The sequence below is a fragment of the Pedobacter sp. UYEF25 genome (assembly GCF_054061655.1).
The window spans coordinates 1-57,671 of record NZ_JBSSEL010000011.1 but is presented as its reverse complement, the minus strand read 5'-3'; the positions used below and the strand labels follow the sequence as shown (position 1 = coordinate 57,671).

Annotated in this window: 36 protein-coding genes (1 of these 36 running past the window's edge); 26 read left to right on the top strand and 10 right to left on the bottom strand. The window is 38.3% G+C overall.

Translation table 11 applies throughout. The annotated features are described in order from the left end of the window. The 4 genes from ACVWYG_RS11665 to ACVWYG_RS11650 all read right to left on the bottom strand — a co-directional run. On the bottom strand, positions 1-1,765 hold the 5' portion of the coding sequence (locus ACVWYG_RS11665) for a GH92 family glycosyl hydrolase (protein ID WP_457270399.1). The gene continues 494 nt to the left of window position 1, outside the view; 1,765 of the gene's 2,259 nt are visible here — the first part of the coding sequence; the start codon lies at positions 1,763-1,765; its stop codon lies off the left edge, out of view. A 38-nt stretch (positions 1,766-1,803) separates the two neighbouring features. Next, on the bottom strand, positions 1,804-3,129 hold the full coding sequence (locus ACVWYG_RS11660; protein WP_457270398.1) for an alpha-L-fucosidase: 1,326 nt from the start codon (positions 3,127-3,129) through the stop codon (positions 1,804-1,806). A gap of 21 nt (positions 3,130-3,150) precedes the next feature. Beyond that, on the bottom strand, positions 3,151-4,833 hold the full coding sequence (locus tag ACVWYG_RS11655; RefSeq protein ID WP_457270397.1) for a S41 family peptidase: 1,683 nt from the start codon (positions 4,831-4,833) through the stop codon (positions 3,151-3,153). 132 nt (positions 4,834-4,965) lie between these two features. Then, complete coding sequence (locus ACVWYG_RS11650; protein ID WP_457270396.1) at positions 4,966-5,181, bottom strand: hypothetical protein; 216 nt, start codon at positions 5,179-5,181, stop codon at positions 4,966-4,968. Between the two features lie 156 nt (positions 5,182-5,337). Between ACVWYG_RS11650 and ACVWYG_RS11645 the strand changes: the two genes are divergently transcribed. From ACVWYG_RS11645 to ACVWYG_RS11635, 3 genes are all read left to right on the top strand, one after another. Then, the gene (locus ACVWYG_RS11645) at positions 5,338-5,937 is read left to right on the top strand and encodes a porin family protein (RefSeq protein WP_457270395.1); all 600 of its coding nucleotides are present in this window, start codon (positions 5,338-5,340) and stop codon (positions 5,935-5,937) included. A 634-nt stretch (positions 5,938-6,571) separates the two neighbouring features. Next, complete coding sequence (locus tag ACVWYG_RS11640) at positions 6,572-7,216, top strand: response regulator (protein WP_457270394.1); 645 nt, start codon at positions 6,572-6,574, stop codon at positions 7,214-7,216. Positions 7,217-7,501: 285 nt separating this feature from the next. Next, the gene (locus ACVWYG_RS11635) at positions 7,502-8,011 is read left to right on the top strand and encodes an RNA polymerase sigma factor (protein WP_457270393.1); all 510 of its coding nucleotides are present in this window, start codon (positions 7,502-7,504) and stop codon (positions 8,009-8,011) included. 141 nt (positions 8,012-8,152) lie between these two features. Here ACVWYG_RS11635 and ACVWYG_RS11630 read toward each other — a convergent pair whose 3' ends face one another. Then, positions 8,153-8,683, bottom strand: a complete 531-nt coding sequence (locus tag ACVWYG_RS11630) for a superoxide dismutase family protein (protein WP_457270392.1) — start codon at positions 8,681-8,683, stop codon at positions 8,153-8,155. A 106-nt stretch (positions 8,684-8,789) separates the two neighbouring features. On the opposite strand from ACVWYG_RS11630, the gene ACVWYG_RS11625 reads away from it, so the two are divergent. After that, positions 8,790-9,137, top strand: coding sequence for a hypothetical protein (locus ACVWYG_RS11625; protein ID WP_457270391.1), 348 nt, complete (start codon positions 8,790-8,792; stop codon positions 9,135-9,137). 159 nt (positions 9,138-9,296) lie between these two features. Here ACVWYG_RS11625 and ACVWYG_RS11620 read toward each other — a convergent pair whose 3' ends face one another. Together ACVWYG_RS11620 and ACVWYG_RS11615 are read right to left on the bottom strand one after the other, a co-directional pair. Further along, positions 9,297-11,426 carry a glycoside hydrolase family 97 protein gene (locus ACVWYG_RS11620; RefSeq protein ID WP_457270390.1) on the bottom strand — a complete coding sequence of 710 codons (2,130 nt, stop codon included), beginning with the start codon at positions 11,424-11,426 and terminating at the stop codon, positions 9,297-9,299. Positions 11,427-11,494: 68 nt separating this feature from the next. Continuing rightward, positions 11,495-12,748, bottom strand: a complete 1,254-nt coding sequence (locus ACVWYG_RS11615) for a DUF2130 domain-containing protein (protein ID WP_457270389.1) — start codon at positions 12,746-12,748, stop codon at positions 11,495-11,497. 1,238 nt (positions 12,749-13,986) lie between these two features. Here ACVWYG_RS11615 and ACVWYG_RS11610 point away from each other — a divergent pair. The 12 genes from ACVWYG_RS11610 (at position 13,987) to ACVWYG_RS11555 (ending at position 35,749) form a co-directional block, all read left to right on the top strand. Further along, the gene (locus ACVWYG_RS11610; RefSeq protein WP_457270388.1) at positions 13,987-16,854 is read left to right on the top strand and encodes a SusC/RagA family TonB-linked outer membrane protein; all 2,868 of its coding nucleotides are present in this window, start codon (positions 13,987-13,989) and stop codon (positions 16,852-16,854) included. 49 nt (positions 16,855-16,903) lie between these two features. Continuing rightward, positions 16,904-18,454: a RagB/SusD family nutrient uptake outer membrane protein gene (locus ACVWYG_RS11605; RefSeq protein ID WP_457270387.1), complete on the top strand. Its 1,551-nt coding sequence runs from the start codon at positions 16,904-16,906 to the stop codon at positions 18,452-18,454. Positions 18,455-18,470: 16 nt separating this feature from the next. Then, positions 18,471-19,661 carry an ATP/GTP-binding protein gene (locus ACVWYG_RS11600; RefSeq protein ID WP_457270386.1) on the top strand — a complete coding sequence of 397 codons (1,191 nt, stop codon included), beginning with the start codon at positions 18,471-18,473 and terminating at the stop codon, positions 19,659-19,661. Between the two features lie 77 nt (positions 19,662-19,738). Further along, complete coding sequence (locus ACVWYG_RS11595; RefSeq protein ID WP_457270385.1) at positions 19,739-20,833, top strand: DUF5007 domain-containing protein; 1,095 nt, start codon at positions 19,739-19,741, stop codon at positions 20,831-20,833. A gap of 25 nt (positions 20,834-20,858) precedes the next feature. After that, complete coding sequence (locus ACVWYG_RS11590) at positions 20,859-24,038, top strand: SusC/RagA family TonB-linked outer membrane protein (RefSeq protein ID WP_457270384.1); 3,180 nt, start codon at positions 20,859-20,861, stop codon at positions 24,036-24,038. 24 nt (positions 24,039-24,062) lie between these two features. Beyond that, positions 24,063-25,670 carry a RagB/SusD family nutrient uptake outer membrane protein gene (locus tag ACVWYG_RS11585; RefSeq protein WP_457270383.1) on the top strand — a complete coding sequence of 536 codons (1,608 nt, stop codon included), beginning with the start codon at positions 24,063-24,065 and terminating at the stop codon, positions 25,668-25,670. A gap of 100 nt (positions 25,671-25,770) precedes the next feature. After that, positions 25,771-26,547: a fasciclin domain-containing protein gene (locus tag ACVWYG_RS11580; protein ID WP_457270382.1), complete on the top strand. Its 777-nt coding sequence runs from the start codon at positions 25,771-25,773 to the stop codon at positions 26,545-26,547. 89 nt (positions 26,548-26,636) lie between these two features. Next, positions 26,637-28,238, top strand: a complete 1,602-nt coding sequence (locus ACVWYG_RS11575; RefSeq protein ID WP_457270381.1) for a DUF5008 domain-containing protein — start codon at positions 26,637-26,639, stop codon at positions 28,236-28,238. Positions 28,239-28,296: 58 nt separating this feature from the next. Further along, a complete protein-coding gene (locus ACVWYG_RS11570; RefSeq protein ID WP_457270380.1) occupies positions 28,297-30,084 on the top strand; it encodes a DUF4983 domain-containing protein in 1,788 nt (595 codons plus the stop codon). Positions 30,085-30,151: 67 nt separating this feature from the next. Further along, positions 30,152-31,594 (top strand): hypothetical protein, encoded by a 1,443-nt coding sequence (locus ACVWYG_RS11565; protein ID WP_457270379.1) that lies wholly within the window; start codon positions 30,152-30,154, stop codon positions 31,592-31,594. A 57-nt stretch (positions 31,595-31,651) separates the two neighbouring features. Continuing rightward, positions 31,652-32,740 (top strand): DUF5013 domain-containing protein, encoded by a 1,089-nt coding sequence (locus tag ACVWYG_RS11560; RefSeq protein WP_457270378.1) that lies wholly within the window; start codon positions 31,652-31,654, stop codon positions 32,738-32,740. 543 nt (positions 32,741-33,283) lie between these two features. Then, complete coding sequence (locus tag ACVWYG_RS11555) at positions 33,284-35,749, top strand: glutaminase domain-containing protein (protein WP_457270377.1); 2,466 nt, start codon at positions 33,284-33,286, stop codon at positions 35,747-35,749. A 69-nt stretch (positions 35,750-35,818) separates the two neighbouring features. On the opposite strand, the gene dinB is transcribed toward ACVWYG_RS11555, so the two are convergent. The 3 genes from dinB to ACVWYG_RS11540 all read right to left on the bottom strand — a co-directional run bounded on the left by dinB (position 35,819) and on the right by ACVWYG_RS11540 (position 39,740). Beyond that, positions 35,819-36,916 carry a DNA polymerase IV gene (gene dinB / locus ACVWYG_RS11550; protein WP_457270376.1) on the bottom strand — a complete coding sequence of 366 codons (1,098 nt, stop codon included), beginning with the start codon at positions 36,914-36,916 and terminating at the stop codon, positions 35,819-35,821. Between the two features lie 401 nt (positions 36,917-37,317). Further along, the gene (locus tag ACVWYG_RS11545; RefSeq protein ID WP_457270375.1) at positions 37,318-38,709 is read right to left on the bottom strand and encodes a sensor histidine kinase; all 1,392 of its coding nucleotides are present in this window, start codon (positions 38,707-38,709) and stop codon (positions 37,318-37,320) included. 674 nt (positions 38,710-39,383) lie between these two features. Continuing rightward, entirely contained in the window at positions 39,384-39,740 is a 357-nt protein-coding gene (locus ACVWYG_RS11540) for a response regulator (protein WP_457270374.1), read from the bottom strand. A 215-nt stretch (positions 39,741-39,955) separates the two neighbouring features. On the opposite strand from ACVWYG_RS11540, the gene ACVWYG_RS11535 reads away from it, so the two are divergent. The 10 genes from ACVWYG_RS11535 (at position 39,956) to ACVWYG_RS11490 (ending at position 57,454) form a co-directional block, all read left to right on the top strand. Then, the gene (locus tag ACVWYG_RS11535) at positions 39,956-40,969 is read left to right on the top strand and encodes a LacI family DNA-binding transcriptional regulator (RefSeq protein ID WP_457270373.1); all 1,014 of its coding nucleotides are present in this window, start codon (positions 39,956-39,958) and stop codon (positions 40,967-40,969) included. A 422-nt stretch (positions 40,970-41,391) separates the two neighbouring features. Next, a complete protein-coding gene (locus ACVWYG_RS11530) occupies positions 41,392-44,343 on the top strand; it encodes a SusC/RagA family TonB-linked outer membrane protein (protein ID WP_457270372.1) in 2,952 nt (983 codons plus the stop codon). 13 nt (positions 44,344-44,356) lie between these two features. Continuing rightward, the gene (locus tag ACVWYG_RS11525; protein ID WP_457270371.1) at positions 44,357-45,940 is read left to right on the top strand and encodes a RagB/SusD family nutrient uptake outer membrane protein; all 1,584 of its coding nucleotides are present in this window, start codon (positions 44,357-44,359) and stop codon (positions 45,938-45,940) included. Positions 45,941-45,956: 16 nt separating this feature from the next. Beyond that, complete coding sequence (locus tag ACVWYG_RS11520; RefSeq protein WP_457270370.1) at positions 45,957-46,976, top strand: SusE domain-containing protein; 1,020 nt, start codon at positions 45,957-45,959, stop codon at positions 46,974-46,976. 196 nt (positions 46,977-47,172) lie between these two features. Then, positions 47,173-49,026: a glycoside hydrolase family 13 protein gene (locus ACVWYG_RS11515; RefSeq protein WP_457270369.1), complete on the top strand. Its 1,854-nt coding sequence runs from the start codon at positions 47,173-47,175 to the stop codon at positions 49,024-49,026. A 126-nt stretch (positions 49,027-49,152) separates the two neighbouring features. Next, positions 49,153-49,830, top strand: a complete 678-nt coding sequence (gene pgmB, locus ACVWYG_RS11510; RefSeq protein WP_457270368.1) for a beta-phosphoglucomutase — start codon at positions 49,153-49,155, stop codon at positions 49,828-49,830. Positions 49,831-49,898: 68 nt separating this feature from the next. Then, entirely contained in the window at positions 49,899-52,229 is a 2,331-nt protein-coding gene (locus ACVWYG_RS11505; RefSeq protein ID WP_457270367.1) for a glycoside hydrolase family 65 protein, read from the top strand. 1 nt (position 52,230) lies between these two features. Further along, the gene (locus tag ACVWYG_RS11500; RefSeq protein WP_457270366.1) at positions 52,231-54,075 is read left to right on the top strand and encodes an alpha-amylase family protein; all 1,845 of its coding nucleotides are present in this window, start codon (positions 52,231-52,233) and stop codon (positions 54,073-54,075) included. 77 nt (positions 54,076-54,152) lie between these two features. After that, complete coding sequence (locus tag ACVWYG_RS11495; RefSeq protein WP_457270365.1) at positions 54,153-55,526, top strand: MFS transporter; 1,374 nt, start codon at positions 54,153-54,155, stop codon at positions 55,524-55,526. A gap of 29 nt (positions 55,527-55,555) precedes the next feature. After that, complete coding sequence (locus tag ACVWYG_RS11490; protein WP_457270364.1) at positions 55,556-57,454, top strand: alpha-amylase family glycosyl hydrolase; 1,899 nt, start codon at positions 55,556-55,558, stop codon at positions 57,452-57,454. Positions 57,455-57,671 lie beyond the last annotated feature (217 nt).

The following is a 57,671-nucleotide window of genomic DNA, read 5'->3' as shown; positions in this document are numbered from 1 at the left end:
TGTCAGGCGAACTGTCGTTGCCCAGCTCCGGCGGAACCGTAAATAGAGAGTCTAATTTCGTTACAAATGGCTTATCGCCGCCAAAAAGCTTTATCAATCCTTCTACATCTTGCGGCACCAGCCAAGTATATTGCCATGCATTTCCTTCGGTATAATCGTCGTCTCGGTGTTTTGAAGCCAACGGGCTAAAAGGAGTGCGCCAACTGCCGTCGCTCATTTTACCTCTCATAAACTGGACATCCTTATCAAAATAATCTTTATACAGTTGTGCACGTTTGGTGAAATATCGGTAGTCTGCGGTTTTGTTTAATGATTTTGCCATCATGGCGATGCAATAGTCGTCGATGGCATATTCCAATGCTTTTGCGACAGATTCACCCACTTTGTTGCCAGGTATGTATTGCAATTTTTGAATGTATTCTATGCCATCTGTTTTTTGCATAGCCGACTGTTTAATTGCCTGGTAAGCAAGATTTACATCATATCCTCGGTATCCTTTTAGGTAAGCATCTACAATAACAGGGACAGCATGGTAGCCAACCATAGTGTTGGTTTCGTTGCCCATTAAGTGCCATACGGGCAATTTCCCCTGCTCTTTATATATGTGAAGCATGGTTTTAACTATGTCGTTTACCCTATCCTGGTGAATCAATGTGTACAGCGGGTTTGCTGCGCGATAAGTGTCCCAAAGCGAGAAAGTGGTGTAATTATTGAAATCTCCTTTTCGGTGGATTTTTTTATCACTCCCAAAATAATCTCCATTCACGTCGTTGAACGTAGACGGTGCAATCATGGTGTGGTAAAGTGCAGTGTAAAATACTTTTTTGGTTGTAGTTGAGGCATCAATGCGTACTTTCTCCAATTCTTTTTGCCAAGCGGCATTGGCTTTTTTAACGGTTGCTTCAAAATCCCATCCTGGCAATTCTGCTTTTAAGTTTAGTGAAGCATTAAAAACACTCACAGGGGAAAGGGCTACCTTTACCTTTAGCAAATCATTATTAATCGAATTAAAATTTACCACGCCAATAATTCGTTTCCCAATAGCAAAATTACCTGTCTTTGTCGCTGTGCTATCAAAAAAAAGAATCTCTTTAATTGGCTGAGAAAATTTTATTACAAAGAATAGCCGTTGGTCATTTGCCCAACCTGTAGAGTTTCTTACACCAACAATTGTATTGGCGTCTACTTGATTTAGGGAAGTATAGGTTGGAGCATCCCAACCGGTACCCTCTTGTAAATTTAAAATTACATGCGGACTTTCCGCGTTTTTAGGAAAATGGTACTTATGAAATCCAACACGGTTTGTTGCGGTCAATTCGGCTTTGATGTTGTATTTATCTAACAAAACGCTGTAGTAGCCGGCTCTTGCCACTTCATTTTCGTGAGAGAATTTGGAAATATAGCCGTCTTGATCGTTTGCGTTTTTGCCTTTTTTAAGCAGCATTTTTCCGGTTGCGGGCATCACTAAAATATCACCTAAGTCGCCAATCCCTGTCCCGCTTAAATGCGTGTGCGCAAAACCAATAATATTGTTGCTGCTATAATTGTATCCGCTACACCAATCCCAGCCGCTTTCTACATTTACTGGCCCTAACTGAACTGCCCCAAACGGCACATTTGCGCCTACAAACACATGGCCATGTTTTGCAGAGCCAATAATAGGGTCTACAAATTGGGTTAAATCTTTATTTTGTTGCGCTATAACTTTGAGGGAAGTGAACGAACTGCAAATCAATATTGCAGAAAAAAGGCTCGAAATTTTCATTTTTCTTTGTATGAAAAGTATTTTGATTTGCGAATTTTCTATTTTACTGTTTCAAGAACAATTACATTGTCTATTTCATCAGTATTAAACTTAGTGTCAATCTCGAGCTTTCCGCCCTTAAATGTATAGTTTACTGGCTTGCTTCCATTTAGTAAATAAGCCCGCTTTATTTTTTTAAATGGTACGGGAAGCAGCGTTATTGCCGATAATTTTTGATCCAATACATGGACATATATTTTATCACCTTTTTGAGTTAGGCTCCATTGGTCAGTTGGTTTAACAAACCCAGCCTCCGTTCCGTAAATACTTTCGCCGTAAATTTTAAGCCAATCGCCCATGGTGGCGAGTCTTTCTTTAAATTCAGGCTGTATTTTGCCGCTAGGCATTGGGCCGATGTTAAGCAATAAGTTCGAACCCAAACTTGCGGCCTTTACGAGGGTATTTATCAATTGTCTTTTAGACTTATAAGTTGTATCGCCGATGTTGTATCCCCAAGAGTTAGAAATGGTTTCGCAAGTTTCTAAAGGTAAATGCGCAGAAGCTTTCTGAAAATTTAAGCCAGATTTGTTTTCTCCGGGCAGGTCGCGTTCAAACATTTGAAAGTCTTCTCCAGAAAAAGGCGTCAAATGGTGGTTGTTGCCAATAAGGCATTGTGGCTGAAGTTTGTGGATTAATCCGTAAATCTCGTTGTATTTCCAATCAATTCTAGAAGTTCTGTCTGCGGCGCCTTCTGGTGCAGTTTGATCCCAATGTCCATCAAACCAAATGCCACCTACTTCGCCGTAATTGGTCAGTAACTCCGTAAGCTGGTTTTTCATAAACTGCAAATAATGTGGATAATCGCCGTGACCTTTGCGACCTGAATTTTGTCCAGTTTTGCCAGTCTCATGCGGGTAATCTTCTCGGCCCCAATCTAACAGAGAATAATAAAAAAAGATTTTGATTCCTTGCTTGTGGCATTCGTCGGCAACCATCTTCACGATGTCCTTTTTATAAGGCGTATTCATAATGTTGAACTCAGAATATTTGGTGTCCCACATGCTAAACCCATCGTGATGGCGAGTAATAAGTGTAATGTATTTCATGCCTGCGCTTTTCGCCATGGCAACCATTGCCGCCGCATCAAAATAGGTAGGATTGAAAGCGTCCTCAAGGTTTTTATAATTTTTAAAAGTAAGTTTTCGTTCTTGCAGCACCCACTCACCATCTCCGGGAATACTAAAAGGACCCCAATGAACAAACAGCCCAAAACGGGCGTCGGCAAACCATGTCCGCGCTTTTAAATTCGCGGCAGTTGGTACATACTCTTGCGCCTGAGCAGCAAAAGCAAATAAAATGATGCATAACGTAAATATTTTTTTCATAATTTATAATGTCTCGTGGTTTTAATTTAGGGCGTTGATTGGTTTTCCAATTACTTTATAATTTCCTTCACCACTTAAAATGGCAAGCATTTTCGGCTGACTGTCGAACACCTGTTTTGCGGCTGCCAACTCTTTATCATATTGAAAGCCCTGCACAGTTTTACCATCTTGGTAATAATATCGGCTCACGATTTGGCTCTCTAGATATCGTTTAATTTCCTCTTTATGCCGAACCAGATCCGTTTTTTTAGAAGAAGTAAGTTTATATTTCAAGTTTTCCAAATCAGCCTTTACTTCTTCAGATTTATTTTCCTTTTCAGCTTCCGAGCGCAGGTCAGACAATAAACGTTCTGTTTTGCTTACATAAGTTAATTGTTTATCGGGCAAAGCCGATGAAAATTTAAGATAATCCGCGTCATCTATTTTAAAATTGTTGGCTGATGAAATGGTCGGATGGTCTTTTTTAAATTGATTTGAAAATTCAAAAAATAAATTTTTGTTAATCATGGTGATGGTGATCGGACTAAGTTTCGGCGCTTCGGTAACTACATCTGGATAAATTCCGTTACCGCTGTAAACTTCTCTGCCTTTAGTTGTTCGATACATCACTGCCAAAGAGTCTGCAAATTTCTCAACCAAACCATCTTGGCTTCTATGACCGTAATCTAGTTTTTGAATGCACCTGCCGGAAGGAGTATAGTATTTTGCAACAGTAATTTTAACCAAGCTATTGTAGGGAAGATTAAAAGCTTGCTGGACCAATCCTTTGCCAAAGCTCCGTTGGCCGATGATAACTGCCCGGTCTAAATCTTGGAGTGATCCGGCTACGATTTCTGAAGCAGATGCGGCGTTTTCATTCACTAGCACAACCAGAGGCAATGTTGGCGCAATAGGTTCGGCAAGTGTTTTATATATAATGGTTTTTTGTGGGTTTTTTCCTTTCTGGGTAACGATCAGTTGATTTTTTGGGATAAACAGATTAACAATTTTCACGGCTTCTTGCAATATGCCGCCGCCGTTATTTCGCAAGTCCAATACGATGCCTTTTGGGCTATTTTTTTGAATCGCTATTAAAGCTGAAGTAACTTCTGATGCAGAGTTTTCTAAAAACTTATCGAGTTTGATGTAGCCAACTCCCTCGCCAACCATGCCGGAGTAGGAAACATTTGGTTGAAGTATTTCATCACGAACCAGTTTTTTAATCATTTCCTTTTGCGCTCTACCTATCGTTAACAGCACATTGCTCCCTTTTGGCCCACGCAGTAATTGACTAATTTCAGCGCGTGTTTTTCCTTTAACCTGTACCCCGTCTATGGCTACAAGTTCATCTCCAGGTATAATCTGTGCTTTATCTGCGGGGTAGTCTTTTATAAGTTCGCTTACAAAAAGCTTTCCATCTAAAAAAATTGTTCCCGCGCCAATGCCTCCGTATTGGGTGCTCACATATTTGAGGCGATAATCTTCAATTTCTGATTCCGGTACATATTGGGTGTATGGATCTAAGCTGTCTAACATCGCATCTATTCCAATGCGCATCAGTTTGGGTGCGCTAGTTTCATCAACATAGTTGATGTTTAAATCTTTATATACCGCGGAAAAAATGTCGAGGTTTTTAGATACTAAGAATAAATCTTCACGAAAGGAAAAAGTTAATACGCATACAGCTGTCGCAGCGAAGGCAAAAAGAAATTTTAACTTCTTCATTAGATAACATTAAGTGTCCAACCACATTAATTGATGCCAGATATACCTCTCGGCAAAAAATAAATATACAAAAAGCGGCCTGCAAAAAGGATTGTGCAAAGAAAAAAAGAAAGTGAGGTTTATCGGCAAAAATTAAAGCCGATTTCCCTTTGGGTCTGCGATCGCTTTCTGTAGCGTAAATTCTACATACGTTCTATTTCTCTTAACCAATCGCATAATGTCTTCCACCAGTTTATCCTCATTACCCGGCGAAAAATCCAATGGCTGGTCTACTAAATCACGGTATTTTCTTAGAAATTTCGTCTTCACCCTAAAAGCGTTTTCTTCTGTAAGTTGAAAGTTGGCCATAAACATATTTTAGGCAAAAGTAAATAATTATTTTGTTGGTATACTCGATTTATGATTTGTATTTAAAAACTCTTCTAAATATTCGCCATCTTTACACACGATTAAACCTCACAAATGCGTTAAATCAATTTTAAACGCAATAATAAACTAAACAACATGAAAAAAATACTCTTCTTAACGGCCATTGTCATTGCATTTGCGGTAAATACACAAGCACAGTCTTTTAATTTGGGAATTAAAGCAGGTGTAAATCTGGCTAAAATAAATGCCGATTATGCGAAAACAGAAAATCGGCTGGGGTATCAAATCGGTGCGTGGGCGCGTTTAGGTGTGGCAAGTTTTTATGTTCAGCCTGAGGCCTATATTGGCACGAAGGATAATAAATTTTTAAGTTTCCAAAATAATGGCAATCAGATTACCGCTGCTGGAACGGCTAAGTTTACTACATTAGACGTGCCGATTCTGTTCGGAACAAGTATAGGCGCAAAAAACCTTAATTTTCGTTTAATGGCTGGACCCGCAATTACGTTGCTTTTAGACGATAAATCTACCTTCAGTTCTGAATATGACCAGTTGAAAGATTTTAAAAGCTATAAAAAAGAATCTTTTTCAATACAAGCTGGAGCAGGTATAGATATCCTGAAATTTTCTGTGGATCTACGTTATGTTGCAGGCTTAACCAATTTGAGCAACAGCGAAACGTATAAGCAAAAGGCAAATGTTTTTCAGCTAAGCTTAGGCTATAAAATCTTGTAGTCAGCCTAACCTATCTCAATAATTTAAGTTAAGAAAGTACAGGGCGGTGTTGTTACTGTGTAAATGCTAATTCGAACAATTTTCAGGTCTTAATCAATTTTGCCTCGCGTGGGATTTAATCCTAGCCATTGGCGTTTTAAAGACCTATTTAGATTTTCATTCTTTAAGGGTTTGTGTGCTCATTTCTTGTTAGGAGATTCTCATCTCCTTTCAGGCTTGAAAGTGTTCGGGCGAGCTTTTTATGGATAATTTTCATATTATAAATAGACGCTTGATTTTACATTTTCTATCCAAAGATATCAAAGAAGAAATTCTGATTTTTTTAAGTTGATCAGCAAATTTTTTAGGATTAGAATGGTATGGTCCAATTTATTGCTGATTTACAATCATTTACTTAGTCTTTTCCGTTTAAAAGTCTAATGGCTAATGGCATGTTCAACAATTATACAACGCCATTTATAGAAATAATCTCTATCAGAAGGATACAAGTTTCAAAATTGAGCGATATCTTTTTTGCATTATTCTTATTGCAATTTAGAAAACCTGCCGCGGTATTAAGGTCTAAAACAAGTTAACTTTAAAGTTTTGGCACGTAAAATGGATATTCAGGTATCTACACCAAAGAAAAGTAACTGTGATAAGAGTAATATTAGCCGAAGACCATAACATTGTCCGAAATGGCATCAAGATGCTTCTTGAAAGCCAACCCAATATTTCCGTTGTTTCGGAAGCATCTAACGGACAGCAAGTTTTAGATTTAATAAATGGAGGCGTAGAAGCAGACATTGTACTTGCAGACATCAACATGCCACAGATGGATGGCATTCAATTAATAGAAAGTTTGAAGACTATAAGCCCATCAACTAAAGTGGTAGTTTTAACCATGCTAGACAACGATAAATATCTGGCTCAGGCTTTCGAGGCGGGTGCGCAGGGGTATCTATTAAAAAATTTAGGAGAAGATGAGCTTGTTTTTGGACTGAAAGCCGTTCAGGCTGGAACTAGATATGTCTGTGCAGAGTTATCGCTTAGAATGCTCGATGAACTTCTAAAAAATGCTTCACAATTGAAAGAAAAGCGTGAAATGGACTTTACAATCAGGGAGCTTGAAGTACTTCAGCTTATTGCCGAAGGATATACGAATCGAGAAATGGGCGAAAAGCTATTTTTAAGTAAAAGAACTGTGGAAGGACATAGACAGGCACTGCTAGATAAAACTAGTACCAAGAATACAGCAATGCTTATTCGTTTTGCATACTCGAACGGTTATATAGAATAATCGTAAACGAAAAGGGTTGACAAATGTCCTTTTTTCTCTACTATTTTATAAAAATTCGTCTTTTGGCAGGAATCGGCTTAAAAACAAGTACGTTAAAACTGGCGTAAAAATACTGAATTTTCAATTTGCTCTGTAAAAAGCATTTTACCAATCTTTAGCTACAGGCGCAAGAGCCACTATTTTGCATGTTTTGCTAAAATTCTATGGTTTAGAACATCACATGTACGGTATGTAATTTGTCTTTTTTGGCTAAATTTAGTAGTCGCACTTTAAAACTTAAATGAAATGTTGGAAAAAGAATTTAGTACCATGGTTGAAGGCCATATTTCGTCGCTGACCAAAAATGCATTAAAGTTTACTAAAAATTTAGAAGACGCAAATGATTTAGTGCAAGACACTTTGGTTAAAGCAATACGGTTTTATAAAAATTATGAACCAGGCACGAATCTAACAGGTTGGCTCTTCGTAATAATGAAAAACACCTTCATTAATAAATGCAGGAAGGAGGCTCGAAAAAGGGCCCTAATTACTCAAGACGATGAGATATCGTCTGTAAATCTATTGTATAGTGCAGATCACAACAAATCTACTGGCACTATGATCATGGATGATGTTAAAAAGGTGTTGGATACGATTCCTGATGTGTATAGGATACCATTTGTGCGCTATGTAGAAGGCTATAAATACCATGAAATTGCTGAGCAGCAAAATATTCCGCTAGGGACTGTAAAAACTAGGATTCATGAAGCGCGTTTACTGTTAAAGAAGCAATTAAAGGTTTATGCGATCGCTTAATGAGCTACCAGTTGATGTAATCGCTTAAAAAGGGTCAAGCAGTTTTTGTAAATTCACATTTAATCAGTTCCAGTAAGTTTGTTAACAGAAAAAGGACAATTATAGAAATAATTGTCCTTTTTCTGTTTGGAGGTTGGTGATTTAATTAACAGCATTTATCTCGCCACACCCTACACGCGGACCAGAGTTTCCTGCAGGTTGTGAGGCATAATCATCCATTCCACCGTGCACAATAATTCCCCGGCCAATAATGTCTTTTATGTCCCCGTCTTTTATGCTCCATCTATCTGTGGTGACGGATATGGTGCCATGGCCTTTTGCATCTAGCATGATGTTGCCGATATCGCCACTGTGAAACGCCGCAGAACCCCATTTTCCGTGCGCTTCGTTGGTCGGGTTCCAATGGCCCATAGCAGCTTTACCCATGTCGCCACATTCACCATGTTCATGAAAGTGAACGGCTACATTGCTGTCTGCCCGGACGGCGTAATTTATTTCCAAATCCATTTTTATTTTTCCGTCTGCCAACTGGTAAAATTTTGCTGTGCCAATTTCCTTGGTGCTATCGGCAGTTTCCATCAATTTAGAAACCGCAACTTCTTTTTCTTTGGTTGTGCAACCGGCTAAAAATGCAAATGCCGCTGTACATAAAATAAGCAGATTTTTTTTCATAATGTCTAGTTTTTTAAGTGATATTAGATTGTGGCGTTCTTTTATGATCAATAAAAAACCATTTAAACAACCAATTGTTAAACTTAAACATAAAAACTAAGAAACCATGAAACAGCCCTCAGTAATGAACACCTTAAGTCAGGTAATGGAAAAATTAAGGCTAAACGGTAAAGACAATGAACTGAAAATGTCTGATCATGGTAAAATGCAGAGTGCAACACTCTCAAAAATTTATAAGCCAGAGGATGTTACAATTGTGAAGACGTATAGGTTTGAAGGTGAATCTGATCCTGGCGATAATTCTGTGTTGTATATTTTGCAAGATGAGGAAGGTAACATGAGTTACATTATTGATGCCTATGGTACATACTCAGACCACGATGGACCTGGTTTTGACGATTTTTTGAAGAAAATTAAAGTAGCAGATAGAGATGAACAAGAATTATTTGATTGATGCTTTGTGCTAATTTTAGTTAGCTTTTACATCACGAGTTATTTGTAGAAACTTCGATTGTTTGGGATGTATCAGTTTTTTACCTATTAAAAAATTAATCAGGGTTTCTAGCGATGGAAACCCTGATTTTGTTCGGTTTAATAAATCAACTCATTCAAATCAATCTGCAATAATGCTAATTGCGTAGCCACCGCCGGGAGCGCAGTATTGAGATAGCCTCGATTTATTGGTGACTTTAATTTTTTTAATGTGGTAGGCTTTTGGGTTTGTTATATAATTTGCTTCTTTTGCGTCGGCGTAAATGGTTGCTGTATATTTTCTTCCTGGATCCAAAAAGCTAAAATCGATTTTAGAGAGCCTTCCATTCTCATCGCAAGTACTTCCTATAAACCAATTGTTTTTTCCTTTCGCCTTACGCGCATAAGTAATGTAATCGCCGGGCTCTGCTTCTAACACTTTAGTATCATCCCAATCTACAGCTACCTCTTTAATAAATTGGAAAGCATCCATATATTTATCATAGGTTTCTGGTAAATCTGCCGCCATCTGTAGCGGACTATACATCGTTACATAAAGTGCGAGTTGCCTAGCGAGTGTGCTATGTACAAAAGACGTATTTGCGGGATTGTATGTGCTAATTTTTGTTTCGAAAATACCTGGAGTATAATCCATCGGACCACCCATTAATCTGGTAAAAGGCAAAATGGTGGTGTGATCGGCACGGTTGCCTCCAAAGGCTTCATATTCTGTACCACGAGCAGATTCATTAGCAATTAAATTTGGGTAGGTTCTGGCAAGCCCTGTTGGGTGGACAGCCTCGTGCGCGTTTACCATAATTTTATAATCCGCCGCTTTTTGTATGGCATAGAGGTAATGGTTATTTAGCCATTGGCCATAATGGTGTTCTCCTCTCGGGATGATATTTCCTACATAGCCGCTTTTTACCGCATCATAACCATTTGCTTTCATAAATTTGTAAGCCGTATCAATGTGTCTTTCATAATTACGTACTGAGGAAGAGGTTTCATGATGCATAATCATTTTTATGCCTTTGCTTGCCGCGTAGCGATGTAGTTCCTGCACATCAAAGTCTGGGTAAGGCGTTACAAAATCAAACACATAATCTTTCGTTCTTCCGAACCAATCTTCCCATCCAACGTTCCAGCCCTCAACCAACACCGCATCTAAACCATTCTTTGCAGCAAAATCTATATAAGTTTTAACATGTGCGGTATTTGCAGCGTGTGTACCATTTGGAACCGCCTTGCTATAATCTGTTACGCCAAGTTGTACACTAGGCAAGTTGGTATAGGCCCAAGTGCTTTTTCCAGTAATCATTTCCCACCAAACACCCACATATTTTATCGGCTTAATCCAGCTTACGTCTTTTATTTTAGACGGTTCGTTTAAATTGTAAATTAACTTGGACGTTAAAATATCAGCCGCTTTATCACTTACTATAACGGTTCGCCATGGCGACACGCAAGGCGCTTGTAAATAGCCCTTGTCTCCTATGGCATCTGGCGTTAGCCACGATTCTAAAATCATATTTTTATCATCCAGATTTAAAGACATGGCAGAATAATTTATCAGCGCAGCTTCATGTATATTGATGTAAAGTCCGTCGGCGCTTTTCATCATTAAAGGGGTCTGAAGCCCAGTAGGTGAAAAGGTGGTCTGCGATGCATTTGGAGTAACTGCAGCTTTCATTTTTCCGCGGACTTCAGATAATTTGGAGGTTACGGTTTCGTATTCTTCGGTGTCATAATCTCCGGGCAACCAAAATGCTTTATGATCACCTGCTAAGGCAAATTGCGTCCTTTCTTCCTTAATCACAAAATAGTCTAATTTCTTTTGGAGTGGAAACTCATATCTAAAACCCAAACCATCATTAAAAAGTCTAAAGCGTATAATGATGTACCGATCGGTAGATTTTTGGGTAAGCGTTATAGCAAGCTCATTATAATGGTTTACAATTTCTTTAACCTCGCCCCAAACAGGTTTCCAGGTTTCGTTAAACGTTGTTTTTTTTGTATCGGTTACTTCAAAACCATCAAGCAGGGAAGTGTCAGCTTTAAGTGCTAAGCCTAACTTGCTCGGTTTTATTACCGTTTTGCCTTTATAATTTAAGGTATAAGTGGGGACCCCACCGTTTGCCAATACAAAATTCGCAGCGAGGTTACCGTCAGGCGATCGGAGCTCTTGTCCATAACCACTCAGTTTCATCAGGCAAAGACAAAAGACCATGAGCATGGAAAAAGACTTAATGTATTTATTTCTAGTTGTCATATTTGTATGTTGTTTTCTTAATATTATTTTCAATATCGATGGTATTAATTTTTTAAATGTTGTTTTCCCTAATCCAATAGAAGTGTTTCGTCGTCATCATCTGTCAAACTCAATTGTATGCTGTCGGTGCCAGAAATCCCTTCAATAGAACCCCGTATATGTGTGGCGTTTAACAATACTTTTTCCAGTTGTTTTTCTCTAGACTTCCATAAGCGTTCCATGGCGTCGCGTTCTTTTTGTATAGACATTTTCATAGATAGAAATCCTTCTCTAATGGCTTTCCATTGCTCAGAAAATTCAGATCCAGTCAGGTAATCGTATAACATGTGCATTTTATCTCCTCGATTTTCTTGAGATTTCATCGCAGCAGACATACGTAAAATACCCTCTCTTAGTACATAGGCAACTGCATTAACTTCATCAAAGGAACAAACCCAAACACCATCTTTTTGGCCAAAGCATTCCATTCCCTTTGGGTAACATTGACTTACAATTACAGCTACATCTACCCCCTGACTACGCATGTCTTTTTTAAGCTTCTCTACCCAATCGCCACCAAATTCTTTCGTTCGCTTGCTTTCGTAGATAATTTTACCGCTTTCTTGACCAAACTGGTTGCGCACAATTTGCACACAATCTGCACCTCTAACGCCTTTCCCAACTTCTTCTATAATATCGAAGGGAAAATTTGTTCTTAAAAGCTCTTCTAAAGCGAGTTCTTGTACTTCGCCTTGCAACTGCATACTTCCTTGCCGCGCTTTTCTAACTGCTTCTTCTGCAAGTTTTTTCTGATCTGCCAATTGTTTTTCAAGCTCCCTTAACCTCATTTGGTGCTCTGTGTCTTTTAGGCTATTCTTTTCTGCCTCTTGTTTTCGCACCCTATCCACCAATTCCGTTTGCTGCTCTTGCATTTTGCGCGTGAAAGCAAGCTCCATTTCTTCTGACTGAATTTTTAAAGCCTGCTCCTTTCTTAAATAATCAAGTTCTTTTGCTCGGGCAGATTTTAGCTTCTCTTCGTTTTCTTTTGCATTTCCTTGCAACATTAGCATTTGATTTTCAAAATCTTCACCAATGGTTTTGCGTAAATTTTCCTCTATACTTCTCTTAAGTTTCGCTTGTTGATCTAAAAGGCGTGCATCGAAGTCTTTTTGCTGGTGCTGTTTTTCAATTTCAATTTCGGCCATTCTTTTTTGTAGCTTTACATCATTCTCTTTGGTAAAGGCAATCATCTTTTCTCGAAGCTCTTTTTTGTAATCTTCTGCCATGGCATCTTCCATTGGGAAAACATGTGCGCAACTCGGGCATTTTATTTCTGTAGGCATGTATTAATTGTATTGATAGCGTACTGCAAATATATTAAAAGCTTTTCTGTTAATGATGAGATAGCTGTTCTTGATGGAACTTCCAGATAAGATTTCATGAGTTTTTCTCGAATAAGATATTTACAAAATTTGTTTTTAATAGAAGTATTTTAGGAAGAGGTAATTTGAACTCGGTAGGTCATTCAGACAAAATGCGAACTGTGCTCCGAATTATTTTTGCAAAATTTCCGAAATAAAAAAGTTGATGCAATAACATTGTTACTGAATTTTAACATTTTTTAACCATTTGTTCCTGAATTGTTACGCACTTAAATTATTAGATCATTTGAATGTCACGCTGAAATAGTGTGATTTTAGGACATATATTCCATAAAACTATACGTTTTATTTAAAAAATATGGTTGGAAAAAGTACCAAATACTTAATCATTTTTGACTTTAAGTAAAAAGATAATATATAATTACCATTTAAATTTTGAAATTGATAATTTTTAACCGCAATAAAAATAAAAAAGATAATTGTAACAAAACTGTTTGTTAAAACGATTTACGTTTCTATATTTGAATCAGCGAGTATAACAAACTATCTAACCAAAAAACCAAATATGAAAAACTCTACTATTCCATTTCCCCTGCGTAAATATTTTTTAATACCTGTTATTATAGGTAGCTAAAATACAGTAGGAAATCAAAAACCATTTTACAATTCAAAATAATAATTTCTAGGTAAAACGGACAAATACCTGTTTTACTAAAAATTAGAAAGATATTATTTATCGCTTCAGACTGATTCTAAGGATTCAGTAAGGAGATATAATGTCCAAAAAAAAGCGGTAAGAATTTAAGTGATCATTTAATAGAAGTTGGGATTTTTAAAAATCAATTGCTTCTCTCAATAAAAACATAGACACAGTTATTATGATTAAAACCTTTACAAAATTATTTCTAATTGCTTCTCCCTGTTTTAGCCCCAAGACCACCACGGACGAGAAGGTTGCCCTTATTTTCTTTTGTAAACATTCTAATCATTAACCAATTTACTAAACCCTTTCAATGACTGAATGGAAGTTTGGAAATTGGATTAGCCATTTATAACATTCTTATACACCTAAACCCAAATAAATTATGCGTTTTTGCCTTTTTTCGCGTTTTTGCCTTTTTGTTTCCTTAGGCCTGGCCACCACCTATAGCTATGGAAGCAACTCAAACGCTGGGAAACTTAAACCAATTTCCCATTTCATGCTTTTACAGGTGACCGTAAGCAAGGATACGGCAGGTAAAGATACCTTACAGGATTTGAATGTGCCAATTAATAAGCAAGTTCGGAGTCTATCTTTAGATCCTAAAAAGTTGGCGTTGTTTCCTGCAATTTCATTGCAACAATCTATTAAGGGAGCAGCTGCAGGCTTGTATGTTCAAGAGCCAAGTGGCGAGCCTGGAACGGTGCAAAACATGTTTATCCATGGAACATCGACACCCTTAATTGATGTCAAAGATTTGTACCAAACTCAACCGCTCATTGTTCTGGACGGGATACCCCTTACTTCTGAACATCCTTTTGCACTAGATATACAGCAGTTTAAATTTAACCGTATTGGAACGGCTACCAACCCGCTGGCCTTTATCGACATGGATAATTTAGAGTCCGTTCAGATTTTAAAAGATTTGTCAGCCATCGCAATTTACGGGCCTAAAGCAGCAAATGGTGTCATTTTGTTAACCACTAAAAGAGCTTCTAAACAAAGAAATATTAACTTTGATTCCTATGTTGGGGTTGCAGAAAACAATCCGGTAACTACCATTAATGGAAAATTCGAGAATAACTTCAGAAAGCAATTTTACGACAAATATACAGCCAATGGCAGTTATTCAGCGAATGATGTATATCCTTTATATTTAAGTGATTCATTAAATAATTCTTATTATGGCCCCTCTAATTGGACCGATAGTTATTATAGAAAAGCCCTAGTATATTCCGTAAATGCTGGAATTTCGGGGGGTGGGGATCGGGCAAATTTCCGGTTTTCAATTGGCAATCTTCGTCATGAAGGCATTGCAGATCAAACAGCAAGCGATCGTTATAGTACACGGTTTACGGTAAATATGAAGCCACTTGCATGGTTAACCTTCTCGGCAATGGTAAATGCCAATCGCGTTGACCGCGACCGCAATAAAAATGTAAGAGACAGGTTGGGTCAGGTGAACTATATACCAGATTTGAGTTCTCCATTAACTCCAAACAACGAAAATTACTCGCAATATCTTGCGGAGTTTAATAAAGGGTTTGATAACAATCGGAATAACATTCTGCAAGGTTTTACGCGAATAGGTGTTGATTTAGGTAAGTTTAAATTTCATTCCACATTTGGGGTTGATTATAATGAGGGATATAGAGACATTTTTTACCCTCGTACCTTAATGCAAACCACCAATTATGCTTCAAATTATTTTGGATATAGCCAACGAGTTTCTGTGGACAACACAGCTTCCTATGATCTAAATTTAAATCAAGATAATAATCTCCGTTTTGAAGCAGGTGCTTCTATTCAGTATGACACTTATAAGTATAATTATGCTTATGCCTATAAAGGAAGCAATGATTTTATAAAATTAAATTTACTAGAGTCCGATCCTAATAATGGTAATTATTTAAACCCATTTGTTTACGATCGTAGTCTTGTTTATAAATTTTTAGATAAAACCAGAAACAATATGGTTTCTGCTAGCGGAAGAGTTGTTTATGACTTTAAAAAGAAATACACCTTTACGGCTTTATTAAGAGCGGATGGTTCTTCTAACCAACAACCGACCAGTCGCTGGTTCTATTCTCCGGTGTTTTCTGCGGGATGGGATGTGAAGAGCGAGTTTTTATCAGACAGCAAGGTGGTATCCGATTTAAAATTACGCGCAAGTATTGGCCGACTTGGAAGGAATGAGTATTATGATAGATTCTCTCAAGGCCCGCAGTACACCGCTTTTATCGGATTTGCAGGTAATTTAATTTCACCCGGTTATAACGGTTTTGCATCATTAACGCGTCCTTATTCATCAGGCTCAATTGGTTATAATTTAAAGTGGGCTTATACAGACCAAGTAAATGTTGGCTTGGATGCTGCATTTCTTTCAAACAGAATCAGAGCTACTATCGACTTATACAGCAAAGAAGATAAAAATCAGCTCTTGGGGGTTCCATCAGGTGCGGAATACGGTTATGATACTATTTTCAAAAATGGATTGGCGGTAAAAAATACAGGTGTGGACTTGATGCTTAGTGCAAACATCTTGCCTTCTACTAGCACAGTTGCTTGGAACTCGAGCCTCAACTTCAATTTTAATAAAAATAAGCTCACTGCATTACCAGGTGGTTTGACAGAGTTGGCAATTGGCGATCGATTTTTAAAGGTAGGAGAAGCAGTTGATGGTTATTGGCTACTTAAAAATGAAGGCATTTATCAAACTGATGATGAAGTTCCAGTAAATAGTAGTGGGCAAAAGTTGAATTTCAATGGTATTCCGTTAAAGGCAGGTGATCCAAGATGGAAAGATCTTAATGGAGACAATGTAATCAATGATAAGGATAAAACGCTACAGGGGCATTCCTTGCCAACTGTCTCAGGAGGTTTCAACAATAATTTTACTTATAAGGAATGGTCTTTAGGCTTTGACTTCTATTATAATTTAGGTCGCAGTTTAATTAATCAAGAAATGGCCAATCGTTTTGATTTTGTTAACCGTGAGGGTTTAAATAATATAAACTCGGTTAAAGAAATCACTTTTTGGGAGAAAAGAGGGGATTATGCCAAGTATCCTCTATATAATCCATGGAGTTCTGTTGCACCATATCAGGTTAACCAGGATTTATTTTTGGAAAACGCATCTTTCCTTAAATTAAGAACAGTAACGGTTGGTTATGATTTAACCAAAATCCTTAAAAAGAAAACTCCTTCAGTAAAACACGTTTTGGTTTATGGTACTGTAAATAATGTATTTACATTAACTAAGTATTCAGGTCAGGACCCTGAATTGGTTGATTATACGGGTTATGACACTGGATATGGATTGCAAATCCCAAGAACTTTTACTCTAGGTATTAAAATGGATCTTTAATTTTCGACCAGAGATAGAGTATTAACAAGTATCATTTAAAATTGATAATATGAAAAGAATAATTTTGCCGAGTCTTATCTTTTTGACCCTGATGGCAGGAAGTTGTAAAAAAGCATTAGATATAGATTCAACGCGTTTAGTTAATGAAGTGAATTTCTGGAATACAATAGAGGATTCTAGAGCTGCATTAATCGGTGTTTACGGGTTAACTAGATCAGCCTTGGCCGAAAATAACGGGCATTGGATTTATGGAGATGTTCGTATGGGGGCATTTGATAGTCCAATTCGTCAAGACTTGAAAGCAATTATTAAAAATGATTTGAACGCATCTTACCCCGTTGTAGAATCACTTTCGAACTGGAGAAGATTTTACGCCATCATTAATGCAGCAAACATTTTTCTTGAACGAATTCATGAAGTGAAGGATAACGATGCGCGTTACACCAAAAATAACATGACGGTGGATGTTGCTCAAGTAAGGTTTTTAAGGGCATTTGCGTATTTTTATATGGTTAGAATCTGGGGCGACGTTCCTTTTGTAACTTCCTCTAACGATGGTTCTTTTGAAAATAAAGGGAAGACGAATCAAGATGCTATTTTGGAGTTCTGTCAACAAGAAATGCTAGCAGCAGCGACAGATTTACCCTACTTGTATAGCGCTAATGATATTCAACAACCGGGGAACTATTATAATGAAGACAGAACAAGATGGAGAGGCGCGCTAGTAAGAAAGCTAAGTGCGTACGGCACACTTGCGCATGTTGCTGCTTGGCGGGGTAAATATGCCGATGTGACTGTATATACAAAATTCGTTTTGGATAATTACCCTAAAGGCGGTATGGGTTACACTAATACCAATGATCTAACAAAAAGAGACGGTTTATTTTCTGATAAACAAGACAATCAATTGCTTGGTTTTAGTTTCGTATATGGACATCAGGATGCAAGTTTTACTGGAAATATAGAATCGTTAACGTTAGCAGAACCAGTTGTAAATAAAAGTATTCCAGATGTTTTTGTAACTAAAGATTCTATCCTTCGGATATTCAAGGAACCAAACGATGCCAGGTTTAATATCGATACAACGGGTATTGTTCACTCTCAATTGTATTTCACAAACTATCAAGGCAAATATCCCATCTTTAGTAAAATTAAAGTCATCCAGGCAGGATCATCCGATCCAACTTTTCGGATATTCTCCAGTGCGATTGTATTTACCAGACTAGAAGATATAACCTTATTAAGTGCAGAAGCATTAGCGGTATTGGGCGAAAAAGATGGCGCAATTGCAGCGCTCAACACGGTTAGACAGTTAAGATATAATGTGGATAACGTTGGTAAAGTTAACGAGAACTCGGCAACTTATGTGCCCTACAGCGAGGCTCAAAATGGAGATTTAATTGGAGCCATTTTTTCCGAGCGGCAAAAGGAATTGATGGGCGAAGGACAACGTTGGTATGATAAAGTGCGCTATGAAAAAATCAGTCAAAAGGATCCAGTTTTTAAAAAATTAATCAGTTCAGGCGGCATCTTCTGGCCTATATCTAACAAGATTTTAGCCGAGAATCCATTGTTAACTCAAAATTCTTATTGGAAATAGTTTAGGTCTAATAAATATGAAAAAATCGAATTTATACAACAGATATTTAATTGCCGCAATTTTAGGCTTTGTAATTTTCCAATGCTCGTGCACAAAGGAGAAGGGATTTTATTCCAAAACAAATATTGATGCATCTACGCCATTGAATACTTATGAATACTTAAAGAGCAAACCCGGTGTTTATGATTCTTTAGTATCCCTGATAGATCAATTCGGAATGCAGAAATACTTAACAGACAGTAATGTTACGTTATTTGCTGTTTCTAATTCCAGCTTTCAAATTGCGCTAAATAACTTGAATAACTTGCGTAAGACACAAGGAAAACCCAATGTATTTTTATCGGAATTAGCTTCTGGAAAGTCCTCAGCATCCAGGGATATTGGGAAAGCGAAGGCAGACAGTGCACAGTTAGATACGATGGTTTCTTACTACATTATCAGGAAATCTTATAAATCGAGTGATTTTACAGTTGGTGATGGCCAGAGTTTATTTAGTGTTCGAGGTGGCTATCCTATGCATGGAAAGCGTCTCTATGCAGATGCTGAAGGGTATCAAGATGGGGGATCTGAAATTATAGAATTTGCCAATACTGCCAGGAGCATATTTGTTCCCAATTGGTCTTTATCTACAACCAGCTCGGTAAATATTGCAACAAAAAATGGAATTGTGCATTTGATACAACCAGATCACGTGTTTGGTTTTAGCGGGTTTGTGAGCCGGTTAACCTACATTCCACCACCAAGAAATTTGTTTAAAAATTTGGGAAGCAAATTTACCTTTAGTTTTCAAGACCCTAATGAGTTTGATGGGCGTGTATCTGCCGGCGAAAAATTTATTAAGTTAACCGATGGGAATGTACTAACGAAATGGTTAACTGGCTTTAATCCGAATACTGGGAAAATCTCAATGACATGGGAATCGCCTGAGCCAATTGTTTCTAACGTTTATACTTTTACGTCTGCAAATGATGCGCAAGCACGTGATATGAAGAGCTGGAGACTGGAGGGTTCATTAAACAACGTTGATTGGACAATTCTTGATACCCGCCAAGATCAGATTTTTGAAAGTCGTTTTCAAACAAAAGTTTTTGATTTTGATAATACTACCCCTTATAAGTATTATAGGATGAACATCTTAACCAATCGTGGAGACGGTTTATTTCAAGTGGCAGAATGGACTATGAACTTTAGACAGAAATATAAATAATGTTTTTAGTCTTAAGGGTGTCGAACTACAATTGATTGCTATTAAAGACTAATGAGAGATTTAAATTAAAGAATGTTATGCAAAACATATTAAAATATAGGATAGTTACAATTTTATTGGCCGTATTAATTTTTTCCGGGTGCCGTAAAATATTCGACTTGCCGAAAGAAAAGGATTATTTAAGTTCTAAACTTGATTATACGACGAAAGATTTTACCGCTATTTTGGGCAGAACGACTTTATTTCAAGGAGCTTTTAGTGCAGATAACTCAAGTTTCCCCATAAAATTTGAACTTTTAAGCCCACATTTTGGAGATGGAAGGCCTGCAAATGACATCCTCACTAAGAAACAAACACTGGTCTGGACTGCCGAGTACAACGGAAAAGAAACCAGCTTGGCTGAAATTGAAGCTAAACGAAAGTTAGAAGAGCATTCAGTCGTGGAGATTCGTGGTTCTGGCGAAATCATTGTTTGGAATACAGCCACAAGTGATGTGGTTGCCCCGCGAGATTCTATAGTGAACCCCCAAGATAAAAGATATTTCGATGTCAAGGTATCTAACTCAGGAGGCACGAGAATTATTAAGGATCTTTCCATAACTCCGTCTATCGAACGTCCATATTTTCCTGATAATGACATTAATCCATTTAATGGTAAACCAAATACTACCACTCCAGGCGGTAAAACGTTGATCCATAATTTTCCAAACATTTCTGGTATGGTGGGAGAATCTACAAATCAGCCATTAACCACTAATGACAATAACAAAGGGCTTGTTTATTTATACATTCGGAAGGTGCCTGGTGGTACTGGCAATTCTTTGAGGTTTAAATTTTTAAATAAGGATTCAGTGGCAATTGATCCCGCAAGGTTCAATGAAACCAAATGGGATCAGGTAGTTCATGGGTTCAATATGAAAATGACCAAGGAATATGTTCAGTATGATGTGGCTTACCCTATTCCTTTAGCAGCGATACCTACTCGGTATACTAGCGGTGGGGTAGATGGTAGTGGAACAGAGGCACATGTAGAATTCAGTTATTCTCGTATTGGTTTTGGTGGTCTTCGGGAAAAGGGAACCATATCCCAGAATTTTAGAATATATGAAAAGGGTGATTGGGAAATTGTGTTTCACTTTAAAACCGTAAATCCAAAATTTACCAATGAATAAGATCTTAACGATAAAAATCAATTCAATGAGAAAACAAATAATATTAATATCGATTTTTTTCAGTTTCATGGTACTGAGCAGTGATTTAATTGCTCAAACGAAAGTTGCTGTAAAAGGAACCGTGTATGATGCTGCAACCAAGGAAACATTGGTTTCGGTGAGTGTGGGTGTTGGAACCCCACCGGGGTCTTATGTGTCAACAGATGTAAAGGGACGTTATTCTATTTTGGTTACTGACGGGTCTTTGTTAACCTTTTCTTACGTTGGTTATACAACGCTGAAAGTTAAGTTAAAACCTGGTCAAACTGTTGCAAACGTGTCTTTGCAGGAGACGAAAAATACAATGACTGAAGTGGTTATTCGTGGTTATCAAAAACGTACGCGTGAAGAAACTACAGGCTCATCTTACATTATTAGTGGCAAAGAAGTGCAGGATAATCCAGTTGCCAATGTTGAGGAATTGTTACAAGGTAAGGTTGCTGGTTTAAACATTCAGAATAATACAGGAGCGCCGGGTCTGCGGGGTTCTACACAAATTCGTGGTTTATCTACGCTAAACGTAACAGGTTCAGGTAATGAAAGTTTTCTACAACCTACATCTCCTCTATATGTAATTGATGGCGTTCCAATGGATGCAGATAAAGCAGCCGAATTTGGCTTTCAACAACAAGGTCCTGGTGTTAGCCCATTATCGTTAATACCACAAGAGGATATTGCGAGTATTGAAGTATTAAAAGATGCAACAGCCACTTCGCTTTACGGCTCTAGGGGTGCATACGGTGTAATTTTAATTCAAACTGTTAGAGGTAATTCTCCCATCCCAAGGGTTCGTTATACTACCAATTTTTTCATGAAGGCGGTTCCGAAGTTGCGGCAGACTTTAGGTGGTTCGTCAGAAAGAGATGTTAAATTGGCACAAATTAACAATTACGGTCTTTATAATGATGGTTATCTTATTTCCAATACGCCTTTTTTAGCCGATAGTCTAAATGCTTTTTATAATAATTCTACAGACTGGCAGGGTGTTTTCTATCAAAATACCTATAATCAGAGTCACAACATCGCCTTAGACGGTGGTGACGAGAAGTTCAATTATAAATCAAACTTGGGCTATTATTCTGATAAGGGTATAATTAAGAATACCGGGTTTGATCGGTATAGTTTAAATATGAACATGCAATATAAGCCTTCTAAGAAACTTGAGTTTTTTGGGCAGATTTCTGGTTCTATCGGTAAAATTAAGAAAGGTGATGGGGTTGGCTTGTTACAAACAGGCGTGGCCACAAATGGTCAGAATTCTTCCTTACTTCCTGGGCCTTCTTTCTTTCAGGCAACCAACAGTGTACTTTCATCATTGAAAACGGTTAGTGATGCGGGGCCAAAGAATATACGTGCAAATGTGTCAGCTAGCTACGAAATATTTACTGGTTTAAATGTAGGTACCACGGGCAGTTATGATTATACCTTAAATACTGAGGATACGTTTACCCCAGCAGCTGCAAATAGCCAGTTTGCTAAAGTTTACTCCTATTTCGATTACAATTCTACCTTATACAACAGAAACAACATCTCTTATTCCAAATCTTTTAATGACACGCATAACTTGTTCTTTAACGTGTTTAATGAAATCTATGTAAAGAAAGGTCAATCTGACATTACCCTGTTGCAAAGAACCCCGAATGACCAATTTCAAGGTCCATTGGGATATGATGGTTACAGATCTCAGGGGGGTGGCGTGTTAACAAGTTTCTTAGATCAAAACACGGCTTCCTTTGCTGCCGCATTTACCTACGATTATAAGAAAAAAATTGTTTTGGATATGACCTATCGGATTGATGGAGATTCCAAAAGTGGTAGTAGAGATCCTTACTCTAAGAATCCCTCCATCGGTTTGAAGTGGAATTTTTACAAAGAGCCTTGGCTAGAAAAGCTTAAATGGCTAAATTATGGTGATTTAAGATTCACTGTAGGCCAAAATATATTTCCCAATGGAAGTTTAACAGACATTTATGGCCGTTACAATCCAAATGGATTTTACAACAATAACCCAAGGGTGGGTATTGATTATGAATTTGTTCCAAATCCCTTGCTTAAGCCTACAACGGTAGCGCAGTATAACTTAGGCTTTGATTTGGGTATATTTGATGGCAAACTGGACGTGATTTTCGATACTTATTTCAAAAAGGTTAATAATTTATTGTTTACCAATTTTTTATCTAACACTCTTGCTTTTCAAAAATATACTAGTAATGACGCAGGTATTGCCAATTACGGTTATGAGCTGGCCTTAACCAGCCGCCCATTGTCTAAAACGAGCAAGGTTAATTGGACAATCTCGGTAAATGGAGCGATTAATACGGACGTTTTGACGCAGTTGCCGGCAGAATATAACAATCAATACATTAGGTTTGACCGTACCTCTGGCATTAACCAACACGTTGCCCAGCGCGTAGGCAGAAACAGTCTTTCTAATTTTTTATACGTCAATAAAGGTGTTTACGCAACCACTCAAGAGGTGCCTGTAGATCCGGTAACTGGTTTACGCTATAGGAATGCAGGTGGTGGTTACCGAACTTCTTTCCAAGGTGGCGATCCGATTCTTTATGATGCCAACGGTGATTATGTATTGGATGAAAGAGACCTTCAGGTTTCTGGTAACTCTCAGCCATTGATTACTGGAGGTATTTCAAATACCATTTCTTACAAAAAGTTCGCGCTTAACATTTATGCATCTTATACCGCTAAACGTTCGGTATTGAACAATGCGTTGGCAGACCGGTTAAGACTGTTGTCTAATCCATTTGGTTATAAAGACGGAGTTCAAGGAGTTGATACCAAGGCTGTAATTCCAATTGCAGATTTAAACATTTGGAAGGCTCCGGGCGACGTCGCAACCTACGGTAATCCATATGATTACGCACATAACGCATTCACCGATCCTTATCGGTACGAGCAAGGGTTGTGGCAAGAAGACGGTAGCTATTTGAAAATCAATCAAGCCACACTTGCTTATACTTTCGATAAAAAAATCGCCAAGAGAGTTGGAATGAATAACATTCGTGTAACTGCATCGGCGTCGAATTTGGTTACATTCTCAAAATACTCGGGACCTAATCCGGAAGCGGTCTCTGCTTTAGGAAGAGATGCCTCTGGTGGTTACCCTGTACCAAGAACTTACAATTTTGGTTTTAACTTAGAATTTTAATCGGCGCATTAAAAAGAATTGAATATGAAAAAATATATTATTTGCATTATCCTTACAGTAGGCTTTACCCAATATGGGTGTAAAAAGTTTTTAAGCATTACGCCTATTGATAAATTAACCGGTAATAACTTTTATCAGTCTAAACAGGATTTAGAGTCCAACATTACCGATATGTATGGTCAACTGTTTGACAAGTATACCCGAACAGCGTTTGCTGGTGCAACTGGGGAGTTTCGATCTGGAGAAGTTATTCCTGCAGCTCAGGGAGGCTACGGTCGGTCAGGTTCTGCGCTAATTGGTGGTCATACTAGGCAAACCCCAAATCCGAACGGGAATACGGACAAGCAGACAATACCCTTTACAGATGTGAATGATCGGCGCTTATTAGATGCCTTTAATATCGGCGGATACAATTTTAGGGATTTAACTGTTTGGAATGAATACTATCAGGTAATTCAACAAGCCAATCTATTGGTTGACAAAGTTAAAGAAGGTATTCCTAACCTATCCGAAGCGGATGCAAAGCTTTATAATGCCGAGGGTCGCTTTATTAGAAGTTTTTGTTATTTTCAGTTGGTTCGGTTGTATGGCGATGTGGTTTATTACACAGATGCTTATCAACGAAACCCTTTACCAAGGATGAATATGGTAGAAGTAATCAATAAGTGTATTGTAGACATAAAAGATTTCAGAAATGATTTACCTGTAACGTTTTCAGATCCGTCTAAAAAAGGTGTTAGGGCCTCTCAAGGTGCTGTTATTGGTCTGTTAATGAACATGAACATGTGGAATGCTGGATTTGACATTGCTAATCGGACTGGATATTACAATGAAACGGCAACTTTGGGCGCAGAGATTATGCAGAGCAACGCCTACCATTTGCTTCCAATATCAGATTGGGCAATCGTAGCCAAAGGGCGTTCTGATGAGAGTTTATTTGAACTGTTTCGTACCTTAAACTACAATAACAACCTGGATAATCCTTACGAACAAGCCAATGCTTATTCACCGTTCGGCGATGCATTTATCCACTTTCCTTATAAGCAACCGGAATATACCCACCGCTATAGCTTTTCTGTTTTTACATCAGATTATATGCGTAAACTTTATCCTGATGCAGGGGATCAGCGGTTACTGACTTGGTTCGTGGCGCCATTTGATCAAAATGCAGAGACCTTTCAGTTAAGAAAATTTGCGTTGAATACTTTTGTAGATGCGAACAACCCAAACTTGGATTTAAATCCCGATAATACTTATTTAATTATGCGTTATTCAGATGCAATTTTATTACGCGCTGAAGCCTTGGCTGATTTAAACAAGAATGACGAAGCCATTACTTATCTAAATGTTGTGCGTCAGCGTGCTTTAGCGCCATTGTTTCCTAATGGCGCTGCAGATGGGGATTTAAAGGATGCTATATTTTTAGAACGTTCAAAAGAGTTGATGGGAGAGGGTAGTCATTATTTCGACTTGGTGCGGACTCGCCGAGTTTTAAATAAGCAATGGACGGATAACCCACTTTCTGCCGATAAATTTAGCAGAGGAGGATGGACATGGCCAATTGATGCCAGTGCGTTGACAAATAACCCGTATATGACCTTAAATACTTATTGGATAGGTACAGGTCTTTAGTTAGGAAAAGGGCTATGGAAAAGTTTTTTAACAAAGCGAAACAAGTTATAATATTCGGCAGTTCCACACAACTCAATTACCTTAAAAATAAATTATTAAAATGAAAAATATTAATCGCTACATTAAACCATTCACTTTATTGGCTTTGCTTTCAGTAATGGTGATATATTCCTGTAAGAAGGATAACTACTATGTGGATGGTGGAAAGGCAAACCCAGTATTTAATGGTAACGTGCTTCAATATTTACAATCCAACCCTAAGTTTGATACCATTGCACAGATTGTCAAACTGGCGGGCATGGAAAAAGTATTCACCGATGAGAAGATCACCTTTTTTGCTCCGACAGATGAAGTTATACGTCGCACCATTGGTCAGGTAAACGCCGTTAGACCGGAATTGCGAGGTGGCGTCAATCAGGCGCTGTTTGAGTTAGGAAAAGATACTGTTAAAGTGCTATCAGATATCAATCCAAATATTTGGAAAAAATTCTTGTCTAGATATATTTTTAAAGGGGTTTATAAATTGAAAGATTATCCGCAAATAGATTTTGATTTAAAGCCCATTTATCCAGGGTCCTTTTATACAAGTTACGCTGGCGATTTGGCGAATATTGGTGTGGTTTATAATGACGTAAACGGGGTAAAATATACTGGTTACCGTCAGTTATCTTTCTCTTATATTCCCGATCCCTCGACGCCATCATATTACATTCCAGTGGCAGTTGCTTCTTCTGATATACAGCCCAGCAATGGGGTGGTGCATGTATTAGCAGTGTTCGTTTCAAGTGGTAGAATTGGTTCCACAGAACATAGTTTCGGTGCAAATCTGTTTGGTTTTACCGGAGAAATTTATACCGATGTAGTATTAAGTAAGTAATAATAATAATAATAATAATAATAATAAATTTAGTCTGAGTTTAAGTTATTAATCGAAACGAAAGAATAAAAATATTTTACGATAAGCATATGAAATTTAAATATTTTACTTTACTAGTGGTTTTGCTGATCGCATCAATTAGCAGCTGTAAGAAAACAGAAACAGTTTATGATGATCCATATTCTGGGGGAGTAGCGCCACTGGGTATAGTTGTTGATCCACAACAAGTTCCGAGTCCTGCAGCAGGAATTGCGGGCACAACGGTCACAATCGCTGCTACAGGTTTGATGGCTCACAAAGATAAGTTAGGTTTCTTATTCAATGGACAGGTTGCTGAAATTGTAAAAATAACGGATAGTGGAATTGAGGTAAAAGTTCCGGGTAAGGCAAGTTCGGGTGTAACGTCGTTTATAGTGGACGGTCAATTGGTTTTTGGACCGAAATTTACTGTCTTGGGATTGGTAAAATTGGATGCAACCTTTAAGGTGGTAAATGGAACAAACGGACCAATCAATAGAGCTGTAGAGGTAACAGGAGGGAATTGGTTCCTGCTTGGTGATTTTACCAACTATGATAATAAAGGAGTGGTTAAAGCCATTAACCGGATTGTTAGAATATTGCCTAATGGAACTTTAGATCGATCGCTACAATCTGGTTTTGGATCTAATGGAACTTTAAGAGACATGGCGACTTTAAATAGTCAGTATTATCTTGGAGGGAGCTTTAGTGGTTATGCACAACGTGGAGATGGCATTAATAATATTACGAGGATTGGCACAAATGGTGTTATCGACACGGTATTAGCTACAACTTATACAGGTCGGCTAAAGTTTGCTACTGCATTTAATGGCGGTACAGATGGCAACATACAAAGTGTTTATTCCTACCAGAATAAGATTATCGCGACAGGTGATTTTAGCTACTACCTTAGCAGGCGTTACGATCAGCCGTCACGGAATTTAAAGGACAGTACCATTTTGGATAGTGTAGATGTTCGCCAATTGGTTAGGTTTAACCAAGATGGCAGCTTGGATAAGACATGGCGGTTTGATAATAATGCCATTGGTTATAAAGGCTTAAAGGGGAAAAGTTTGCCAGGCGCAACGGGTCGTCTATCTACGATTATGCATACCGATGGTAAAATTGTTGCTTACGGTCAGTTTTCTAAATTTGACGACAAGGCTGCCGGTTACATTGTACGCTTAAATGCAGATGGTACGATAGACAATTCTTTCAATGTGGGTACGGGAGCAGATTATTATATATATAATGTGAATTATAACGACATCACAAAAAAATATACAATTGTTGGTGCTTTCAAAAGCTTTAATGGTGTGCCTTTCGTAAGTATGTTATTGCTAAACTACGATGGTTCTATTGATGAAACCTTTACACCTAAAGTATTTACCGGAGGATTTCCTTCTTATGCTAAACAATTGAATGATGGTTTGATTGTAGTTGGTGGTGACTTTAAAACATACGATGGTGTGAATAAACAAGGTTTGTTAATCTTGAATACTAAAGGCGAGCTTGCAGATGGTTATAACACGATAGGAAATGTGCTAGGTTACATTTCAGATGTGAAAGAGACCAAATCAGAAGATAATAAACGTGCATTGTTAATTGTCGGCAGATTTTCCGTTTTTGACAATCAGCCTGCTTATAACATTGTACGTGTAACTTTAGAATAGAACGTGTTTATTATAAATTTATTGATAAATAGACGCAGAATCCTAATAAATTAAGTATATGAAACATTTCCAAATAAAAAATCGAGTTAGTGCTGCATTTTGCCTTCTGGTAATTTTGTTTGCAACGTCCTGCAATAAGCAGTTTGAAAAAGTTATTCCAAATTCTCCAGATGGTTCTCCTCAATCTTATAAGGTTCCGAAGGTTCTTTATCTAATTGCAGATGGGGCGCGAGGTTCCTCTGTAAGGGACGCAAAAACGCCTGTCATTAGTGAACTAATCAAGAATTCAATATATTCTTGGAATTCGGTTAGTGATACATCGAAAAACGATGCAACCAACTGGGCGGATATGATCACTGGTGTTAAAAAGGAAAAACATGGGGTGTTAACTCCAGATTTTGCTGGGAATAAGCTGGGCGATTATCCTTCTATTTTTCAACATATAAAGTCTATCAAAACAAACTTCCGGATGGTTTCATTTGCAGCTTCTAGCGCATTTAAAAACAATTTAACGGGCGGTACAGATGTATCAGAAAGTTTTGAGGGAAATGATGTAGCTGTTAAAGATCGCATCGTTAGTTTTTTGAAAACAGATAGTGCTTCCATCATTGTTGGTCAGTTCGGTGCTATTGAAAAAGCTGGTACAAAAGACGGCTTTGACAATCAGTATCCAGGCTACAAAGCTGCAATTAATACGTTCGACACACAGGTTGGAGAGATACTGACCGCCCTTAAGGCAAGAAGTACTTATAATAATGAAAATTGGTTGATCATCGTAACGTCGAATAGAGGTGGTGAATTCAAGCTTCCTGTAGCAGATGATGACAAGACACTGTTCAGTAATACCAATGCAAATACTTTTACAATTTTTAGCAACCAGAGTTATAAGCCTACTTTTATCGGGCGTCCGTTCTTAGGTAATACGTATTCTGGTTCTGCGATTCGGTTTAAAGGACAAAATAATGATGCTGTCAAAGCAAAGCTAAATCAGGCAATATCCAATCAACAGTTTAACTTTGGAGCGAATTCTGACTTTACAGTTTCAATCAAGGTGAAGAAGGGAAAAACAGTTGATAGGTCTCAGGGTGATTACTGGTATCAGTGGCCATCTATTTTAGGTAAAAGGGAAAACAGCAGTTGGGGCAATGCTGGATGGAACATTTGTTTGTTTTATAACGGTTGGAGGTTCTTTGGAGCAGGTGGGCCAAATAACTCCAACGGCGATGAAGTTGGAGGTTTAGAGTTTAGCGGAGATACCTGGCATGACCTTACTTTTGTTGTAGAGAAGAAAGCAGATGGTTTTAGGTACATCAGGTTATATACAGATGGTGTAAAAGGCATTACCAATAAAGATGGCGCCTCTGTTACCCAGCCGTCAAAGAACGATTTCCGCCTTTCTGGTAATCCCAATTATGACAATATGGATCCTTTAACTTTGGGTTGGGTACCGGGTGATATCGACGGCAACAAAGGTATTCTAAACCTTCAAATGTCTGAATTTAAAATTTGGAAAACAGCACTTCCAGAGGCTGTAATTAAACAGTATGCCTGCGATCCGACTATGGATGAAAGTCATCCTTATTATGATTATTTAGTTGGATATTGGCCGATGATAGAAGGCCAAGGAGATAAGTTTGTAGATAAAGGCCCTTTTGCAGCCGATTTTCAGCTTCAAGGACCTTATCAATGGGAAAGTTTTACAGATCTGATTTGCTCACCTAGCAATGCAAGTGTGGGTAACTTAGTTCCTAAAAATTCTGACATTCCAACCCAAATTTTAAGCTGGTTTAACATTCCACGTCAAGACAGTTGGGGGCTTGATGGGCGGGTTTGGATTTCAAATTAATATTGAGCCGCCGAAATTATAGGTTTATAGATTCGGCGGATAAAGTAACTAATACAAAGATCTCATCATGAAAAGAGTAATTTTATATACGAACATCGGTTTTTTAGTCATAATGTTGTTTATGGCCTCGTGTAAGCGCGAACTTATTTCTAAAGCAATCGTCAATCAAGACTTACATAACGTAAGCCTTACGGTTGATGAAATGACAAAAATTAGTGATACCACAGTAGCAACGCTCGACAATGACAAATTAGTAATTCCGGTAAAAATCAGCTTTTCTGGAGCGTCTCCACAGGCATTTAGCGTGCAATTAGCTGGGCTTACTGATACAATTGGAACACTGATAAGTGCAGGAAAATTGCCGGCGGGCACGGTGGCTTTAGATCAAGGTCAATTTACACTTCCTCCAGTCGTTGACGTAGCCTTCGGGGTGAAGAGCGTGAGTTTTGACCTTGTTGTTAGCCGTACTTTTATGGAATTAAATTACGGGAAAGAAGTTGCTCTAGCAGTTAAATTGATAGACCCTAAGAAGGGAAATATGCTTTCACCGAATAAAAGCACCACCATTGTTCTTATTAATACGGGAATGACAATTGCTCCTCAAAATGTGCACTATGTTAGTTTTAGTGATGCTGGAAGTATTATAAATGTCCCTGGTACGATTAAGTACTCTATGGGGTCTCAAAATATGTCTATTCCTTTAGCATTGGTATTATCTGGTGAGGCGGGCGCGTCTTTTACTGTCGAAGCTGTAAAAAATACAGATACGTTAAATACACTGTTGAGCAATGGTACGCTTCAAAATACGGTTTTGATGGCGGCTAAAAATTTCACTACGGAAGTCGGAAAGACCACATTTGCAGCGGGTAAAAATACGGCTAGTGTTAATTTGCTGGTAAATTTCAAAGAATTGATGTTAATCAAGGGAAGGAAAGTGGCTTTAGCACTTACCTTATCTAGTCCTTCTAAGTTTCAAATTAGCCCACTTAAGAAAACGGTTGTTGTTGTGTTTGAGCAAGATAAATTCAGACCATATAATGGAACTCCATTTACCATTTCTGGTGTAATTGGTCAGACATCTCCAACCATTTTTGCGGCCTATTACGATATGGGTGGGGAAGGTGTAGCATACCACGATAATGGTGGCAGAGACGGAGGCGATTTTAGAAGACCCGATGAAGTAGATATAGGCGGTAACGCACCTGAATATGTTGTTGGATGGACTGGCGATGGCGAATGGCTGACTTATAGTGTTGTTGTTCAAGAAACAGGTGATTATGAGTTTAACGCAATTATAGGTGCCCCCGGTACGAATGGCCGATATAGTTTATTTATGGATGATGTAAATATCAGTGGTATTTTGGCAAGTAATCAAACGCCAGGTGCTTACGGAGATTTAAGACCAAATTTGTCTATGGTACACCTCACTAAAGGAAGTCATATCCTTAAGTTTTTTATGAATGTGGGAGCGTATGATTTTAAAGGGATGGCTTTTACTAGAAAGAATTAAGGCTTTTAGTAGCGTTTGTCCGAGAATAAATTTTTTATAAAAATAAAAATCAGAATCATGAATAAGTTACTCATTTCGTTTGTGTTATTTTTCTGCACTGTGGCATTGTTGTCATGTTCTAAGAAAGGCGATGTTCAAGTCGATCCGGTAAGTGTAAATCGACCACTCGTAGATTATGCCATTGTGCCGGGTGACGACCCTTTTACTTTTAAATTTGAAAATACATCCAAAGATTATAAAGAATTGGAATGGCGCTTTGGTGATGATAGCCTTTCGACAGCGGTTTCGCCAGAACACGTTTATCTTAAACCAGGAATTTTCGACGTAACCTTAAAGGCAACCAGCGCAGATGGATCTACTGCAAAGAAGTTGCTTACGATAAAAATTGTTGCTGACAGCGTTGCGAATTTTTTCGCTGAAAAAACTGCAGTTGCAAATACAGTAAAATTTTCGTCGGACACTAAGGCAACTATTAAGTCATTTAAATGGACGTTCCATGATGGTACCACTTCAACAGATGCAAATCCGGAAAAAACATACATTCCCAATAAATTTTTTGATGCAACTTTAGATTTGGTCACTGCAAAAGGTTCTGTTGTTCAGTTAACACGAAAGGTGACAACCGGCGGCTCTTTAGTAGAGATTACAGATAGTTACCTTCGAAACGTCAATAGGCCTTTTAAAACTATATCAAAAGATAGCAGATGGGGTGTTTTAGCTGATTGGACAGTAACCGACGCTGTTAAGCAGAGACCTAATAACCAGGGTAGCGTGGACGGGGATAATATGTCAATGGAATCTTGGTGTGGTGAAGCCTTTATTACCAACGGTAAAATATACCAAACGTTGGATTTGAAAGCAGGCACGTATTATATGAGTGCAAATTTCAATGATTACACGATTAATGGCCCAGGGAACTCCTACATGGTCATGGCAGAGGGTGGAATGCTACCAGATGTGAATGATGTGCCTACAAAACCAGTTGGATCTTACTACCGTTTTACCGGTACACAGCCCCTTGATGTTGTAGTTGGCATGACGATTGCGAACGCAAGCAAAGTGTCATTAGGATTTTCTGCCACCATGGAAGCCAATTGTCAAAATTTTAGACTCAATAGCATGAAATTGTATAAGACTTACAAATAATTAAAATAGTTTTTTAGTCTTGAGTGATATAGGAAGACATGATGAAAATCATGTCTTTTTTTTTAGAAAAAATATCACTTATTTATACTGTTCGCGGATAATATAGATCATTTTTGTTAAATTATTTTTCTTTTTGGGCGATATTCGTTTTTCTTGAAAAGCATCTTCAGGAAATCTACATTATCCGTTGCGGGATATTAATGGTGAAAATTAGATTTCCCGCGCAATTATTGGATCGAATGGGAGAAACCAATAGATTGGGTGCAAAAATCATTTTGATGTTTTCCAAAATCCCGATAATTAACATGTAACTTACAAGCTAATTGATATTGTAAGTTACAATTTATTAATTAAATTTAATTTAAAGCAAATAAGGGATCAAGGCTCTTTCAAATGGCAGAATGGACGCCTAATAAAAAGGAGAGCCTAACACTTATTTTAATTAACAATATTAATGGTGATACCTGGGTTCAAGTGCTCGGGTATTTTTTTATTATCGATCGATGAGAAATTTGATCATTTACAACAAATCAAAAAGCAAAAATGAAACACACACGAAACCTTAAATTGTCTTCGCTGATTTTCTTTACAACCTGTTGCCTTACAGCATTTGCACAAGAACGAAAAGCACCCTCTTATCCCTTAATAACACACGATACCTACTTTAGCATTTGGTCCAATACGGATAAACTGAACGAATCCAACACAGCCCATTGGACCGGCAAAGACCAGTCCTTACTTGGCTTAATCAGCGTCGATGGAAATGTGTATCGGTTTATGGGGGCTGAGACAATCAATTATAAAACCGTTCTTCCTGCAACCGACGAGGCTGCCTTCAATGTTAATTATACAGAACAAGAGCCCAAAAAAGATTGGACTAATATCAATTTTGATGTAAAGGGTTGGAAGGTAGGCAAGTCTCCCATTGGGGATAATCCGAAAGACGTAAAGACCCTGTGGAACAGTGATAATATTTGGGTAAGAAGAACTTTTGAATTGTCTAGTGTGAAGAATTTAAAGAATCTATTTCTAAAATTAAATCACGACGATAATGTCGAAGTGTTTTTGAACGGCAAGCGAGTTTATAAAAAGCAAGGTTGGACCAATAGTTTTGAGTTGATTCCTCTTGGTAAAGTAGCGTCATTAACAGACGGAAAAAATGTACTTGCCATCCATTTAATGAACAGTGCTGGCGGCCGGTATCTAGATTTCGGTTTGGTAGAGAAAATAGAAGACAAGGGAAAACCAATGCAATTGGCAAAACAAGCAAGCGTTGATCTAAATGCGACTCAAACCATTTATAAATTTACTTGTGGTGCAATAAATTTAAAATTAACATTTACCTCTCCACTTTTGCTAAATGATCTGGGGATTTTAGCCCGACCAGTTTCTTATGTGTCTTACTCAGTAGATGCAAACGATGGAGAAAACCACCAGGTGAAGGTATTTCTAGGCGCATCTACAGATATCGCGGTAGATCAGTCTAGTCAAAAAGTGAATACAAAACAGTATAGCACTGCAAAACTTTCCATCCTGAAAGCTGGAACGGTAGAGCAGCCCATTTTACAAAAAACTGGCGACGATAGAAGAATTGACTGGGGCTATTTCTGCGTGGCAGTACCCAAAAGCCGCGACGCCGTTCAATTTATTACCAGCCAAAAAGAAGCGGTGAGCACATTCGTTAACAATAGAACAACCACTACCGCGAAGTCTGGAACGATGCTTTCTTTAAATACTGTATTGTCCTTTGGATCAGTGGGTAAAAAGCCGGTAGAAAAGATGATTGAGTTAGGCTATGATGAGATCTATGCCGTTGAATATTTTAATGCCAAACTAAGGCCTTGGTGGAACACCTCTGGAAAGGAAACCATAGAAAGCCAATTGACTGATGCTTATACCGACTACGCATCTGTCTTAAAAAAATGCGATGACTTTAACAAAAGCATGTACGCGGAGGCCATGAGCGCAGGTGGTAAAAAATATGCAGATCTTTGCGTATTAGCTTATCGTCAAAGTATTGCAGCACATGCCTTGGTTCGAAGTCCGGGTCACGAAATTTTATGGTTGTCAAAGGAAAATAATAGTGGCGGTTTCATCAACACGGTGGATGTTACTTACCCGTCTGCGCCGTTATATCTAATCTACAATCCACAGCTTCTGCAGGGAATGTTAAACGGTATTTTTCATTTTAGTGAAACAGGAAAATATCCTCATCCCTGGGCAGCCCACGATTTAGGTACCTATCCACTTGCCAACGGACAGACCTATGGGGAACCAATGCCGATAGAAGAGTCGGGCAATATGATTATTCTTACAGCGGCAATCGCCAAGGCCCAGGGAAACGCAAAATATGCAGACAAACATTGGAAAACATTATCAATCTGGGCCAACTATTTAAGTCAAGAAGGATTAGATCCTAAAACACAACTTTGTACAGATGATTTCGCTGGACACTTGGCGAGAAATGCAAATTTATCCATAAAAGCGATTGTCGGAATTGCATGTTATGCACAAATGGCAGAAACACTTGGTAAAACCGAAACGGCAAATAAATACAGAGCCATTGCAGAGGGCATGGTTAAGAAGTGGATGCAGATGGCCGATGCAGGGGACCATTATGCGTTGACATTCAATGATAAAAATACTTGGAGCCAAAAGTACAATCTAGTTTGGGACAAAGTATTGGATTTGAAGCTTTTTCCGCAAAGTGTTTACGATACTGAGGTTAACTATTATCTAGGCAAACAAAATAAATTTGGCTTACCGCTCGACAGCAGGAAAGCGTACACCAAAAACGATTGGATTTTATGGACGGCCACTTTCGCGCCGACTCAGCAAGATTTCGAAAAGCTGATTGATCCAGTTTATAAGTTTGCTTTAGAAACAGAGTCGAGGGTGCCATTAAATGATTTCTACGACTCTAACACCGGCATTAGAGAGAATTTTAAAGCGCGTAGTGTGGTTGGTGGTTTCTTTATGAAAATGCTTGAAAAAGAGATGAATAAATAAATTTATTGCTTCAAAACCGTCAGCTTAAAAGCGTTGTTGTGGCAGCGCTTTTTTAATTTTGCTCAACCGCTAGAAATCGAATTCTAATTGGATAATCTGCGCTTCGGTCTGGTTTTTTTCTTTAAAACTGGAAATCGAAATGCCCAATAAGCGCACTTCTTTGTTTTTTAGTTCTACAAAACTCAATAGTTCTGCAACATGACTCAGAATATGCGTTTGTTCGTTCACAGCTACACTTATGGTTTTGCTCCTAGTGATGATGGTAAAATCGCCGAATTTTACTTTTAGGGTAATTGTTCTTCCCTGTAAAAATTGTTTGCGCAAACGGGTGGAGAGTGTTTCGCTAAGCTGTACTAAAATAGCACTCAGCACCACATAGTCACTTGTGTTCTCTGGCAACGTATCTTCCACACTTACAGACTTTGTTGCTCTGTGTGGCCTAACCGGTCGGTGGTCTATTCCCCTAACCACATGGTAGTAATAATCTCCGGCTTTACCAAAAATGGCTTTAAGTTGCGCTTCTGAAAGTCTCTTTAAATCCGCTCCCGTAACTATCTGCATGGCTTTCATTTTTGCTGCAGTAACTTTACCAATGCCATAAAATTTCTCTATCGGCAACCGTTCCATAAAGCCCTTAATTTTAGAGGGGCCGATAAAAGTCAGGCCGTCGGGCTTTTCTAAATCTGAAGCTACTTTTGCAACAAATTTATTAGTAGACACACCTGCTGATGCATTTAAGGCAAGCTCATATTTAATATCTCTTTTAATATTTCTAGCAATCTCTAAAGCAGAACCTATACCTAGTTTATCTTCGGTCACATCTAAATAAGCTTCGTCTAGAGAAAGCGGTTCTACCAAGTCTGTGTACCGAAAAAAGATGGCGCGGATACTTTTAGAAACTTCTTTGTATACTTCAAATCTTGGATAAACGAAAATGGCTGTTGGGCATAATCGATAGGCTTGACTGCATGGCATTGCAGATTTTATTCCATATTGGCGCGCTTCATAACTTGCTGCCGCAACCACACCTCTGCTGTCTGGCTGACCGCCGACAACAAGCGGCTTGCCTCGATATTCTGGAAAATCACGCTGTTCTACGGAAGCATAGAATGCATCCATGTCTACGTGTATGATTTTTCTGATGGGTTGGGAAACAGCATCTGCCATGTAAGTCAAATTTACAGAAATTTGAGCGCGCAGTAAAGAGAAATCAGTAGTGAGGTGTCAGAAGTCAGTTAAATTTCAATCACACCTGAAGAGATCTAACGTTCTTGTGAGCCAATATCGGAGAAAATAGAAAGCCATAGAGTGTTTACTCCACTGATTTAGCGGCCCTACCAAAATGAGCTTGTTAAATGGGCAGGTTCATTGCTTAGTTCTGGTGGTTTTAAAGGCATGCCATTCATTAGGCAATTATCAATTTCCGTTACAGTTGCGCCTGTTTCAACATGAGAAAGCCAAAGAATAACCTGCCTTAAAAATCAAAAGATTAAAAATAGCAACATCATCGCTTATCAAAAACAAAATAATATTTAACTTAAAAAGGTAGTTAGACTGTTGCTTCTATATTAATTCTTTTTTGAGGCTTTACTAATCTGAGTTTTAACCGCCGGCAGAACAACGAAGAAGCTAGACCCTTGTTCCATTGTACTTTCAAAACTGATTCTTCCTCCTTGTCGTTCTGTAAATTCTCTGCATAAGGCTAAACCTAAGCCTACGCCTTTTTCATTATTTGTACCATAATCGGGTTGTGCTTTAATACTGAAAATCTTTTCCCGTTTATCTTCGGGAATACCTTTTCCATTATCTTTCACCATAATTTTACATTCGTTCCCATTTAATGCTGCTTTAATCTGGATCCAGCCTCCGTTCGGTGTGAATTTAATGGCATTGCTGAGCAGGTTACGGATAACCAGTTGCAGCATGTCAACATCAGCCGTCACCAAAATTGCCGAGGGTATTTGATAGCTGAGCGTAATTTCTTTTTTAGCAGCATGGATTTTCTCAATTTCCAATGTAGTGGTTAAGGTGTCGAGAAGATTCACATCTTTGAGGTGTACATTCGCACCATCCATTTGAGATTTTGACCAGTTCAACAAGTTGGAAAGCATTTCGATGGCATGACTGGTAGATGTAAGCAAAGTTTTCTCCAAGCCCGCGCGCTCCTTACTGCCTAAATCATATTTATGCAGTAGTTCTAAATAGGTTTGTATGTTGATGAGTGGCGAACGAAGATCATGTGATATGATAGACAACAACTTGTTTTTCTCCAAGTTGCTTTGCTCAAGCTGGTCTTTCTGTAGTAAAATCTGTTCGTTACTTGCTTTTAACGCAAATGACTTTTCTTCCGTTACTTTTTTTTCTTTATCGTAACGCTTCCTAATAAAAGTGATAATGAAATAAATAACTACGATAGGAATAGGAAATACCGTTACCCGGTCTAAAAATTGATCTCTACCGGCAAGGAAAGGGTGCTGCACCAAAAAAGGAAATTTATATGCAAGAAGATGGATGATAAAAAAGGAAATTAAATACAGGACTAACCATTTAAAGTGCTGATTGTAAGGAGAGATTGCAAGGATAAATAGCAGGTAAACTGGCCAAATCAAATCGGTAGAACCATCAATCCCAGACATTAGAAAATAATTAACACCAAAAAGCAATATGCCTATTAAACCAAAAGCAATGTTACTATGGGATTTGCCTCGATATCTTGATTGGTAATATTGATAAGAAAAGAATAAACCGATTAAAACATTAGAAATAGCCGCTGTATAAAGGCCTGCATGCAAATTATAGGGAATGTATAAAATGTCCAAAACAATTAAACAAATTGTAATCGAATGGAATATGCGACACTCTAAAGAGAAATTGGAAGCGCTACCAATCCATTCGGGCCAAAAAGTATTTTTTTCTTTAAAATGGCGTTTATTCAGCCTATTTAATTGATTTATTGACATGTATAAAAGATGGTAAGAGCGCGCTTTAAGTATAATTTAAGATGTAAAAATATAGTATTTTATTTTAATATTTCGGGGATAAGCCTTTAAAGGCTTTTGGATTGCTAGAGGTTTTAGTTGGGAATTAATTAAAAAGTTGATATTGAACCCCTAATAGACCACCTCAAAACGTTTACGGTTTCGCGCGGTAAAGTAAAGAGACTAAAGTCTTAGAATAGTTCAGGCTTTTTTCTTGGTGTAATCTGCACAAAGTTTTGAGCGAAGCTTAAATACCCTCTAGATAGATTTGCAGACTATTTCATCTGTCAATTACTGAATCGAACACAAATACATTGGGCGGAAAACCTAAGTTGAGGCTGTGCCAAAAAAGGACTTTAAAACTTTGTAGGGCGTGAGCGTACTTCGAATGTCCTAAAAAAATTAATTTTTAAGAGACAATAAACGCACCTTGAAAGTTGTTTCTTGTGCTTTCGAAACACATTAAATGTTCAAAACCGCTCATTCATTAATCAATCACCTGGTTCTTTAAATAATCAAAAGATCAATTTGTAGGAGACTCGATTTTGACCCATATAAGGAGCGGAGAATAGCCCAAAAAAAGTTTGCGCACTTATATTTTGATTTGGTGTTGGATTTTAATCTATTAAAAGTTTTTTTTTGTTCTGAGAACAGATTTAATTAATCAAACGGTCTATTCGCTCTAACAGCACATCCATTTCAAAAGGCTTTTCCATAAAATCATTCGCACCAGAATCTAGCGCAGATTGCCCTATTCCTTTGCTTGCAGAAATCATTAATACAGGGATGTCTTTTAATTTTGGATTGCTTTTTAAGGCTTTGCAAATGTCTCTTCCATCATAGCCACTCATCCATATGTCTAAAAGAATCAAATCTGGACGGCTTTCAACGGCTGCCAACACCTCACCGCCATTATAAGTAGACTCCACCTCGTAGCCCATCACTTCTAAAATCATGGTCACTGCATCAACGATCCCTTCATCATCATCTGCAATCAATATTTTTTTGTTCATAATTCCATGCTTCCCACCCTTTTTTGCGTTTAAAAATAGGGTGTATACGTAGTAATACAAACTTAGGGACTTTTGTTTTTAATATTTGGAATATATTTGTGTCTGCAATTTGACTATCGATTTTTGGGTGTTAACAAATTTTTTTTAAAAAAGATGTAATGCCGTACAAGGAACGTTATCTAATTAACTTTGTTTAATATCGCCTGAAATATCAAATGGATAGTATCAACATCAAACAGCTTGCCGAGGCTCTGGGCTTATCCACCTCCACCATCTCTAGGGCATTTAGGGGAAATAAGGAAATAAGTGAGGCTACAAAAGAGCGTATATTGGCTAAAGCAAAGGAGTTGAATTATCAACCAAACCACTACGCTAGCAATTTGCGAGAGCAAAAAAGCAAAACAATCGCCGTAATCGTTCCTGAACTTGCAAATAATTATTTTTCTCAAACGATACACGGCATCGAACGGGTAGCCAGGGAAAATGGATACCATATTTTAATTTATGTAACCGACGACGATTACGAAAAGGAGGTTAACTTCATTAACCACTTGCACAACGGTAGGGCAGATGGAATTATAATGTCTGTATCTGGCGAGGCGAATGATCATAATTATTTAAATAATTTAGGGATAAACAGACTTCCTTTGGTTTTCTTCGATAGGGTTTATGAAGACATTCAAACGGCTCGTGTCTTAACAGACGATTATGAGAGTAGTTTTATGGCTACCGCGCATTTAATAGAGCAGGGTTGTGAGAAGATTGCCTATTTGGTAGTAAATAAAAATCTATCTATTGGCAAAACGCGTATGCAGGGTTATAAAGATGCATTAGAAAAGCATCGGATTGATTTTGATGAAGAGTTGGTCATCGATTGTAGCAATAATTACGAGGAAAATCGGCTGATTTTAATTGATGTATTGACACATTTAAAACCAGAAGGGATTTTTGCTTCGGTGGAGCGATTGGCTTTTGCCACTTATTACGCGTGTTATGAGCTAGACATTAAAATTCCAGAAGAGTTAAAGGTAATCAGTTTCTCTAGTCTGGAAATCGCGCCATTACTCAATCCATCGTTAACATCAATTACCCAACCTGCAATTGAAATCGGCGAAACAGCTGCAAATTTGTTGTTCGAAATGTTAGATGGAGAGGCAGACAGTCTTAAGCCAAAACAGGTGGTGTTGAAGTCTAAAATTGTGCTTAGGAAATCCACTTCTAATTCCTAGTTTTTACAGCTTTTTAGGGGTAAATTCCAGAGTGATTTTTGATAAAAAAAATTGTCACTTAGTGTAAAATACGCAGAATTTCCAATATTTATCGGGAACGTTCCCGATAAATGGGATGAAAATCTAATAAAAATCGGGAACGTTCCCATTTTTTCGGGAAAAAAAATACTTAGTGTAAAAAGTACACATCTTAAAACGTTTTAGTATTATTTAATAAATTAATAATCAAATAGTTATAAATTTATTATATTACTATTTCTCATAAAAGTTAATGCAAACTTGGCTTGCTTTCTGCGCAAAAAGTAATTTTTATAAAAAGTTTTATATTTTATTTTTAAATCTAAAATACTGGTGTAAATTAGGCCAGAGTGTAAAACACTGTTTTATCTAATCGAATTTTTAATCTTAAAATGCAAATAATTATGAGAAAACTATACCTGTTTAAACAAGCGCTTTTGATGTTGCTTGTTTTCTCGGCATTAGTGGTAAATGCACAAACCGGATCGGTAAGTGGCAAGGTAACTGATGAAACTGGAGGCGGTTTGCCCGGAGCCAGTATTTTGGTTAAGGGAACCACAAAAAGTACCAGCACAGATGTAAACGGTAATTTTAAACTAACGGGTCTAAGTGGCTCTGTAACGTTAGCCGTAAGTTTTATAGGGTATAAAACATTAGAAAAGCCAGCAAGCGTTAGCGGCAATAACACGCTAAATTTTCAACTTGAGCCTGATGCGCAAAAACTGAACGAAGTGGTGGTAATTGGTTATGGAACAGCACAGAAGAAAGATTTAACAGGAGCAATTACTACGGTAAATTCTAAAGACTTTCAAAAAGGTCCCGTTACCTCTCCAGAACAATTAATTCAGGGGAAGGTATCTGGTGTTAGCATTATTAAAAGTGGTGGACCATTTTCTGGCAGTCAGATTCGGATTCGTGGCGGTGCATCCTTAAACGCAAGTAATGATCCACTTATCGTGGTTGATGGGGTGCCGTTTAGCGGCGATGGTATTGGCAACGCACCAAGTCCTTTGACATTGATCAATCCTGATGATATAGAAACTTTCACTGTTCTAAAAGATGCAAACGCAACAGCGATCTACGGATCTCGTGCATCAAATGGTGTAATTTTAATTACTACAAAAAAAGGTACAGCAGGCGCTCCAGTGATCACTCTTAATTCGATAAATTCAGTTGGAACCGTATCCAAGAAAGTGGATGTGCTTTCTGCGGCCCAGGTTCGTGATTATGTGAACGCAAATGGCAGTGCCGCACAAAAAGCATTATTGGGAACGTCCAATACAGATTGGCAAGATCAAATTTTTCAACATTCATTTTCTACTGATAATTTACTCGGCATTTCAGGAACATTAAAAAACGTTCCTTATCGTGTTTCAGCCGGTTATTTAGACCAAAGCGGATTGTTGATTACAGATAAACTACGCCGGGCTACGGGATCAATTAATTTGAGTCCAAAGTTTTTTACGGATCACTTAAAGGTAAACCTAAATTTAAAGGGGTCTTTAACCGATTCACATTTCGCAAACACTGGCGCTATCGGTGCAGCCTTATCATTTGATCCTACTCAGCCAGTTTTTTCTGGCAATAATAATTATGGCGGATATTATGAATGGTTGCAAGGCAATGTGCCAAACCCAAATGCGCCTCGAAATCCTCTTGGATTAATTAAACTTCAAGATAATAACGGAAGTTCCGAGCGCAGTTTCGGCAACATCCAGTTAGATTACTCTTTCCACTTTTTGCCAGAACTACATGCCAACCTAAACTTGGGATACGATGTTTCTAAAGGTACGGGAGCTACGAGAGTTCCAACGTTTGCTGCTCAAAGCAATTCGACAAACGGTTTCTACGGAAATAGATTGAATACAGAATCTGATAAATTCTCTGAGTTTTATTTAAACTACACTAAAAACGTATCAAGCATTAATAGCAAATTTGATGTGACCGCAGGTTATGGCTATTACGACAATTCAACTACCAACTATGGACTTCCAACTTATAAAGGAACGGGGGAAATTTTAACTACACCAACATTTCCTTTTTCTGTAGAGGCCAATAAGTTGCTTTCTTACTATGGTAGATTTGTCTACACCCTGTCTGATAAATACATCTTATCGGGTACCATGCGTGCAGATGCTTCTTCTCGATTCTCTCCAAAGGATAGGTGGGGATATTTTCCTTCGGTAGGTTTTACTTGGAGAGCTATAGGCGAAGATTTTCTTAAAGACAGTAAGGTATTGTCTGATCTGAAATTGCGCCTAAGTTATGGCCAAACTGGTAATAAAGACGGCATTGGCAATTACAATTACCTGCCTAAATATTACAACAGTAGCAATAACGGACAGTATCAAGTTGGAAATACGTTTTATAACTATTATAGTCCTGCAGCGTATGATCCTGATTTGAGATGGGAAAGTACCACAACTTACAATGCTGGTTTGGATTATGGTTTTGCAGATGGCAAAGTTTATGGTAGCATTGATGCATATTATAAAAAAACAAAAGATTTATTGAGTACAGTAAATGTTCCGATAGGAACAAACTTTAGCAATTTGCTAACTACAAACGTGGGCAATATGGATGTGAGAGGATTGGAAGCTAATATAAATGTTTCTCTTATCCGAAGCGAAAATATTAACTGGACAATGGGTGTTAACGGCGCTTACAACAAACGCAAGGTTACCAATTTAACCCTAACAAAAGGCGTAACTAGTCCGGTACCAGCTGGCACAATTGCCGGAGGAACTGGAACTGTTTTGACTTACAATGCGGTTAACCAGACACCACAAGCTTTTTATGTGTATAAACAAGTATACGATACGAACGGTAAACCACTAGAAGGGGTTTATGCTGATTTAAATGGAGATGGCATCATCAATACAAACGATCAATATTTTTATAAGTCGGGAGATCCTGTAGTTACTTTGGGTTACACTACTTCGTTTACTTATAAAAAATTAACAATAAGCACAGCGTTGAGAGCTAATTTTGGAAACTATGTATATGATAATGTGTCCTCAAATTTAGGAATCAAAACAAATATCTTAAACCCTGCTGGATTAATAAACAATACCGTTTCTGATTTTTTGTTTACAAACTTTCAAAGCAATCAGTATTTGAGTGATTATTACATTCAGAATGCCTCATTCTTAAAAATGGATAATGCAGGCATCTCCTACAATTTTGGTAAACTAAAGAAAAATGGGGGCGGAAATTTAACGCTATCTGCAAACTGTCAAAACGTTTTTACCGTAACTAAATACAAAGGTTTAGACCCAGAAATTGCTAGCGGAATAGATTATAGCATCTACCCAAGACCTAGAACTTACTCTTTGGGTGTAAATGTTGGATTTTAAAAAAAAAATGAAGATGAAAAATTCACTAAAATTAGTACTGGCTATCGGGTTTTCTTTTTTGGCAATGTCTAGCTGTAAAAAGGATTCGCTCACCGTGTTGCCAACCAATGATGTAACCGACCAAGCGGTCTACGCCACTGCGGCAGGTTACAAACAAAGCTTGGTAAAATTGTATGCAAGTTATGCCTTGACAAGTTCTAGCGGTTCGGACGCCAGCGATTTAGGCGGTATCGATGCGGGATTCTCTGACTTTCTCAGGTTGTTCTGGACCTCTCAAGAGTTAACCACTGATGAAGCCATTTGTGCATGGGGAGATATCGGCATCCCAGACTTGGATAAAAGTCAATGGTCGGCAGACAACGTTTTCTTAAAGGGGCTATACGCAAGGAGCCTTTACCAAATTACCGTCTCTAACGAATTTCTTCGCGAGAGCACGCCAGAAAAATTAGTAAGCAGAAATATTACCGGTGCCGATGCAGCAAACATAACCAAATATAGAGCTGAGGCCCGTTTCTTGCGCGCATTTCAATATTGGGTATTGTTAGATGCTTTTGGAAATCCGCCATTCATCACAGAAAACGATCAAATTGGTAAGGTTGCACCTAAGCAAACCACCAGAAAAGATTTATTTAATTATGTCGAATCTGAATTGAAAGCCATTGAGCCGGATTTAGCTGAACCGAAAACGAATGAATATGGTAGGGCAGATAAAGCTGCAGATTGGGCACTTCTCTCAAGACTTTATTTAAATGCAGAGGTTTACTCGGGCGCTCCAAGATACACTGATGCCATTACTTATTCTACTAAGGTGATTAATTCTGGATATTCGTTAAAGTCTAATTATGCAAGTCTTTTTATGGCGGATAATGATAAGAACAATCCAGAAACGATTCTAAGTATTACTTATGATGGCGTTAAGGGTACGAATTATGGAGGGACTACTTTCTTAATTAATGCTGCCTTAAACGGCGATATGAATCCAGCCTCGTTTGGAGTTCCTAGTGGTGGTTGGGTCGGTAATAGAACAAGGCAAAACCTGCCTGCTGTGTTTGCTGATCCAAGTGGAAATACTGATAAACGTGCCATGTTTTTCGGTACCAAAGAAAATGTAGAAGACATTGGCGTATTTACAGATGGTTTACGTGTGACCAAATTTAAGAACGTGACATCCAATGGCGCTACACCTGCATCTTTGAATGGCGTTTTTAGTTCTTTAGATTTTCCTTTATTCCGTTTGGCAGAACAGTATTTAATTTATGGTGAAGCAGTTACAAGAGGCGGTTCCGGTGGTAGCACAGCTCAAGCTGTTACTTATGTAAACCTACTTCGTCAACGTGCTTACGGAAATGCTTCTGGCAACGTAACTTCTATCAATACTAATTTCTTCTTAGATGAAAATGCTAGAGAATTATATTGGGAAGCTCATCGCCGTACAGATTTAATTAGGTTTGGTAAGTTTACAAGCGGAGATTATTTGTGGCCATTTAAAGGGGGTACAAAAGTGGGGTCAGGTTTACAAGCGTCTAGAAACTTGTTCCCAATTCCTTCGGCAGATTTATTGGCCAATCCAAATTTAACTCAAAATCCTGGTTATTAACCGTTAATTTATAATTATGAGAAGTATACTTTTTAAATCATTGGCATTTAGCTTTCTTGCTTTATCCCTATGGTCTTGTAAAAAAGACGAAAACAGAACAGTTGCAACCAGTGGTTCTTCAGGCGATTTAAAGGCCTCTACATCTACCGTAGTGGTAGATAAATCTATGCTCACCAAAGACGTTGTGACCTTTAACATGGCTAGTGCTAATTTTGGTTTCAAAGCCGCGGTAAGCAATGTATTGCAAATAGCGCCTAAAGGAACAAATTTCGAAAAACCTAGTGAAACCATTTTAGAGACAAACGCAACTACAAAAGCTTTTAACGGATTAGATTTTAACAACCTACTGTTAGGGTTAAAACTTTCTAGTGCGGTTAATAGTGATATCGAAGTACGTGTAAAATCTTCTATATCTAATACTGTTGCACCTGTTTACAGTAATGTGCTTACCATAAGCGCTAAACCGTTTCCACTTACAGCGTGGATTTATGTTCCTGGCAATTATCAGGGCTGGAATCCATCTACTGCAGATAGTTTAATATCTCCAACAGGAGATGGCATTTATACAGGTATCATACCTTTTGATGGTGGCGAGTTTAAAATCACCCCTCAGAAAAAATGGGATGTTGCTTATGGCGATGCAGGCGGTGGTAAAATTAGTGCTTCCTCTGGTGATAATCTAACATCTCTTACCTCTGGAGCAAAACAATTGGTGGTAGATTTAAATGAAAAGACAATAACCATTACGCCTCTCGTTTGGGCAGCAGTAGGAAGTGCAACGCCTTCAGATTGGCCTACAGGTCTTAGCTCTTACAAAGAACTAGACATGAAATTCATTAACGACGGAAGTAACACTTGGAAAATCACCTTGCCGCTCCAGCCAGGGGAAATGAAATTTAGAAAAGACCACGATTGGGGAACCAACATTGGCGATGGTGGCGATAATATTAAAATAACTAGTGCTGGCACCTACAACATTTCTTTAACCCTTAATGCCGACGGGAAAACCGGTACTTATAAGGTAGAGAAGCAATAATTAATTTAAGTCCTGCAAAAGATAATTTTGCAGGACTTAAATTTTCGTTCTGCTAGCCTCCCATCAAAAGATTGACGATTTTGAATAGGCTTGTAGGCATCTTTTTTAACCAATACACACATTATAGCAAATTTGAAACCGTCTTCGAATAGACTGTCTAAATATGCTTTGTGCTAAATTTTAAAAAACAGAAGTGATGAAGAGGTTGATTAGTTTAATTTTTACTATTGCGTTATCCGCAAATTTATTTGCACAAATCCCTAACATAGAGCGGATAGAGCCTATGTTTTGGTTCGCAGGAATGCACAACCCTAAGCTTCAGTTGTTGGTGCACGGTGAAAAAATTGGGTCTAAAACCGTTTCGCTAAAATATCCTGGTGTTAGTTTAGTTAAAGTAAACAAGGTAGAAAATCCGAATTATTTATTCTTAGATCTTAACATTTCTGCTGCGGCAAAACCTGGTAGTTTCGCAATCACTTTTTCATCCAAAGGTGAAAAAAGTCTTAACTCTACTTATGAGTTACGTTTAAGAAACAACGCTAAAACTCGCATTCAAGGAGTAACGCAAAAAGATTTTATTTATTTGTTGATGCCAGATCGTTTTAGCGATGGAGATAGTAGCAACAATGTTGTAACTGGCATGGCGGAAACTAAATTCAGTAGAGACAGCATGTATTATCGTCATGGTGGAGATCTACAAGGTGTTATAAATCACCTAGACTATCTAAAAGATTTGGGTGTCACCACCGTTTGGATGACTCCTGCCATAGAAAACGACATGCCTTTGGCATCCTATCATGGCTATGCAGTTACCGATCATTACAAAATAGATCCTCGTTTCGGTACCAACGCACTGTATAAAAAGTTTGTCGATGAGTGCCACGCAAAAGGTTTAAAAGTTATTAAAGATGTGGTGCACAACCACATTGGCACTGGCCATTGGTTTTTTAAAGATATGCCCATGAAAAGCTGGGTGCATCAATGGCCTGTTTATACGCAAACCAATTATAGAGATCAACCTGTTATGGATCCATATGCTGCGGCTATTGATAAGAAGCAGATGTTAGATGGTTGGTTCGTTCCAAGCATGCCAGATCTAAACCAGGGCAATCCTTACGTGCAAAATTACCTTACACAAAATCACATTTGGTGGATAGAGTATGCTGGGATAGATGGCTTAAGATTAGATACCTACCCATATAATGATGCTAAATTTATGGCTGATTGGGCGGTAAAGCTGCATGATGAATTTCCAAATCTTTCTGTTTTTGGCGAGACTCTCGTTTCTTCGGTTGCAAGTCAGGCGTTCTTTACTGGTGGCAACACCGTAAATAGAGGGTTTGATACCCAGTTGCCTGGCATTACAGATGCGGTTCTAAAAGATGCTATTTATGAATCCCTCAACGGTAAAAGTGGGTGGAATGATGGCGTCAATCGTTTATACTCAACCCTTGCGCTCGATTTTCTTTATAAAGATCCTACCAAAAACAGCATCTTTTTAGATAACCATGATATGAGTCGGTTTTACTCGATGGTTAATGAAAACTTGGACAGATACAAATCTGGAATGGCAATATTGTTAACCATGCGCGGAATTCCTCAAATGTATTATGGCACTGAAATCTTAATGAAAAATTATTCTAATCCAGACGGTTTGGTTAGGTCTGATTTTCCTGGTGGATGGAAGGGTGATAAACAAAATGCATTTACAGCCGCTGGAAGAACCGAAAAAGAAAATGAAGCGTTCAATTTTGTAAAAACTTTGGCGAATTTTCGTAAACGTAGCGAAGCCTTGCAAACCGGTAAATTGATGCATTATCTACCGAAAGACGAGGTATATGTTTATTTCAGATACAACGAAGGGAGTCCAAAAGGCACCGTAATGGTTATTGTAAATGGTAATGAGAAGGAAATAACTTTGGCAACCGATCGCTTCTCAGAAAGAACCGCTGGGATAACTAAAGCAAAAAACATCGTCACCGGGCAACTCCTCGATTTTAAAAACATTCAAATACCAGCACATACCACTTTGGTGTTGGAACTTGAATAGGCGATGGGAAATAGGTTAAAGGTTATGGGTTAAAAGTTTCCTGCTAAAGGTGTACAAGCCAAAATCTTTAAAATATCCCACCGAAATTTTAACCATAAAATACTTACAACCCGCAACCTACATCTTATGTCTCAAATCTCAGATCTCCCAACTCAAATCTCAATCAAAGCTTGCCTTTTCGATCTTGACGGCGTGCTGGTAGATACCGCAGGTTATCATTATAAAGCTTGGAAACAGCTTGCCAATCAACTGGGTTTTGATTTTACAGAAGCCCAAAATGAAGAATTAAAAGGCATTAGCAGAATGGAAAGTCTGGATAAAATTCTTGCTTGGGGCAACCTCACCAAAACTCTGGAAGAGAAAAAAGCGCTTGCCACACTTAAAAATGGGTGGTATGTAGATATGATCAATAAAATGACCCCTGCAGAAGTATTGCCTGGAGTAGAAGAATTTTTGAAAGCTTTGATAGAAAGTGGCTATAAATTGGCTTTAGGGTCGGCGAGTAAAAACTCCAGCATTATCCTAAAAAACACGAAGCTCAGTCATTTTTTCGATGAGGTTGTAGATGGGAACATGGTGAGCAAGTCTAAACCTGATCCAGAAGTTTTTCTAAAAGGTGCCGAACTTTTAGGCTTCGAGCCTGCACAATGTGTGGTATTTGAAGATGCAGTTGCGGGTATTCAGGCAGCGATAAATGCAGGGATGAAATCCATTGGGATAGGTGACAAAAGCATACTTACTGAAGCAACTTTGGTGGTAAGTGGTGTAGATAAATTAACAGTAGAAGATTTAAAGAGGCTATAAACAAGGCTGTAGGTTAGGTGACAAGCTGTTGTCTTGATACTTGATACTAACTACTTGATACTATAATTATGAAAAATTACATTGTAGCAGATGCGTGGAATATTATCGAAAAAGGTTTCGATCCACTTTTAAATAAAATATCCGAGAGTATTTTTAGCATAGGCAACGGCCGTATGGGGCAACGGGCTAATTTCGAGGAAAGCTATTCTGGCGAAACCCTACAAGGAAATTACTTGGCTGGCATCTATTATCCAGACAAGACCAGAGTAGGATGGTGGAAAAATGGTTATCCAGAATATTTTGCAAAGGTACTTAATGCAGCCACTTGGATTGATATTGAGGTTAAGATTGGCGAAGAAATATTAGACTTGGCTAAGGTAAAAGTTGCAGATTTTACTCGTGTTCTAAACATGAAACACGGTATTTTAGAACGTAGTTTTACAGCCACTTTTGAGAGTGGAAAGTCTATCAAAATAAAATCTACCCGTTTTTGCAGCATTGCCAATGACGAGCTTTCTGCACTTACCTACAGCATTACTCCGCTAAATTTTGATGGTGAAATTACACTAATGCCCTTCTTAAATGGCGATGTTAAAAATCAAGACAGCAATTACGACGAGAAATTTTGGGATTTTATTGGAGATGAGCTCTCAGACGAGGAAAGCTATTTAACCTTAGCGACTAAAAAAACAGATTTTCATGCCTGCACCGGAACCTTTATGTCCGTGAGTAAAAACAACAAGGTGTTAACCCCTGATGTTCAGCAGATTAGAAGAGAGAAATTTGTTGGTCAGGTTTTTACCCTAGCTGTTAAAGCCAATGAGGAAATAGTGTTAACGAAACTGGCAGCGAATGTAACTTCTGAAAACCATCCTAAAGTAGAACTTTTAGCCGCGTGTAAAAAAGTCATTGCGTTAGCAAGAGAAGCCGGTTTTGAGGCCTTAAGGAAAGTACAAGCAAATGCTTGGGAAAACAAATGGCAACAAAGCGATATCGTGATAGATGGAGATGTATCTGCGCAACAAGCGATTCGATTTAATATCTTTCAACTCTTCCAAACGTATACTGGTAAAGATGATCGGTTGAATATCGGCCCTAAAGGTTTTACCGGAGAAAAGTATGGTGGTTCTACTTATTGGGATACGGAAGCCTACTGCGTACCGTTTTATTTGGCAACCGCTAACCAACAAGTTAGTAAAAACTTGCTTATTTATCGATACAACCAATTAGACAAAGCAATAGAAAATGCTGAGAAGTTAGGCTTTGATAAGGGCGCCGCTTTATTCCCAATGGTAACCATAAATGGTGAAGAATGCCATAACGAGTGGGAAATTACCTTCGAGGAAATCCACAGAAACGGAGCCATTAGCTATGCAATTTTTAACTACATACGGTATACCGGAGATGAAAATTATCTGGTAGACTATGGTTTGGAAGTGCTTATCGCAGTTGCGCGGTTTTGGAAACAACGTGTTAATTGGAGCGAAGATAAAAATCAGTTTGTGATGCTCGGAGTTACCGGGCCTAATGAATACGAAAACAATGTAAACAACAATTGGTACACCAGTACCATGGCAACTTGGTGTTTAAAATACGCAATAGAAGCGATAGACATTGTTAACAGATTAGACGAAGAACGGTGTGTAACAGTTTTACAGAGAATTAATTTTGATCATACAGAAATTGCCGATTGGACAAGCATCATTGACAAGATGTATTATCCGACAGATGCAGAAAAAGGGATTTTTCTCCAGCAAGACGGCTATTTAGACAAAGAACAAGTTTTAGTTAAAGATTTACCGGGTAAAGATCGGCCAATCAACCAAAAATGGAGTTGGGATCGGATTCTTAGGTCGTGTTTTATTAAGCAAGCCGACGTGTTACAAGGCATGTATTTCTTTGAGGATGATTACGACATAGAAACGCTGAGACGGAATTTCGATTTTTATGAAGCGCGTACGGTACATGAAAGTTCCTTATCGCCTTGCGTGCATAGCATATTGGCCGCAAAGTTGAACGACGAAGCTCGTGCATACGAGTTTTACTTACGTACTGCAAGGCTAGATTTAGACGATTACAACAACGATACAGAAGATGGTTTGCACATTACCTCTATGGCGGGCACCTGGATGAGCATTGTAGAAGGTTTTGCGGGTATGCGTGTGCGCGATGGAAAACTCTACTTCAATCCGTTTTTACCATCAAAATGGAAACGCTTTTCCTTTACCATCGGGTTTAGAGGAGCCATTTTAAAAGTAAACATATCTCCAGATCAAATGGCGGTTTGTAATAGTGGAAAATCTGCAGCAAATATTGTGATGAATGAGACAACTTACACCGTGAATCCTAACGAAGAAGTTCACATAGAAAATGCCAACTTAGCATTTAATGAAGGATAGCATGAACCGAATAGATAAGAACATAGAAATTAGTAACTCATTTCGCGCAAAGCGAATAACAACTGATGGACAAAATGCTTTATCTAACTCCCTATTTTACTTTCTCGCTATGTGTATTCCCGTACTTGGTTTTTCTTGTAAAAGCGACCAGGTTATTCCAACAAAAGCTAACGAACAAAAAATTGTAATCTATCAACTCTTACCTCGGTTATTTGGCAACAAGGACACAAGTAATGTGGCCTACGGAACCATTACGCAAAATGGAAGTGGAAAATTTAACGACATTACCGATAGAGCATTAGATGCAATTAAAGAACTGCACGTAAATTACATTTGGTACACCGGCGTCATCGCTCATGCAAGTTTAACAGATTATAGCAAATTTGGGATTATACCTAACGATGCAGACGTGGTTAAAGGTAGGGCAGGATCTCCTTACGCCATTAGAGATTATTATGATGTCGATCCGGATTTGGCTGTGAACGTTGACCACCGCATGCAAGAGTTTGAAAGTCTAATAAAACGGACCCACGCAAAAGATTTAAAAGTCTTGATAGATTTTGTTCCAAATCATGTGGCTCGTGGATATCTTTCTAATGCCAAGCCGACCAACGTAATGGATTTTGGCGCGACAGACATTAAAGACAGTGTTTTTACTACAAAAAACGATTTTTATTACGTTCCGGGAAAAGCATTTCTTGTCCCCAAAATGGATAAGCAATCGAATCTGCTCAGTTCGTTGCAAGACGGCAAATACAATGAGAACCCTGCAAAGGCAACGGGAAATAATGTTTTCAGCGAATCTCCCAAAGCAGACGATTGGTACGAAACTGTTAAATTAAATTACGGAGTCGATTACAGAAATAATTCCAACCACTTTACCCCAATACCGCCAGTTTGGGAAAAGATGAAAGATATTTTAACCTTTTGGGCAAAAAAAGGAGTAGATGGATTTCGTTGTGATGTAGCCGAAATGGTGCCGGTAGAATTTTGGTCTTGGGTAATTCCGCAAATAAAACAAGTAAATCCAAATCTCATTTTTATTGGCGAAGCTTATAATTCAGCACTCTACAGCCAATTTATCCGTCAAGGCAAATTTGATTACCTGTATGATAAGGTTGGGTTGTACGATGGACTTAAAAAGTTAATCAGAAATGATTCTGCAGCCAATGTTGGAGATATTTCCAGGATAATTAACGCAGATAGTGCCAATTTAGACAAGCACATGCTTCGGTTTTTAGAAAATCACGATGAAGAGCGTATTGCTTCTACGGGTTTTGCAGGGAAAGCTGAGCTCGCAATACCGGCCATGGTGGTTTCGGCAACTTTAGGAACAGGACCTGTGATGTTGTACTTCGGGCAAGAAGTTGGCGAGCCTGGTAAAGGAAAAGAAGGGTTTGGTGGTGATGACAATAGAACCACCATATTCGATTATTGGGGAGTACCAAATCATCAAAAGTGGATGAATGGTGGGAAATTCGATGGCGCCAAACTTAGAAACGATGAGAAATCGCTCAGGAAATTTTATGAAAAATTGCTAGAGATAACTACTAAAAGCGACGCAATAAGGAACGGAAAAACGTATCAGATTTCTCCAACGGCCGATATGAATAAGCGGATGTTTTCATTTATCCGCGAAAGCGAAACTCAGCGGCTATTGATAGTTGTCAATTTTGATAGAACCAAAACTCTCGCCACGAATATTTCAATTCCGTCTAAAATATTGAGTAATAAAGCACTTTTAGACTTAAAAGATTTGCTGAACAACGTGAAAGTAGAAAAAACAGGTGCTTCAGCGATAAAGGTAACCGTAGCTCCAGTATCGGCTCAAATTATAGTATTTTAAAACTGAACGGATAACCGATTGTAGAAACTGATTTCTGAATTTGAACCGAGAACCAACAAGAATATAAACGCATTAATATGAACATAAAGTCAGTTATCGAAAATCCAAAACTCAGTCTGGTTCAGATTATAAACATGAGTGTGGGTTTTTTTGGAATCCAGTTTGGCTGGGACTTGCAGCGCGCAAATATGGGTCGTATTTACGAAGGTTTGGGTGCGAATCCAGATCAGGTGCCTTTGTTGTTTTTAGCAGCTCCATTAACTGGACTTCTCGTTCAGCCAATAATCGGATACCTAAGTGATAACACTTGGCATCCAACATTTGGAAGAAGGCGACCGTATTTTATGATCGGCGCAATCATTAGTAGCTTGGCGCTTATCGCCATGCCCCACAGTTCTGCTTTATGGATGGCAGCTGGATTGCTTTGGGTATTAGATGTATTTGGGAACGTTTCTATGGAGCCATTTCGGGCATTTGTTACAGATAAACTTCCCGATAGTCAGGTAAATAGGGGTTTTGTGATGCAAAGTTTAATGATTGGTTTGGGTGGAAGTATTGCATCTTCTTTGCCTTGGTTGATGAATAACGTTTTCCATTTGCAGAATACTGCAGAGATGGGGCAGATCCCAGAAAACGTACAGTATTCATTCTATATTGGCGCTTTTTTCTTTTTTGCAGCTGTATTTTATACCGTTTTTACCACAAAGGAATATCCGCCGTCGGCAGACGAGTTGTCGGCAATGAAGAAAGAGAAAGCAGGATTTTCTAAAGGAGTTTCTGAAATTTTTTCGGCGCTAAAAAACATGCCAAAACGCATGCAGATTATTTCCCTAGTTCAGTTTTTTACCTGGCCCGGTTTATTTTTAATGTGGTTTTATTATACCACTGCGGTTGCCGTAAATGTATTTGGAGGTGTTGATGCACAGGATCCTGTATACGCCACTGGGGCCGACTTTGGCAGTTTGACCTTGGCCTATTACAGCGTGATTACTTTTTTGTTCGCATTGGTGTTGCCCAAAATTGCAGATACTTTCGGACGGAAAACCACCCATGCATTATGTTTAGTAATTGGAGCTGCGGGATTAATTAGTGTGGGATGGGTGCACGATAAAAATATGCTTTTTGTGTGTATGACCGGCGTTGGTATAGCATGGGCGAGTATTTTATCTATGCCTTATGCCATGTTGAGCGGTTGTTTGCCGAAAGATAAAATAGGAATCTACATGGGCATCTTCAATTTTTTTATTGTGCTGCCAGAAATTATCGCCTCTTTAGGTTTTGGTTGGTTGATGAAAAACGTATTAAATAATGATAGACTTTTTGCTGTACAGCTAGGCGGCGGGTTGATGATTGTAGCAGCCATTATCTGTTTCTTATTCATAAGAGAAAGCAAAAGAGTCGACGAAACATTATCAACCAAACTACAAATAGAAGAAGATAGGTCTGTATAATCCATTGAGCATTTAATAGCACGAATACTATGAAAAAAATATTAAACCTTTTATTAATTGTAGTTACCCTTTCTGTAGCGTGCAAAAAAGGTGGACCAGGCGGAACTGATGGGCCTGTTACGCCTGTGATGCCGCCGATAGCAAATGTAGAGTTACCCGTAGGTGCAAAAGATGGCGTTGCATTTATAAACAATGGTACTTCAGCCATTGTAACGTTGTATGCGCCCGGTAAAAAATCGGTCTCGATAATTGGAGAGTTTAACAATTGGCAAGGTGTGGCCAATCCTATGAAAAATACCGGCGATGGAAAAACCTGGTTTGTACAAATCGATAACTTAGATCCGAATAAGGAATATGCGTACCAGTTTTTGGTAGATGGAAATCTTAAAATTGCTGATCCCTATTGCGAAAAAATATTAGATCCTCAAAACGATCAATACATTTCTGCAGCCACTTATCCTAATTTAAAGGCGTATCCCACAGGAAAAACAACTGGTATTGTTAGCATCATGCAAGCAAACCAACCCACTTACACTTGGAAAAACGCCAGTTTCGTTCGTCCGGCGAAAAATAACCTGGTTATTTACGAGCTGCTTGTTAGAGATTTTACCGTAGATCATAATTATGCGTCTACATTGGCCAAGCTTCCTTATTTAAAAACTTTAGGCATAAATGCGATCGAGTTAATGCCGGTTAACGAATTTGAAGGAAATTCTAGTTGGGGTTATAATCCATCGTTTTATTTTGCGCCCGACAAATATTACGGAACTAAGGTTGCCTTGCAAGCTTTTATAGACGAATGTCATAGCAACGGAATTGCAGTTGTGTTAGATATGGTGTTGAACCACTCTTTCGGGCAATCGCCAATGGTGCAGCTTTATTTCGATGGCAGCAAACCTACCGCAGAAAGTCCATGGTTTAACGCGGATCCAAAACATCCTTTTAATGTAGGTTATGATTTTAACCACGATAGCCCGGCGACTAAATATTTTACCAAAAACGTAATTAAGTTTTGGATGCAGCAATATAAAATTGATGGTTTTCGATTCGATTTAGCGAAGGGTTTTACGCAGCATTATTCTACAGATGATGCAGGTTTTTCTACATACGATATCGATAGAATTGCCATTTGGAAAGATTATAACAATTTTATAAAGAGTATAGACAACAATAATTTCTACACAATTTTAGAACTTTTTGCCGATAAAACCGAAGAGCAAGTGTATGCAAATGAAGGGATGATGATGTGGAACAACCTAAACTACAACATGAACGAAGCCACCATGGGCTACATCCCGACTTCCGATTTTTCTAATGGATTTTATCAAAACCACGGTTTTACAAAATCAGAAAATTTAGTTACTTATGGTGAAAGTCATGATGAAGAGCGGTTGAATTACAAGAATGTTGCCTTCGGAAATGCTTTCGGCGCCTATGTAATCAAAGGCAATTTGCCTACTTCACTTAAGCGTGAGGAAATGGCAGCTGCATTTTTATTCGCCATTCCAGGTCCGAAGTTAGTTTGGCAATTTGGAGAGCTGGGTTACGACATCAGCATAAACACGAACGGACGTACTGGAGAAAAGCCAATTCATCCAGAATATTACACCGATCCAAATAGAAAAGCACTTTACGATGCGTATTCGAAGTTTATAAAATTGAAAACCAACAACGTGATTTTTACAGCACCGAATCCAACGTTTAGTTTAAACGGGGGTGTGAAGTACATGAAACTTAGCGATGCGAGTAATACCGTAGTGGTGGTTGGTAATTTTGATGTGGTAAGTCAGACTGCAAATGTAGATTTTGGCAGCTCGGGCGGTTGGGTAGATGCTGTTGGTTCTACAATAAACTTAAGTTCTAATACTTACAATGCTTCGTTAGTACCCGGCGAATACCATATTTACAGCAAGGTGGCATTGAAATAATCAAGGGAAGTAGGGAAAATTAAGGAGCAAAAACTAAGTTGTCGGCTATTTCGAATAGACATTATCGCTAATTATTAGGGCGCTTTTACACGCTGTCCATTTTATCTTTAATTGGCTTTAAGGGCCAATTAAAGATTCTGTGATGAATTCCAAATAATTTCTATCTTTATTTTTCAAGGCGGCTTTGTGCCAGCCTGTTTAGGGCAGCTCCTTTTTT

Bases quoted from the DNA above. Each gene is read 5' to 3' on its own strand.
- ACVWYG_RS11660 (WP_457270398.1), bottom strand. From the start codon at position 3,129: ATGAAAAAAATATTTACGTTATGCATCATTTTATTTGCTTTTGCTGCT.
- ACVWYG_RS11655 (WP_457270397.1), bottom strand. From the start codon at position 4,833: ATGAAGAAGTTAAAATTTCTTTTTGCCTTCGCTGCGACAGCTGTATGC.
- ACVWYG_RS11650 (WP_457270396.1), bottom strand. From the start codon at position 5,181: ATGGCCAACTTTCAACTTACAGAAGAAAACGCTTTTAGGGTGAAGACG.
- ACVWYG_RS11645 (WP_457270395.1), top strand. From the start codon at position 5,338: ATGAAAAAAATACTCTTCTTAACGGCCATTGTCATTGCATTTGCGGTA.
- ACVWYG_RS11635 (WP_457270393.1), top strand. From the start codon at position 7,502: ATGTTGGAAAAAGAATTTAGTACCATGGTTGAAGGCCATATTTCGTCG.
- ACVWYG_RS11630 (WP_457270392.1), bottom strand. From the start codon at position 8,683: ATGAAAAAAAATCTGCTTATTTTATGTACAGCGGCATTTGCATTTTTA.
- ACVWYG_RS11625 (WP_457270391.1), top strand. From the start codon at position 8,790: ATGAAACAGCCCTCAGTAATGAACACCTTAAGTCAGGTAATGGAAAAA.
- ACVWYG_RS11620 (WP_457270390.1), bottom strand. From the start codon at position 11,426: ATGACAACTAGAAATAAATACATTAAGTCTTTTTCCATGCTCATGGTC.
- ACVWYG_RS11615 (WP_457270389.1), bottom strand. From the start codon at position 12,748: ATGCCTACAGAAATAAAATGCCCGAGTTGCGCACATGTTTTCCCAATG.
- ACVWYG_RS11610 (WP_457270388.1), top strand. From the start codon at position 13,987: ATGCTTTTACAGGTGACCGTAAGCAAGGATACGGCAGGTAAAGATACC.
- ACVWYG_RS11605 (WP_457270387.1), top strand. From the start codon at position 16,904: ATGAAAAGAATAATTTTGCCGAGTCTTATCTTTTTGACCCTGATGGCA.
- ACVWYG_RS11600 (WP_457270386.1), top strand. From the start codon at position 18,471: ATGAAAAAATCGAATTTATACAACAGATATTTAATTGCCGCAATTTTA.
- ACVWYG_RS11595 (WP_457270385.1), top strand. From the start codon at position 19,739: ATGCAAAACATATTAAAATATAGGATAGTTACAATTTTATTGGCCGTA.
- ACVWYG_RS11590 (WP_457270384.1), top strand. From the start codon at position 20,859: ATGAGAAAACAAATAATATTAATATCGATTTTTTTCAGTTTCATGGTA.
- ACVWYG_RS11585 (WP_457270383.1), top strand. From the start codon at position 24,063: ATGAAAAAATATATTATTTGCATTATCCTTACAGTAGGCTTTACCCAA.
- ACVWYG_RS11580 (WP_457270382.1), top strand. From the start codon at position 25,771: ATGAAAAATATTAATCGCTACATTAAACCATTCACTTTATTGGCTTTG.
- ACVWYG_RS11575 (WP_457270381.1), top strand. From the start codon at position 26,637: ATGAAATTTAAATATTTTACTTTACTAGTGGTTTTGCTGATCGCATCA.
- ACVWYG_RS11570 (WP_457270380.1), top strand. From the start codon at position 28,297: ATGAAACATTTCCAAATAAAAAATCGAGTTAGTGCTGCATTTTGCCTT.
- ACVWYG_RS11565 (WP_457270379.1), top strand. From the start codon at position 30,152: ATGAAAAGAGTAATTTTATATACGAACATCGGTTTTTTAGTCATAATG.
- ACVWYG_RS11560 (WP_457270378.1), top strand. From the start codon at position 31,652: ATGAATAAGTTACTCATTTCGTTTGTGTTATTTTTCTGCACTGTGGCA.
- ACVWYG_RS11555 (WP_457270377.1), top strand. From the start codon at position 33,284: ATGAAACACACACGAAACCTTAAATTGTCTTCGCTGATTTTCTTTACA.
- dinB (WP_457270376.1), bottom strand. From the start codon at position 36,916: ATGGCAGATGCTGTTTCCCAACCCATCAGAAAAATCATACACGTAGAC.
- ACVWYG_RS11545 (WP_457270375.1), bottom strand. From the start codon at position 38,709: ATGTCAATAAATCAATTAAATAGGCTGAATAAACGCCATTTTAAAGAA.
- ACVWYG_RS11540 (WP_457270374.1), bottom strand. From the start codon at position 39,740: ATGAACAAAAAAATATTGATTGCAGATGATGATGAAGGGATCGTTGAT.
- ACVWYG_RS11535 (WP_457270373.1), top strand. From the start codon at position 39,956: ATGGATAGTATCAACATCAAACAGCTTGCCGAGGCTCTGGGCTTATCC.
- ACVWYG_RS11530 (WP_457270372.1), top strand. From the start codon at position 41,392: ATGAGAAAACTATACCTGTTTAAACAAGCGCTTTTGATGTTGCTTGTT.
- ACVWYG_RS11525 (WP_457270371.1), top strand. From the start codon at position 44,357: ATGAAAAATTCACTAAAATTAGTACTGGCTATCGGGTTTTCTTTTTTG.
- ACVWYG_RS11520 (WP_457270370.1), top strand. From the start codon at position 45,957: ATGAGAAGTATACTTTTTAAATCATTGGCATTTAGCTTTCTTGCTTTA.
- ACVWYG_RS11515 (WP_457270369.1), top strand. From the start codon at position 47,173: ATGAAGAGGTTGATTAGTTTAATTTTTACTATTGCGTTATCCGCAAAT.
- pgmB (WP_457270368.1), top strand. From the start codon at position 49,153: ATGTCTCAAATCTCAGATCTCCCAACTCAAATCTCAATCAAAGCTTGC.
- ACVWYG_RS11505 (WP_457270367.1), top strand. From the start codon at position 49,899: ATGAAAAATTACATTGTAGCAGATGCGTGGAATATTATCGAAAAAGGT.
- ACVWYG_RS11500 (WP_457270366.1), top strand. From the start codon at position 52,231: ATGAACCGAATAGATAAGAACATAGAAATTAGTAACTCATTTCGCGCA.
- ACVWYG_RS11495 (WP_457270365.1), top strand. From the start codon at position 54,153: ATGAACATAAAGTCAGTTATCGAAAATCCAAAACTCAGTCTGGTTCAG.
- ACVWYG_RS11490 (WP_457270364.1), top strand. From the start codon at position 55,556: ATGAAAAAAATATTAAACCTTTTATTAATTGTAGTTACCCTTTCTGTA.